The organism is Pseudomonas sp. SWRI179 (assembly GCF_014268705.1).
In the GTDB taxonomy this organism is placed as follows: domain Bacteria; phylum Pseudomonadota; class Gammaproteobacteria; order Pseudomonadales; family Pseudomonadaceae; genus Aquipseudomonas; species Aquipseudomonas zanjanensis.
In genome coordinates this window covers 1-43,816 of record NZ_JABWRA010000053.1, presented here as the reverse complement: position 1 = coordinate 43,816, position 43,816 = coordinate 1, and the positions used below count along the sequence as shown (strand labels likewise).

Below are 43,816 nucleotides of genomic sequence, written 5' to 3'. Positions count from 1 at the left end.
TGTTCTGTGTTCTGTGTTCTGTGGTTTGTGTGGTTTGTGTGGTTTGTGTGGCTTTTGTGGCTTTTGTGGCGAGGGAGCTTGCTCCCGCTGGACTGCGCAGCAGGCCCCTGCGTTCTGTCCGTCACATCGCGGTGCCGAATACTGCTGGGGGCTGCTTCGCACCCCAGCGGGAGCAAGCTCCCTCGCCACAAAAGCCCAGCCTTGGCACAAACCCTCCTGTGGGAGGGTGGTGGGGCCGCTTCTGGTGCTCGGCGCAATAGCCGCAAATCTGCGACAATCGCCCCCTTGCTCAAACCGACGACCCTTGCGTACCTGATGACTGACCAAGCCCCCGCTATCGACAAACTGCTGAAAAACCTCGACCACGCCATGCTCGCCGACCGTCACCGGTTGCGGCGGCAGTTGCTCGAGCTGCGCAAGAAGCCCGACGAGGCCAAGCTGGCCCAGTGGGTGGCGCGGATGCAGGCGTCGTGCGATCAGGTGCTGGCGCGCAAGGCGAGCCTGCCGGTGATCCGTTATGACGATAATTTGCCGATTGCCGCCAAGCGCGACGAAATCAAGCAAGCGCTGCTCAAGCACCAGGTGCTGATCATCGCCGGCGAGACCGGCTCGGGCAAAACCACGCAATTGCCGAAGATCTGCCTGGAAATCGGTCGTGGCCAGCATGGCTTGATCGGCCACACCCAGCCGCGCCGCATCGCCGCCCGCAGTGTCGCAAGCCGCGTGGCCGAGGAACTGGCCACGCCGTTGGGGGCGCTGGTGGGTTATCAGGTCCGCTTCGAAGACCAGAGCGACGCCAACACCCTGATCAAGCTGATGACCGACGGCATCCTGCTGGCCGAAATCCAGAATGATCGCTACCTCGAACGCTACGACACAATCATCGTCGACGAAGCCCACGAACGCAGCCTGAACATCGACTTCCTGCTCGGCTACCTCAAGACCTTGCTGCCGCGCCGTCCGGACCTGAAAGTCATCATCACGTCGGCGACCATCGACCTGGAACGCTTTTCCAAGCACTTCGATGACGCGCCGATCGTCGAAGTCTCGGGTCGTACCTTCCCGGTGGAAACCTGGTATCGCCCGCTGACCCTGGAGCAGGACGAAGAGGGCAACCGGGTCGAGGACGACTTGACCGTCGACCAGGCGATCCTCGCCACCGTCGACGAAATCGCCGCCTACGAGCGCAGCGAGCGCCGCAGCCCTGGGGATGTGTTGGTGTTCCTGCCGGGCGAGCGGGAGATTCGCGACGCGGCCGAAATGCTGCGCAAGGCCCAGCTCAAGCACACCGAGATTCTGCCGTTGTATGCGCGATTGTCGCCGGCCGAACAGCAGCGGATTTTCCAGTCCCACCCGGGCCGTCGAGTGGTGTTGGCGACCAACGTCGCCGAAACCTCGCTCACTGTGCCGGGCATCCGCTACGTGATCGACAGCGGTACCGCACGCATCAGTCGCTACAGCTATCGGGCCAAGGTCCAGCGCCTGCCCATCGAGGCCATTTCCCAGGCCAGCGCCAACCAGCGCAAGGGTCGCTGCGGGCGGGTCGAGCCAGGGATTTGCGTGCGCCTGTACAGCGAAGAAGATTTTCTTGGACGGCCGGAATTCACCGATCCCGAAATCCTGCGCACCAACCTGGCGGCGGTGATCCTGCAGATGCTGCACCTGCGCCTCGGCGAGATCACCGATTTCCCGTTCATCGAGCCGCCGGATGGCAAGGCCATCAGCGACGGTTTCAACCTGCTGCAAGAACTCTCGGCGGTGGACCGCAACAGCCAGTTGACACCGCTGGGTCGGCAGTTGGCGCGCCTGCCGGTGGACCCGCGCATGGGCCGCATGCTGCTGGAAGCGGCGAAGCTGGGCAGCCTCCAGGAAGTGCTGATCGTCGCCAGCGCCATGTCGATCCAGGACCCGCGCGAGCGTCCGCCGGAACGGCAGCAAGCGGCCGACCAGGCCCATGCCCAATGGAAGGATGCCGACTCGGACTTCGCTGGGCTGGTCAACCTGTGGCGCGGTTTCGAAGAGCAGCGCCAGGCCCTGACCGCCAGCCCGCTGCGCAACTGGTGCCGCAAGAACTTCCTCAACTACCTGCGCCTGCGCGAGTGGCGCGATTCCCATCGCCAGTTGAGCTTGATCTGCCGCGATATGCAGTTGAGCCTCAACAAAGACCCGGCCGACTACCCGAAACTGCACAAGGCGGTGCTGTCGGGGTTGTTGAGCCAGATCGGCCAGAAAACCGAGGACGGTGATTACCTCGGCGCCCGCCAACGGCGGTTCTGGGTCCACCCCTCGTCGGGCCTGGGCAAGAAGCGTCCGCAGTGGCTGATGACCGCCGAGCTGGTGGAAACCACCAAGTTGTACGCGCGCATGGTGGCGAAGATCGAGCCGGACTGGATCGAGCCGCTGGCCGGGCACCTGATCAAGAAAAACCACTTCGAACCCCATTGGGAGAAGAAGCGCGGGCAAGTGGTGGCTTATGAGCAGATCACGCTGTTCGGGCTCATCGTCGTCGGTCGCCGACCGGTGCACTACGGACCGGTGGACCCGGTGGTGTCCCGTGAGCTGTTCATCCGCGAAGCGCTGGTGCGCGGGGAAATCCAGTCCAAGGCCAAGTGCCTGGGGGCCAATACGCGCTTGCTGGAGCAGCTCGACGAGCTGGAAGCCAAGGCCCGTCGCCGCGACATCCTGGCCGACGAAGAAACCCTGTTTGCGTTCTACGACGCCCGTTTGCCGGCCGAGATTCACCAGACCGCAACGTTCGACAGTTGGTACCGGATCAACAGCCAGAAAGACCCGCAATTGCTGATCATGCGCGAGGAAGACGTGCTGGCCCGCGAGGCCAGCGAAGTCACCGCCACGCAGTACCCCGACACCTTGCGCGTCGGTGACCTGACCTTGCCGCTGAGCTATCACTTCGAACCCAACCATCCCCGTGACGGCGTGACGCTGCGGGTTCCGGCGCCATTGCTGCCGATGCTGCCGCCGGAGCGCTTGGAATGGCTGGTTCCGGGGATGATCGAGGCCAAGTGCATCGCCCTGGTGCGCAACCTGCCCAAGGCCTTGCGCAAGAACTTCGTGCCGGTGCCGGATTTCGTCAAGGCGGCGTTGCAGCGCATCACCTTCGCCGAGGGTTCGTTGCCGCAGGCCTTGGGCCGTGAGCTGCTGCGCATGACCGGGGCGCGGGTCAGCGACGAAGCCTGGGCCGAAGCGGCCCAGCAGGTCGAAAGCCACCTGCGCATGAACCTGGAAATCGTCGACGGCCAGGGCAAGTTCCTCGGCGAGGGCCGCGACCTGGCCGAGCTGACGGCACGCTTTGCCGAAGCCAGCCAGGCGGCCTTGGCCGTGCCGCAAACGGCGAAAAGCCAGGCGCCGGTGGAGGCGAAGGTCTTCGCGCCAGTGGCGGAGAAAACCCAACAGAAGATCGCCGGGCTGTCGATGACGGTGTACCCGGCGTTGGTGGAAGAGGGCGGCGTGGTCAAGGAAGGGCGTTTCCCGACGCCGGCCGAAGCCGAATTCCAGCATCGCCGCGCCTTGCAGCGCTTGCTCATGCAGCAACTGGCCGAATCGGCCAAGTTCCTGCGTGGCAAGTTGCCGGGCCTGACGGAGCTGGGTTTGCTGTACCGCGACTTGGGCCGCATCGATGGCTTGGTGGAAGACATCCTGCTCGCCAGCCTCGACAGCTGCGTGCTCGAAGGTGAAGCGAGCCTACCCCGTGACGGCGCCGCCCTGGCCGGCCTGGCCGAGCGCAAGCGCGGCGGCTGGACCGAGCACGCCGAACGCCTGGCGAAGCTGACCCTGGACATCCTCAAGCTCTGGCACGGCCTGCAAAAGCGCTTCAAGGGCAAGATCGACCTGGCCCAGGCCGTGGCGCTGAACGACATCAAGCAGCAACTCAGTCACCTGGTGTACCCGGGCTTCGTGCGGGAAACCCCGCATCAGTGGCTCAAGGAACTGCCGCGCTACCTCAAGGCCATCGAACAACGCTTCGAGAAACTCGGCAGCCAAGTGCAGAAGGACCGGGTCTGGAGCGGCGAACTGTCGAACCTCTGGGCCCAATACCAGGCCCGCGCCAGCAAACACGCCCAGGAAGGCAAGCGCGACCCGCAACTGGAACTGTACCGCTGGTGGCTGGAGGAATACCGGGTGTCGTTGTTCGCGCAGCAGTTGGGCACCAAGGTGCCGATTTCCGATAAGCGCCTGGGCAAGCAATGGGGGCAGGTGGAGGGTTGATCAGATAAGTTGGACACCACACATACCCCCTGTGGGAGCGGGCTTGCTCGCGAAGGCGGTGGATCAGCTTGCATTTATAGTGAATGTACAACCGCTTTCGCGAGCAAGCCCGCTCCCACAGGTTTTTTGTCGTAAGTAAGGGAGAATGGGCCAAACCCCAGCGTTTATGGCAAACTTGGCGCCTATAAATGCCGGTTCCGTGGTTTTGAGCTTCAATGCCACGGGCGGATCGGAATAAAGCGATGCCAGGGCTGCTTCCCCGGATGGGAAAAGTCCCTTTGCGTGTTGGTACGTCGGTGCCAATACTTTCTGCCTGAACAGATCAGAGACACGACCCATGCATAACGTCGTCATCAGCGGCACCGGCCTGTACACCCCGGCCAACAGCATCTCCAACGAAGAGCTGGTGCAATCTTTCAATACCTATGTCGCCCAATTCAACGCTGATAACGTCGCTGCCATCGAGCGTGGTGAAGTCGAGGCCTTGACCGAATCCAACGCCGCGTTCATCGAAAAGGCTTCCGGCATCAAGAGCCGCTTTGTCATGGACAAGGACGGTATTCTCGATCCGCAACGCATGACCCCACGCCTGCCCGAGCGCTCCAACGATGAGTGGTCGGTGCTCTGCGAAATGGCCGTCGGCGCCGCCAAACAGGCCCTGGAGCGCGCCGGCCGTACGGCCGCCGACATCGACGGGGTGATCGTCGCTTGCTCCAACCTGCAGCGTGCGTACCCGGCCATCGCCATCGAAGTCCAGGAAGCCCTGGGCATCGAAGGGTTCGGTTTCGACATGAACGTGGCCTGTTCCTCGGCAACCTTCGGCATCCAGGCCGCGGCCAACAGCGTGCAACTGGGCCAGGCCCGGGCGATCTTGATGGTCAACCCGGAAGTGTGCACCGGCCACCTGAACTTCCGTGACCGCGACAGCCACTTCATCTTCGGCGACGCGGCCACTGCCGTGATCATCGAACGCGCCGACCTGGCGACCTCGCCGTACCAGTTCGACGTGGTCAGTACCAAGCTGCTGACCAAGTTCTCCAACAACATTCGCAACAACTTCGGCTTCCTCAACCGCACCGCGGAAGAGGGCATGGGCAGTCGCGACAAACTGTTCGTCCAGGAAGGCCGCAAGGTGTTCCGCGATGTCTGTCCGATGGTGGCCGAACTGATCGGTGCCCACCTGGACGAGAACCAGTTGAGCGTTGGCGACGTGAAACGTTTCTGGCTGCACCAGGCCAACCTGAGCATGAACCATCTGATCGTGCGCAAACTGCTGGGGCGCGAAGCCACCGAAGCAGAAGCCCCGGTGATCCTCGACCGCTACGCCAACACCAGTTCGGCCGGTTCGGTGATTGCATTCCACACCTACCAGGACGACCTGCCCAGCGGTTCGGTCGCTGTCCTCAGTTCGTTTGGCGCCGGTTATTCGATTGGCAGCGTGATTTTGCGTAAGCATTGATCTGGTCTGGTCCAGATTTTTGGGCATGGGCGCTTGCTGTGGGGGGAGCTTTTGTGGCGAGGGAGCTTGCTCCCGCTGGGCCGGTCCGACGCTTCGGGCGAAGCGGCCCCAAGATTTTGCGGTTGCTGCGCAACCGAGCGGGAGCAAGCTCCCTCGCCACAGAAGCATCGCAGTCTTGCAGATCTTGGGATGTTGAATGACAGTCACCGACGACACCCTCCTGCTCCAACGCCTCCTGGCCGGTGAGCAGCAGGCCTACAAGGAACTGGTCAGCGCCTACCAGAGCCCGATGCGCGCCGTGGCCTATGCCATCGTCGGCAGCCGCCATGCCGACGAAGTGGTACAGGACGCGTGGCTGTCGGTGGTGCGCAATCTCAATGGTTTCCAGGGACGTTCCAGCCTCAAGACCTGGCTGCTGACCATCACGGCCAACGCCGCCAAGGGACGTTACAAACAGAACCGGCGGGAAGTGTTGCTCGACGACCTTCCGGCGCCCCACGGCACCCTTGGCGATGAGCGTTTCGCCGCTGACGGGCACTGGCTGCTGGCGCCGTTCGCCTGGCACCAGGACACGCCCGAAGCGCTGCTCACCGAGGGTGAATTACGTGATTGCCTGGAACACACCTTGTCCAGCCTGTCGGAACTGCAAGGCAGCGTACTGACCCTGCGGGAACAACAGGGCCTGGAGTTGGACGAAATCTGTAATCTTTTGGACATTTCGCTCTCCAATGTACGCGTGCTGTTGCATCGCGCCCGATTGAAGGTCTTCGCGACTGTTGAACATTTCGAGGAAACCGGCGAATGCTGACCTGCAAGGAACAAGTGGCCCGCTCCAGCGACTACCTCGACGGACAACTGAGCTTTCGTGAACGCCTGCTGGTGCGTCATCACCTGATGTTCTGCCCCAATTGCCGACGGTTCATCCGCCAGATGCGCCTGATGCAGGCGACCCTCAAAAAACTGCCGCAGCCACCGATTCCCGACCTGGATCACCTCGCCGAGAAACTCGCCGCCGAACGCCGTAAAAACAGCCGCTGAACCCCTCGATACACCCACCGACCCTTTGTGGGAGCGAGCCTGCTCGCGATAGCGGCGGATCAGCCAGCATTGATGTTAATTGACCCACCGCTATCGCGAGCAGGCTCGCTCCCACAGGGTCTCCATAGCGGTACTGGTTATTCCCATTCGAAGTAAAAAGTTCCGCTGTCATAAAATCTTTATGTGATAGCAACTCGCCTGACACAACCGGCCGCCAAGATCCCCTCCCAACACCAGCGGGCCCAGTTCCGCGTGTTTTCTAACGCATAGACTACCAACAGGGGAATTCTTCGATGATCCGTAAGCACTTCGCAGGTGTTGCCGCCAGCGCACTGGCAATGGCAGTAACCGCCCAGGCTTTCGCCGGCACCGTCACCACCGACGGCGCCGATATCGTGGTCAAAACCAAGGGCGGCCTTGAGGTCGCTACCACTGACAAAGAGTTCAGCTTCAAGCTCGGCGGTCGTTTGCAGGCTGACTACAGCCAGTTCGACGGTATCTACACCGACAATGGCGACAAGGCCGATGCGGCTTACATCCGTCGTGGCTTCCTGGAGCTGTCGGGTGTGCTGTACACGGATTGGGCCTACACCATCAACTACGATTTCGCCCACAACAGTGGCGACTCCGACAACGGCTACTTTGACGAAGCGTCCCTGGCCTATAACGGTTTCAAGCCCGTTTCGATCAAAGTCGGTCGCTTCGACCCCGACTTCGGCCTGGAAAAAGCCACCAGCTCCAAGTGGGTAACCGCGCCTGAGCGTAACGCCGCCTACGACCTGATCGACTGGGCCAACGGCCATCAGAACGGCCTGGGCATCCAGGCTTCCAGCACCTTCGCCGATTCGTTCTACGCCTCGGCCGGTGTATTCAGCAAAGACACCGACGACACCGACGGCAACAGCATCAAGCAAGCCAACGGTCGCTTCGTGTTCGCCCCGATGCACGAAGCCGGCAACGTGCTGCACTTCGGTTTGAACGTGGCCTCCCGCGACGTTTCGGACACCTCATTCGACGCGCGTTACCGCTCCCGCTTGGGCATGCGTGGCGTTGAAACCCTGGGCGGCAACGATGCCGGTCCTAACGGTAACCGTCCGGTCCTGGGCGGCGCCAACAACTCGCCGGCCGGTTCCTACGACACCGACACCGCCTTCGGCCTGGAAGCCGCTTTCGCCATGGGCCCAGCGTCGATCCAAGGTGAATACATCTCCCGCAAGACCAAGGCTGACAGCGACGCCTTCGAAGACCTCAAAGGCCACGGCTTCTACGTCCAGGGTGCCTACACCATCACCGGTGAATCCCGTGGCTATAAAGTCGGCAAGTTCGACGCCATCAAGCCTCAGAACAAATCCATCGGCGCCTGGGAAGTGTTCTACCGCTTCGACAGCATGACCGTCGAAGACGACAACATCACCACTGCCTCGGCAACCCGTGAAGTCGGCGATGCCGAAGCCAAGGTGCACAACCTGGGCGTGAACTGGTACGCCAACGAAGCGGTGAAAATCACCGGCGCCTACGTCAAGGCCAAGACCGACAAAGTCACCAACGCCAATGGCGATGACGATGGCGACGGTTTTGTTGTCCGTGCCCAGTACGTGTTCTAAAACGTTTTGATTTGATACACCGCTGCACTTTCATCCGTTAATGCTCCTTTCGACCCCGCCCCTGGCGGGGTTTTTTTATGTGCGCCCGGTCAGGATCGGCGATACTCGTTCCATCCATCGTTTGGCTCTCGAGGAACCGCATGCCGCTTCACGTCTTGGACAGCCTGTCCGCCATCGCGCCTCTGGAGTGGGACGCGTTGGTGCCCGTCAACCAGCCTTTCCTGAGTCATGCCTTCCTGAGCGCGCTGGAAGACAGCGCCAGCCTGGGCCCGCAATCCGGTTGGCAAGCCGAGCATTTGCTGCACATTGAAGACGGTCGTCTGCTGGCGGCCTTGCCCAGTTACCGCAAGTGGCATTCCTACGGTGAATACGTGTTCGACCACGGCTGGGCCGACGCTTGCGCCCGCGCCGGCATCGACTATTACCCCAAGCTGCTGACAGCGGTGCCGTTCAGCCCGGTCAGTGGGCCGCGATTATTGGCGGCGCGGGTGGAGGACGGCCTGGTGCTGCTGGGCAGCCTGCCGGGTTATCTGGAAATCGAAGGGCTTTCCAGCGCCCACATCAACTTCACCGATGCCTTCACCGACGCGGCGCTCGCCGGGCAAGAAGGCTGGCTGCAGCGGATTGGCTGCCAATATCACTGGCAAAACCGCGGTTATCGGGACTTCCAGGATTTTCTCGATGCCCTCAGTTCCCGCAAGCGCAAGCAGATGCGCAAGGAGCGCGAGCAGGTGGCGGGGCAGGGGATCGAGTTCGAGTGGCTGGAAGGCGGTCAACTGGACGAGGCGCAGTGGGATTTTGTCTACGCCTGTTATGCCAATACCTACGCGATACGACGGCAGGCGCCTTACTTGACCCGGACATTCTTCAGCTTGCTGGCCGAGCGCATGCCCGAGGCCATTCGCGTGGTATTGGCCAAGCAAGGTTCACGGCCGGTGGCGATGGCGTTCAGCCTGGTGGGCGGTGACAGTTTCTACGGGCGGTACTGGGGCTGCCTGGCGGAGTTCGATCGCCTGCATTTCGAGACCTGTTTCTATCAGGGTATGGACTACGCGATTGCCCACGGTTTGCAGCGCTTTGACGCCGGTGCCCAGGGTGAGCACAAATTGATTCGCGGGTTCGAGCCGGTGATTACTCGCTCGTGGCATTACCTGCGCCACCCGGGCTTGAAGGCGGCAGTGGCGGACTTCCTCATGAGGGAGCAGGAGGGCGTGCTGGCGTATGCCGAAGAAGCGAAAACAGCACTGCCTTATCGGCAGTGCTGATTTTTGCGGGAATGACTCAGCGGCTTTCCTGACCCAGCCAGCGGTACGAGACACCACCGATGATGGCGCCCAGCAGCGGTGCCACCCAGAACAGCCACAATTGCTCGATGGCCCAGCCGCCGACAAGCAGCGCCGGACCCGTGCTGCGGGCCGGGTTGACGGATGTGTTGGTGACCGGGATCGAGATCAGGTGAATGAGCGTCAGGGCCAGGCCGATGGCAATCGGTGCCAGTCCGGACGGCGCGCGTTTATCGGTGGCGCCGAGGATGATCAGGATGAACATCGCCGTCATTGCCAGTTCGGTGACGAAACCGGCCGCCATCGAATACCCACCGGGCGAATGCTCGCCGTAACCGTTCGAGGCCAGGCCGGACGCCGCCAGGTCAAAACCTTCCTTGCCGCTGGCGATGAAGTAGATCAACGCGGCGGCCAGCACCCCGCCGATAACTTGGGCGATGATGTAGGCAGGCAGTTCCTTGGCTGGAAAACGACCCCCCACGTACAAGCCCAACGAAACGGCCGGGTTCAAATGGCAACCCGAGATATGACCGATGGCGAACGCCATGGTCAATACCGTCAAGCCGAAGGCCAGGGCCACCCCCAGCACGCCAATCCCGGAGGCGGCCAATACCGCGCTGCCGCAGCCGCCCAGCACCAGCCAGAACGTACCCAACAACTCAGTCGTTGAACGTTTGAGTAAAGACATAAGTTTCCTTGATAAAACAGTCGTGATATTCGGTTGTGCATCCCAGCAGCATTACGACAGGTTCATCTCCAGAACCTGGGCTGAGTACAGCAGGGTTTATCGACAAATCCAGCGGCATGAAAAAACCGCCAGAGTCAGGGACTGTGGCGGTTTTGGCCGTGGTCGGCGGGGAGTATGGGGTGGCTGCGTGGGCTAAATGGATCCTGGACAGAATTTTTCAGTATTGCGGACTCAAACCAGACCCTGTGGCGAGGGAGCTTGCTCCCGCTGGGCTGCGCAGCAGCCCCAATAAGGCTGGGTGTCCAACGTATTTATTGTGTTGGAACTCAGATTTTGGGGGCGCTTCGCGCCCCAGCGGGAGCAAGCTCCCTCGCCACGGGGTCAGTGGTGTCTGGCAGAGATCAGTCGATCCCCACGAATCCACCCGTCTGATGCTGCCACAGTCGCGCATACAACCCGCCATGGGCCAGCAACTCGGCATGGCTGCCGGTCTCGGCGATGCGGCCATTTTCCAGCACCACCAAGCGGTCCATCCGGGCGATGGTGGAGAGGCGGTGGGCGATGGCGATCACGGTCTTGCCTTGCATCAGGGTTTCAAGGCTTTCCTGGATCGCGGCCTCGACTTCCGAGTCCAGCGCTGACGTCGCTTCGTCCATGATCAGGATCGGCGCGTCCTTGAGCAGCACCCGTGCGATAGCGATGCGCTGGCGCTGGCCACCGGACAGTTTCACACCGCGCTCACCCACATGGGCGTCGAAGCCGGTGCGGCCTTCGGCGTCCGACAGCAACGGGATGAACTCATCGGCCCGGGCCTTGTGCACGGCTTCCCAGAGTTGCGCATCGGTGGCGTCGGGCTTGCCGTAGAGCAGGTTGTCGCGAATCGAACGATGCAGCAGCGACGTGTCCTGGGTGATCATGCCGATGCGCTCGCGCAGGCTTTCCTGGCCGACTTCGGCGATATTCTGGCCATCGATGAGGATGCGCCCGCCCTGTACGTCGTAGAGGCGCAGCAGCAGGTTGACCAAGGTGGATTTACCCGCGCCGGACGGGCCGATCAGGCCGATTTTCTCGCCGGGCTTGATCACCAGGTTCAGGTCGCCGATGACCCCGCTTTTCTTGCCATAGTGGAAATCCACATGCTCGAAACGCACCTCGCCCTGGGCCACCGCCAGCGGCTTGGCCTCGTCGCGGTCGGTGACGCTGACGGGCTGGGAGATGGTCTGCAAACCGTCCTGGACCATGCCGATATTTTCGAAGATGCCGGTGACCACCCACATGATCCAGCCGGACATGTTAACGATGCGAATCACCAGGCCCGTGGCCAGGGCAATGGCGCCTACGCTGATCAGCGACTGGGTCCACAGCCACAGGGCCAGGGCCGTGGTACCCACGATCAGCAGCCCGTTCATGGTGGTGATGACCACGTCCATGCTGGTCACCACGCGGCCGGCCAGTTGGGCTTTTTCAGTCTGCTCCTCAATGGCTTCGCGGGCGTATTGCTGTTCGAAATTGGTGTGGGCGAACAGCTTCAGGGTGGTGATGTTGGTGTAGCCATCGACGATCCGTCCCATGAGCTTGGAGCGGGCATCGGAGGACACCACGGAGCGTTCCTTGACCCGTGGCACGAAGTAATAAAGTGCACCGATGTACGAGGCGATCCACATCAGCAGCGGAATCATCAGGCGCCAGTCGGCTTCGGCGAACAGAACCAGTGAGCTGATGGCGTAGATCAGCACGTGCCACAGCGCGTCCACGGCCTGCACCGCCGAGTCGCGCAGGGAGTTGCCGGTCTGCATGATGCGCTGGGCGATGCGTCCGGCGAAATCGTTCTGGAAGAAGTTCAGGCTCTGCTTGAGCACGTAGCTGTGGTTCTGCCAGCGGATCAGGCTGGTCATGCTGGGACTCAAGGTCTGGTGCACCAGCAAATCATGCAGGGCCACGAAGATAGGCCGAAAAACCAGGGCCACAACAGCCATCCACGCCAGTTCGAGGCCGTGGAGCTTGAAGAAATCCGCGCTGGGCGTTGCCTGGGTCAGGTCGATGATGCGGCTCAGGTAGCTGAACAGCGCCACCTCGATCAGCGCACCGATCAGGCCCACCACCAGCAACGCGGCGAAGCTTGGCCAGACCTGTTTCAGGTAATACGTGTAGAAGGGCAGGACGCGGTCCGGCGGGGCCGAGGTAGGGGCGTCGCGAAAGATGTCGATCAGTTTCTCAAAACGGCGGTAAACCATGGGTACATAGCCCGGGCAGGGCTCTCCTTATATTGCTGTGAGCGGCGCGGGGTCGCCAGCACCGCTCAGGCTTGCCCTGTGTGTTCAGTCGATGCGCTTGGCTGACTTGATGATCACAGGGTCGATCGGCACGTTTTGCATGCCTTGCTTGGTGGTGGTCTGGGAGTTGACGATGATGTCCACCACGTCCATGCCCTTGACCACCTTGGCGAACACCGCGTAGCCAGCGTCACGGCCCGGGTCGAGGAAGGCGTTGTCGGCCACGTTGATGAAGAACTGGCTGGTGGCTGAGTCCGGGTTGGAGGTGCGGGCCATCGACAAGGTGCCGCGAACGTTGTGCAGGCCGTTGCTGGCTTCGTTCTTGATCGGCGCCTTGGTGTCTTTCTGCTGCATCTGCTGGGTGAAGCCGCCGCCCTGGGCCATGAAGCCCGGGATCACGCGGTGGAAAATCGTGTTGGTGTAGAAGCCGCTGTCCACGTACTCAAGGAAATTCTTGGTACTGATGGGGGCCTTGACCGGGTCCAGTTCGATTTCGATCTGGCCGTTGGTGGTGTCCAGCAATACATGCGGTGCCTTGGCGGGTGTCGCGGCCATCAGGTTGGCGGCGAACAGTACGGTGCCGGCGGCGAGGACGATTTTTTTCAGCATGGGGTCAGTGATCCTGAGTGGTGGTATCGGTTGCGGTCAAAAAGTCGAGCAGGGTTTGGTTGAAGCGTTCGGGTTGATCCAGCGGGGTAGCGTGCCGTGAATCGGCGATGACCACCAGCCGTGCGTTGGGCAGATGCTTTACATAGGCTTCTTTCAGCGCCACCGGGGTGTAGTCATGGTCGGCGCAGATGACGAGGGTTGGACAGGTAACCTGTGAAAGTCGTTCCTGAACGCCCCAGCCTACGATCGCATCGAAGCTGGCGAGATAAGCATGTTTGTCGTTCTTTGCCCAGCGCCGGGCCATTTCCAGGCGTAACTCGTTTTGTTCAGGTTTGGGGAACAGCTTGGCACCGAGGGCCTTGCCGATGGTCTCCAGGCTGAGCAGGCGCATCAGGCTCCAGCGCTTGAACCATTGCCAGCAATCTTCCGGCGTGCGGACTTTGACTTCCGGCGCGCTGTTGACGATGCACAGGCTCTTGACCCGTTCGGGTTCATCCACCGCCAGTTGGAAACAGATCATGCCGCCCATGGACCAGCCCACCAGATGCACCGGCCCAACGGCGAGGTGTTCGATCAGGGCGCTCAGGTCGGCGCTGAAACCGGCGATGCTGAAGCGCTCGCGGGGTTTGTCGGAACGGCCGTGGCCGCGCACATCCATCACGATCAGGCGGTAGTGGGCGGACAGAACCGGGATTTGCTTTTCCCAGTCCTGGGTGCTGGAACCCAGCCCGTGGACCAGCACCACGGGCGCGCCGTGGCCGTATTCCTCGTAGTGCAGGTTGCAACCTTCGTGCTCGAAATAGGCCATCGGCGAGGTCCTTGTCAGGCTTGTTCAGGGGCGGCGAATGGGGCATCCAGCGGCGCGGTGTCGAAGGTGCGCAGCAGTTCGATCAGGATTTGCGTGGCCGGGCCCAGGGGTTTTTCCTTGTTTGAAAAAAGATAGAAGGTCGAGTTGCGGCTGCCTCCCTGTTCCAAGGGTAGACGCTTGAGCACGCCTTCCTTGAGTTCCCGCTCGATCATGTGCCGGGGCAGCCAGGCGAAACCCAGGCCGCTGCCGACAAAACTCGCGGCGGTGGCCAGGCTGCCCACGGTCCAGCGTTGTTCGGCGCCGAGCCAGCCAACGTCCCGGGGTTGCTGGCGGCCGGAGTCGCGAATGACCACTTGCAACTGGCTTTCCAGGTCCTGGAAGTTAAGTTCCCGATTGAGACGGTGCAGGGCATGCTCGGGGTGGGCCACCGCGATGAATTCCACATCGCTCAATTCCGCCCCCAGGTAACCGGGAATGCTGAAACCGCTGATGGCCAGGTCGGCCACGCCTTCGAGCAGCACTTCTTCGACACCCGACAACACTTCTTCCCGCAGCCGCACTCGGCAACCGCGGCTTTGCGGCATGAACGCGGTCAAGGCGCGAACGAGGCGGGCGTTGGGATAGGCCGCGTCGACTACCAGGCGCACTTCCGCTTCCCAACCCTGCTCCATGTGGTGGGCCAGGTCTTCCAGTTGGCTGGCCTGTTTCACCAATTGCCGCGAACGGCGCAGCAGCACGCCGCCGGCTTCGGTCAGCACGGCCTTGCGTCCATCGATGCGCAGCAACGGCACGCCGAGTTGATCCTGCATGCGGGCCACGGTGTAGCTCACTGACGACTGGGAGCGATGCAGCACATCGGCGGCCTGGGCGAAACCGCCGTGGTCGACCACCGCCTGCAGGGTGCGCCATTGATCCAGGGTCACGCGGGGCGCTTTCATATCGAGCTCCTCTTGTCCTAAGCTGGCGGTCCCTTGGTGGAGACTGCCGAATGAAGAAAATCTGTTGTGTGGTGCTGGCCTTGCTGCCACTGACCGCGTTTGCCTACCCGATCGATGTGGAAAAACACCTCAACGGCCTGAGCATCGACTACACCGCCTATGACACCGATGCCGACATCGGTTCCATCCAGGTCAACAACTACGGCAGTACCGATGCGGCCTGCACCGTCGTGTTCCGCAACGGTCCCGAGGCACCGCGCACCCGCAAGATCGAAGTCGCCGCCGGCAAGTTCAAGAACGCCACGGCCAAGTTCAACCGCAACATCATCAAGCTGCGCATCAAGCTGACCTGTCAGCCGAAATAGGCCGGCGGCGGGGCAGTTGACATTGCTTGCTCCGCTTATAAACGAAAATATCGATGCATTACAGCAGTTATTTGCGCTTTTTCATCGATATGCTCACGTTTAACCTTCACTCCATCGACTGACAACATTCTCAGATGGAGCCTACAAGCCATGTCCCGCGTTCTGATCATCGAAAGCAGTGCCCGCCAGCAAGACTCGGTTTCCCGCCAACTGACCCAAACCTTCATCAGCCAGTGGAAAGCTGCGCACCCGGCCGACGAAATCAGCGTTCGTGACCTGGCCATCAACCCGGTGCCCCACCTGGATGCCAATCTGCTGGGCGGCTGGATGAAGCCGGCCGAGCAGCGCAACGACATTGAGAACGCCTCGCTGGAACGCTCCAGCCAACTGACCGATGAGCTGTTGGCCGCCGATGTACTGGTGATGGCAGCACCGATGTACAACTTCGCCATTCCCAGCACCCTGAAAGCCTGGCTCGACCACGTGCTGCGTGCCGGCGTGACGTTCAAATACACGCCCACCGGTCCCCAAGGCCTGCTGGCCGACAAGCGCGCCTTCGTGCTCACCGCCCGCGGCGGCATTCACGCCGGTGGCAGCACCGACCATCAGGAACCCTACCTGCGCCAGGTCATGGGCTTCATCGGGATCCACGACGTGACCTTCATCCATGCCGAGGGCATGAACCTGGGTGGCGACTTCCAGGAGAAAGGGTTGAATCAGGCCAACGCCAAACTGTCCCAGGTCGCCTGATCCGTTAATCCTCGGATAATCGCCAGGTGGTTTAGTGACCTGGCGCTTCCCTTCAAACCGTTTTGCGCATCGAACCTCCCTTTGCACTTATTGCTCCTGAGTGCATCAGCCCGATTGAACGCTTTAGCGAGATCGGGCTTTTTTTTGGGGAAATGGAAAAAACGGCCTTAAGATGGACGGTCTTTCAAGTCCTGAGCACTGGAAATGGTCAGGCCGTAGCGTCACCCGGATTGGGCAAATCTCTCGATGCCTGCTGTGGTAATTTAGGCGCGCAATTACAGTAGGGAGACTGTGATATGTTCAAGGTTAAACGGAAAACATGGGCCTTATTCCTGGCCTATCTCTTAGGGGCGAGTGGCTACATCTACTACCTCTATGTCGAGACGCAAAGCGTCCTTACTGACAATATCAACAATAAATTGCTGCATGCCGCGCTGGGCGCTTCGGCCATCCTCGGCGACCGTTACCATGACAATCTGGTCGATAAACGTTCCAAATCCCAGGCGCAAGACTGGGATACCATCGAGCGGCTCTCCAACTTCAACGAGTCCATGGGCACTGCTTTTGTCTATAGCGTGATCCAGCGAGGTGGAGAGGCTTATCTGGTCAGCTCCAGCGCATCGAAGGAAGAAATCCAAGCGGGGAATTTCGTGCGCTTTTTCGATCCGTATCCCGATGCCAGCCAAGCCTTACTCGACAGTTTCAAACGCACCGAGCCAACCTGGATCGATTACTCGGATCATTGGGGGGATTTTCGCGCGGTCTTTGTACCTCTGAAATCACAAGACGGTACGGTGTACGTTGTCGGGGCGGAAATTACCTTGGCGGAGTACTACCAACAACTCAGTCATGACTCCCTCTACCATATCATCCTGGCCATTTTGGTCTTTCTCGCTTTAATCCTTTTGCGCATGCGTACGCATGTCCAGCAACTGCGAGTCAATGAACAGGTATTGAATCAGGCAAAAAATGCCGCCGAAGAGGCGGATCGTTCTAAAACCCGGTTTCTGGCCACCATGAGCCATGAGATTCGCACCCCTATGTACGGCGTCATCGGCGCGACCGAGCTGCTGGCGAAGTCCGAACTGAATCCTGAGCAGCGCCGCCTGTTAAAAACGATTCATGGCAGTGGACGAACGCTGTTGTCGCTTATTGATAACATTCTCGATCTGGCAAAAATCGAAGCGGGCAAACTTGAGTTGAAGCCTTGTGTGTTCGATGTGAGAACACTGGTTTCATCCAGTCTTGAAATGATCCGACAAAATATCCAGGGTAAACCAATCGTCCTTGAGGCCAAGGTTTCTGCGGACGTGCCGCCCTTGATCAAAACCGATATCGAGTGCCTTCGCCAAATATTGATCAACTTGCTGGGCAACGCCGTCAAGTTTACCGAAAGCGGCGAGGTCTCGCTCACGGTCTCCACCATCGGCCACGGCCCCCAAGCCCGGCTCGACTTTTCCATCCGCGATACCGGCATTGGCATTCCCCTTGAGCGGCAGAACAGTCTGTTCAAGCCCTTTACCCAGTTTAAAGAGCCGGTCAGCCAAGGTTTTACCGGGAGTGGGCTGGGGCTTTCCATCTGCAAAACACTGATCGAGGCGCAGCAGGGGACCTTGTCCTTTACCAGCCAGCCTGGGGTTGGATCGACGTTTTGCTTCTCGCTTCCCCTAACGCTTTTTTCAGTCTCGGAAATACCCCTCGGAAACGATCGCGCCGCGGTGAGTTTCGACGCCTCTTTTGCCGAGGATTACCCGCTGGATATCCTGCTGGTGGAAAATCATCCCGTGAGCCAGAAAGTTGCCATGGCGATGCTACAAGAGTTGGGCTATGTACCCGACTTGGCATCCAACGGGCGGGAAGCGGTCGATCAGTGCAGGGTTTCGACGCCGGAAATCATTTTCATGGACATCAACATGCCCGTCATGGACGGACTGGAGGCCATCCATGGCATCCGTGAACTCCCGGGGGGCGATACCTGCTACATCGTGGCCTTCACCGCGAGCGCCTTTTCCAGCGAGATAGAACGTTTCAGGGCCGCGGGTGCCGACGACATCCTGACCAAGCCGGCGAACTTTCAGGCGTTGACCCGTGTGCTTCAACGTGCTGCCAACCATCGGCGCCAGCGCCAGGCCCATCCTTGGGTCGTGGATGAAACTCCAAGTTAGTGGAGGACCTGTGGGAGCGAGCTTGCTCGCGATGGCGATGGGTCAGAATATTGATGTTGACTGACACTCCGCAATCGCAAGCACGCTCGCTCCCGCCGTTCAAAACCGCTATCTTCGCCGCCATTCGAAACGAGGGGCGGTATGGGCTATCTACTGTTTGTGACTTTGATCCAGGCGTTTTCCTTCAGCCTGATCGGCGAGTACCTGGCTGGGCATGTGGACAGTTATTTCGCGGTGCTCGTGCGCGTGGTGCTGGCGGGACTGGTGTTCATTCCGTTGACCCGCTGGCGCCAGGTGGAGCCGTCATTCATGCGCGGCATGCTGTTGATCGGGGCCTTGCAGTTCGGCGTGACCTACGTCTGCCTGTACCTGAGCTTCCGGGTCTTGACCGTGCCGGAAGTGCTGCTTTTCACCATTCTCACGCCCCTGCACGTGACCTTGATCGAAGACGCGCTGAACCGCCGCTTCAATCCCTGGGCGCTGATCGCGGCGCTGGTGGCCGTGGCCGGTGCGGCGGTGATTCGTTATGACCGGATCAACCCGGATTTCTTCATGGGATTTTTGCTGCTGCAACTGGCCAACTTCACCTATGCCGCCGGGCAGGTGCTCTACAAACACCTGGTGGCCCGTCACCCGAGCGACCTGCCGCATTACCGGCGTTTCGGCTATTTCTATCTCGGTGCGCTGATGGTGGCGTTGCCGGCGTTCCTGCTGTTCGGCAAGCCAGACTTCTGGCCCGAAGCCCCGTTGCAATGGGGTGTGCTGGTGTTCCTCGGGCTGGTTTCCACCGCATTGGGGCTGTACTGGTGGAACAAGGGCGCGTGCCTGGTCAACGGCGGGACGCTGGCAGTGATGAACAACCTGCACGTGCCGGTGGGGCTGTTGGTGAACCTGCTGATCTGGAACCAGCATGAGGCGCTGGGGCGGTTGCTGCTGGGTGGGGCGGTGATATTGATGGCGGTGTGGATCAGTCGGTTGGGGGTACGCAAACCTCAGCCTTCACACTGAAAACCTTTGTGGGAGCGAGCCTGCTCGCGAAGGCGTCGTGTCAGTCGGTATATCAGTCGTCTGGCACTCCGCTTTCGCGAGCAGGCTCGCTCCCACAGGGGGATTTGTGGTGAGGGTCAAACCACCTGCTTCTGCGGCTCCGGCAGGTGACTCGCCCCCAGCACTGCCGGCAGCAGCCCCGAGCGCAGGTCCGTGCCGCTCGGCTGCTGGTACAGGTTCAATCCGAACTCCGGCATCACCGCCAGCAGGTAATCGAAAATGTCCCCCTGGATGCGCTCGTAGTCCGCCCACGCGGTGGTGCGGGTGAAGCAGTAGATTTCCAGCGGGATGCCCTGGGCGGTGGTCTGCATCTGCCGGACCATGCAGGTCATGTTCGGCTGGATCTCCGGGTGGCTTTTCAAATAGGCCAGGGCATAGGCGCGGAAGGTGCCGAGATTGGTCATCCGCCGGCGGTTGGCCGACATCGCCGCGACGTTGCCCTGGGCCTCGTTCCAGGCCTTGAGCTCGGCCTGCTTGCGGCTGATGTAGTCGGTCAGCAGGCGGACCTGGGTCAGGCGTTGTTCCTCCTCGTCATGCAGGAAACGCACGCCGCTCGCGTCGATGAACAGGCTGCGCTTGATCCGTCGCCCACCGGACTGCTGCATGCCGCGCCAGTTCTTGAATGACTCGGACATCAGGCGCCAGGTGGGGATCGAGACGATGGTCTTGTCGAAGTTCTGCACCTTGACCGTGTGCAACGTGATGTCCACCACATCACCGTCGGCGCCGACCTGGGGCATCTCGATCCAGTCGCCGACCCGCAGCATGTCGTTACTGGTCAACTGCACGCTGGCGACGAACGACAGCAGGGTGTCTTTGTAGACCAACAGGATCACCGCCGACATCGCACCCAGGCCCGACAGCAGCAACAGTGGCGAGCGGTCGATCAGCGTGGCGACGATGATGATCGCGCCAAACACATACAGCACCATCTTCGTCAGTTGCACGTAGCCTTTGATCGAGCGAGTACGCGCATGTTCGGTGCGTGCGTAGACGTCCAGCAGGGCGCTGAGCAGGGCACTGAGGCTTAGCACCATGAACAGGATGGTGAACGCCAGGGCCACATTACCCAGGAAAATCATGCTGGTCTTGCTCAGTTCCGGCACCAGGTGCAGGCCGGATTGAATGATCAGTGATGGCGTCATTTGCGCCAGGCGATGAAAGACCTTGTTCTGGCGCAGGTCGTTGACCCAATGCAAGGCCGGCTGGCGCCCAAGCAACTTGGCGGCGTGCAGGATCAGGTAGCGCGCCACGCGTCCGAGCACCAGGGCGATGACCAGCAGCAACATCAGGGCGAGGCTGGAATGCAGGAGCGGGTGCTGGTCAAGGGCACCCCAGAGGTCTTGAATGTTGACCCAGAGTTGTTTGATGTCCATGGACGAAACGATTCTTCTATAGAGACGCGACGGGGCGATTAGAGCATTTAAGCCCGCTCAAGTGACCGTTGATGCAATATCGGCTGATAAAAAAGCACTGATTTACCGCCGTTTGTATAAAGAAACTCGGCCTTCGCGCTCGAAACCGTTACCCTATGCAGCTGTTTTTTTGCATTTCTTCGAGGTAGCACCCGTGTTTTCCCAATTCGCCCTGCACGAACGCCTGCTCAAAGCCGTGGCCGAGCTTAAATTTGTCGAGCCAACGCCGGTGCAGGCAGCGGCTATTCCGCTCGCGCTCCAGGGGCGTGACCTGCGGGTAACGGCGCAAACCGGCAGCGGCAAGACCGCCGCGTTCGTGCTGCCGATCCTCAACCGCCTGATCGGCCCGGCCAAGATCCGCGTCAGCATCAAGACCCTGATCCTGCTGCCGACCCGTGAACTGGCCCAGCAGACCTTGAAGGAAGTGGAGCGCTTCTCGCAGTTCACCTTCATCAAGTCCGGCCTGATCACCGGCGGCGAAGACTTCAAGGTCCAGGCCGCCATGCTGCGCAAGGTGCCGGACATCCTGATCGGCACGCCGGGGCGGATGATCGAGCAGTTGAACGCCGGCAATCTCGACCTCAAGGAAGTCGAAGTGCTGGTGCTGGACGAAGCCGACCGCATGCTGGACATGGGTTTTTCCGAAGACGTGCAGCGCCTGGTGGACGAGTGCGTCAACCGCCAGCAGACCATGCTGTTCTCCGCCACCACCGGCGGTTCGGGCCTGCGCGAGATGATCGCCAAGGTGCTGAACAACCCCGAGCACTTGCAGCTCAACGCGGTCAGCCAACTGAACTCCACCACCCGGCAGCAGATCATCACCGCCGACCACAACCAGCACAAAGAGCAGATCGTCAACTGGTTGCTGGCCAACGAGACCTACGAAAAGGCCATCGTGTTCACCAACACCCGGGCCATGGCCGACCGCATCTACGGCCGGCTCGTTGCCCAGGATTACAAGGCGTTCGTGCTGCACGGCGAGAAGGACCAGAAGGACCGCAAGCTGGCCATCGACCGCCTCAAGCAGGGCGGCGTGAAGATCCTGGTCGCCACCGACGTCGCTGCCCGCGGCCTGGACGTGGATGGCCTGGACATGGTCATCAACTTCGACATGCCCCGCAGTGGCGATGAATACGTGCACCGCATCGGTCGTACCGGCCGCGCCGGCAACGACGGCCTGGCGATCTCGCTGATCTGCCACGGCGACTGGAACCTGATGTCGAGCATCGAGCGCTACCTCAAGCAGAGCTTCGAGCGCCGCACCATCAAGGAAGTCAAAGGTACTTACGGCGGACCGAAGAAGGTCAAGGCGTCGGGCAAGGCCGTTGGCGTGAAGAAGAAAAAGGTCGACGCCAAGGGCGACAAGAAAAAAGCCGGCGCCAAGGGGCCGACCAAACGCAAGACCGCCAATCGCCCTAAGTCCGACGCCCCGTCGCTGGTCAGCAAGGACGGCATGGCCCCGCTCAAGCGGCGCAAGCCAGAGGCGCCAGCGGCTGAGTGAAGCTGCGTTAGCGCTTGCTAAAAAAAACCGGACCTTGGGTCCGGTTTTTTTATGGGCGGTTACTCAGCCTTACGTACAACACAGGCTCTTGTGGCGAGGGAGCTTGCTCCCGCTGGGCTGCGCAGCAGCCCCAACAAAACGGTTTGATTCATGCGCGGATGCCAGCGTTTTGGGGCGCTTCGCACCCAGCGGGAGCAAGCTCCCTCGCCACAAAAGCTGGCCGTGCTCGCTCGGCGATCACTCCGCTTTCCTCTGCGCCTCTTCCAGCTCCTGCAGGCGCTTATCGATCAACTGGCACTTATCCGGCACCTCCTTGCTGGATGTTTCCAGATCCATAGCCTTCAACTCGTCATTCATCTCCTTGGCCTTGGACGGATCCTGTTCGGTGAGCTTGGCAACCTTATCCGCCAGTTGTTCACGCTTGATGGTCGCCTCCTCAGGTGTACAAGCGGCCCAGGCGGGCAGGGCGCAGGTGAGGGTGGCGGCGAGGGTGAGTTTGATGAGGGTTTTCATGGCAGGGCCTCATATTCCTTGTTGGGCAGGTAATGGGTTGAGGCTGGTATAGGCCGGAAAGTTCATCTTGAGCCGCCATCGCTTGAAGTCTTTTTCGGCGTTCTCCTAGCCGATATTAAACAGTCGGCTACCATGGAGGATGCACCTGCCGCACATCCGCCAGAAAAAGCCGGAGCTCGCCTGCAGTCGATGCCTTCCAACCCTATGCACTGTCCATGAATAACAACGGAGGAGACTCCAGAAACGGTTGAGCCTGAACACGTCGCTGTCGGTGCAGATCATGCTTTAGCAATGGAATAACTACCCAAGTACACGTGCGGCCTGGGTAGTCACTCACTCAAGGAATGAAAGCGATGAGCCTTAGAACGATACTCGGTCGGCTGATGTTGTGTCTGTGTGGTTTATTTATTGTCTCCTCAAGCTATGCGGAAAGCGTGATTGTCGCGACGCCGCAACAAGGCGTAGGGATCGAAGTGAATGTCTTTGATAACCCGGATGACGTCAGTGGCAAGCCGTCTTCAACGAGCGTGGTGCGCTACAGTTCATCGTACTTTGTCCCCGTGGTGCAGTCGTTCAAGGGCAAGGTCTACATGTTCTGGGCCAGCAACAATGATCAAAAGAATATTTATTTCTCTTCTTCGGTAGAGGGAAAAGTCTGGTCCGCGCCGAAGCCCATCCCGGTCGGTAACATCTACAGTGGTGTCTCGGCCACCGTTTTTCAGCAAAAACTGGTACTGACCTTTGCCGACTCCCCGCGCCAACAGTTAAAGACCATCAATTCCGACGACGGCATCAATTGGTCCGCTGTTGATTCGGTCAATACAATCCATACTGCCCTTAATAACAAAGCCGTCGTGTACAACGGTCAGTTGTTCATCTTGTATAACGAAAACAGTGGCAAGGCTGTTTACTACGTGACCTACGACGGCCTTAAGTGGAGCACGGAAAAAACTGCATTCCAGGAAGGTCCCGACACGATCGTGAATCTGGTACCTGTCGTCTACAACGGTGATTTAAGGGTCTATTACAGTTTTTTTAACGGCGGGCTGTTCGAGCGTACTTATGACCGGGGTGGGAACTGGGGCGCGAAGCAGGGCCTGAAGGGTATACCTGACAAGAGTTCCCTGAACAGTGCCACGATGGTCAATGAACGGTTGTTCATCAGCAGTGGCCCCAATGTTTTTTATTCCACCGCTTCAACCGGTCCAACCGGTTCAATCAATGGACTTGAATGGGCGCCCTATTTCGCTTTTCCCGGACGTTCCGCCTACCCCTCGGGATTGGGCGTTTCCTACGCCATTACCACAAGCGATCTAACCACGCGCAACCCGAAACTGCCGGCCGATCTGGCCACAGGCCTCAGCCATACCGATTACGCAACGTTCGCCTGGCGCAGCTTTTTCGCCCTCAACAACACGGCAGCGGCACCATTGCCCGCTAACCGCGGCGTCGGCAATCCCGCCAGCAGTTTTGCTGATTCGGGCAAGGTGTCAAAGTCTCCCAGCCCGTTGTTATGGCAAACCTTCGCGCACCGTACCGAGTTGTTTCCGGCAATCAATAAAAACGGCGCAGGCGGACCTACGCGTCCGTTTGGTTCTGACCCGCAATACAGTTATATCGAGTTTCCCCAGGGGGCGCCTTTGGCGTCGGGCGCTACCTATGCTCATTACAACAATTTGGATGAGGCGACCCAGATAGGGCAAAACGCGATATTTTTCCCTGTGAATCCCCCCTATCCAGCGAAGACAAAAGACGACCCAACCGGGGACTACGCGCCTTCAAAGGACAGTCAGATATTGTTTGAGGCCAAGGCGAATCCAGTCATCTATGAGTATGCTCGGAAGCTGACAAGCTATCCCGACACCAATATCGTCTTGCCCGACGGCGCGGTGGAGGTCAAGGCGGCATGGCGCAAGCTGGCAGACATTCCAGTACCGAATCAATCGCGCTACCACACGGCAACTGTGGTGACCTATCGGGGCACCGACGCTCAGCCGGTTGCATACAATGAAGACTACGCTTTGGTCGCCTTGCACATTATCCATAAGACGCCCAACTACCCGACCTTCATCTTCGCCACGTTCGAGCACGAAGATGCCCTGACAAGTGACGGCAAACCGACCGGTCTCTACTACATCGCCAACTACAACAAGATTGACTATCCCTCCTCCTCAGCAGTAGCGCCTAATCCACCGGTCGCGACCTTCTCTGATGGCAACACAACCCATACGGTTACCCTGCCCAGAGAGGATTTCGTAAAATCGAGCGTTAATCCGCAAATCTACTCCGGCACCAAGGGGATCCCTGAGGGGCAAGCCGGTCCGATTGCTGTAGTGCAACCGCAAACCGTCTTTAACGAAGTCGCTGCGGTCAACGATCAGATCAAAGCGCTGATGAACGGGAGCAGCGAATTCACCAGTTCGGTCTGGAAGCATTACAAACTTAAAGGGGTGCAGGCTATCCCTTCTAGCGAGCAAACCGACCCGGATTACTACCTGGCCAATATCATGGTCGAGAGCAGCCAGCCGGGGATCCAGCTGTTTCGCGGTAGCAACTCATTTCCCATTCCAGAGGACAGCGTCCTGACCAATACTCGCGACTTCCTGAACATCAGGGTGCCCGATTATGACCACAGCACGAAAAGCACCCTGACCATGGGCGGTTGCATGGGGTGTCACGGCATTGCCCAGAGCCAATTGAAGCAAGGTTTCAGCTTCCTGTTTGATGCGATCAATATTGGTAGCTCCGCTCGCCCCACCGGCTTTTCGAACCCCGAAACCGTAGGCTTGCCAGATCCTAAAACCATGAATGCACGGGCCCTGAAATACTCTTTGGGTTTTCAGAATAAGGATGTGGTGGAGAGTATGGGCAAGTAGCAGCCAAACACCTCGAGCAGGGAAGGTCGCAAACGGGGACCACTCTGCTGCCTGAAGCAGAAGCAACACGCTTTCAATAAAAAACCGGACTTTGGGTCCGGTTTTTTTATGGGCGAAACCCGCCTGCCACGCTGCCTGTTCGTTTTGTAGGCGATTTCCAATCTTGCCCAGGACCTTTCGTACCCCCATACCGGAACCCTCTGATTCAGATGAATGGTTCTAGGAATAGCCTCAAAGCCAAACCCATTTAGTTGACGTCAAAATGATGGCTCATTAATATCGCGCCACTATTTTGATGTCACTTTCCACTCGAGGGATCGAACATGTCCTCACCCGCCTTTTGGGCGAGGTTGTGCCTGGCTTTGCTGTGCCTTTCTCCACTCACCCTGGCTCACGCCGCCCCCACGCCTGGCGACACGGACCTGATCCGTGAGCGCCAGAATCGCTTGCTCGAAGAGCAGCGCCGTCGCCTGGAGGAACTCAAGGACCTGCCCGGCCAGGAGGCGAAGCCGACCCAGCCGAGCGCACCTGCCGATACCCGTTGCTTCCCCATCAAGACCATCGAACTCAAGGGCGCCGACAGCCTTTCCGTTGGCGAGCGCGAGCAATTGCTCAAGCCCTACATCGGCCAATGCCTGGGCGTGCCGCAGCTTAACGAACTGCTCAAAGTCATCACTGACCATTACATCGAAAAGGGCTTGGTCACCAGCCGCGCCTATCTGCCGCAGCAGGATCTGTCCGGCGGGCATCTGAGCGTGTTGGTGGTGGAAGGGCGGCTCGAAGGCCTCAAGGGGGCCGAGACCAGCCAGCTATCGGACCGTGAGTTGGCGATGGCTTTTCCCGGTGCGACCGGCGAGTTGGTCAACCTGCGGGAGATCGAGCAGATGGTCGATCAGCTCAATCGCCTGCCGTCGAACCAGGCAAAAATGGAATTGACGCCAGGGCAGAACGTCGGTGGCAGTGAAGTGCGGGTCACCAATGAACCGAAAAAGCCTTGGCGCGCCGGCCTGTCGCGTAGCAACGATGGCCAGCGCAGCACCGGCGAGCAGCAGTGGGGCAGCAGTTTCGAATGGGACAGCCCGCTGGGCCTGGCCGACCAGTTGATGTTGCGCGGTGGTCATGACGCGATGACCGACCACCAGCACACCTCCAACAACGCCATGCTCTATTACAACCTGCCCTGGGGCTGGTGGAACGTCAGTTACACCTACAGCCAGAGCGAATACCGCTCGCAGATCCCGGCCAACGGTTTCAACTTCAAGCAGACAGGCGACAGCCAGAACCATCAGTTGCGGGTCGAGCGGGTGATCCACCGCGACGCCCTGAGCAAGACCTCCCTCAATACGGGCCTGGCGTACCTGCGCACCAACAACTTCATCGAAGACAGCAAGCTGGCGGTGAGCAGTAATCGGCTCAGCGAAGCGCAGTTCGGCATCAACCATGGCCGGCGGGTTGGCAATGCTTTCGTCAACCTCGACTTGGGCATGCAAGAGGGGATCGGCGCCTTCGATGCCCAGGACGACAACGATCCGGGTCCCGGCCAGGCCGATGCCCGCTACCGCAAATACACCGCCACCGCCAGCTACCTGCAACCGTTCCAGGTGTGGGGCGAGTCCTTCAGCTTCAGCAGCCTGATGACCGGCCAGCGCAGCGAAGACGTGCTGTTCAGCCCGCAGCGCATGAGCCTGGGCGGCCAGTCATCGATCCGTGGCTATAAGGATCAGTCGCTGTCCGGCGACAGCGGCGGTTATTGGCGCAACGACCTACGTTGGAGCCGTCCGGTGACGCTGGAATGGCTGCGTCCGGTGTTTGGTGAGTACGGCACCAGCCTCGGTTACGACCAGGGTGTGATCCGTGGCGATCGCTACAACGGCGACCAGCACGGGCGCATGTCGAGCAACTCGCTGGAGTTGTTTGCCCGCGGTGAGCACCTGAACGCCAGCGTCACCTTCGCCCATTCCCTGGAACGCCCGGATGCCCTGACCGAGCGCGAAGCGCCGATCTACTTCCGCGTGGATGTACTTCTCTAATTCCGCTGCAACGAGACCTGAACATGGACGACCGTCAACACGCCTTCCTGGCCCGCCAACCTTCCGCTGCCCTGCAACCCCGCGAGCAGTTCTGGGGCATGCCCAAGCGCGGCCTGGCGTTCCTGTTGGCCAACGTCATGTTTTGGCAACCGATGTGGGCCCAGGCCGACGGCATCATCGTCAGTGCGCCGGGCACTGGCCTGGATCGGGCGGGCAACGGCGTGCCCATCGTCAACATCGCCAAGCCCAACGGCAGCGGCCTGTCTCACAACCAGTTCAGCGATTACAACGTCGGCAGCAACGGCGTGATCCTCAACAACGCCACCGCCCGCACGCAGTCCACGCAACTGGGCGGGATCATTATCGGCAACCCGAACCTCAACGGTACGGCCGCCACGACCATCCTCAACGAGGTCAACGGCGGCAACCCCAGCCAGTTGCGTGGCTACACCGAAGTGGCGGGACAGTCGGCCCATGTCATCGTCGCCAACCCCTATGGCATCACCTGCAATGGTTGCGGTTTTATCAACAGCCCGAAAGTGACCTTGAGTACCGGTAAACCGGTGGTGGAAAACGGTCGGCTGGATCGTTATCAGGTGGACCAGGGCAGCGTCGCCATCGAAGGAGCGGGCCTCAACGCCAACAACGTTGATCGCTTCGAAATCATCACCCGCAGCGCCAAGATCAACGCCGAAATCCAGGCCAAGAACCTGACGATTGTGGCCGGACGCAACGACGTCACCGCCAATACCCTCGACGCCACCGCCCGCGCCGATGACGGCAGCGCTAAACCGCAACTGGCCATCGACTCCTCGGCCTTGGGGGGCATGTACGCCGGCGCGATCAAGCTGGTGGGCACCGAGGCGGGCGTCGGCGTGAAGCTGGACGGCAAACTGATCGCCAGCGGCGGCGATATCCAGCTCGACGCCAACGGTCGCCTGAGCCTGGCCGAGACCTCGGCCAGCGGCGCCGTCAACGTCAAGGCTGCCAGCCTCGATGCTCGGGGTGCGGTCTATGCCGGCACTACGCTGAACGCCCAGACACAAGGCAACTTGAGCAACCAGCAAACCCTCGCGGCGCGGAACAGCATCACGCTGAATGCGGGTGGGCAGTTGACCAACAACGGCATCATCGAAGCCGGGGTCAATGCCGACGCTACGCGCAATGCGACGGGAGATGTAAACCTTACGGCGCAGAGCCTGAGTAACGACGGCAAGAGCATCGTTGCCAGCCGGAACCTCACGGCCAATGTTGGGCAGACCCTGAGCAACCAAGGCGGGACCTTGAGTGCCGGCCAAACGGCCACGGTCAAAGCCGGGAGCCTGGACAACCAAAACAAGGGCAGGGTGCTGAGCGGCACCGCGCTGAACATCACTGCCGATAAGTTGCTCAACGCCCAAGGCGTGGTCAGCAGCAACGGCAACCAGACAGCCAACGTCGGGCAGTTGAACAACAGCAGCGGCGAACTCAACAGCCTGAGCAACATCACGTTGCGCGTCGCCTCGCTGGATAACGTGGCAGGTCTGGTGGCGGCGGGGCAGATGCTTGACATCAACGCCAGCGGCCAAGTGAACAACCGGAACGGGCGGCTCTCCGCCAGCAAACGCGCTCAGTTGACGGCGGCGTCAATGGACAATACGGCGGGTCGATTGCTCAGCGACGGAGCGATCACCGCCAGTATTTCGGCACAGTTGCTCAATCAGGCCGGGCTATTGTCATCGGCTGGCCTGTTGACCCTCAACGCGGCGAATCTGGATAACCGCCAGGGTGGCGTCGTCACTGCCGCCCAGGCGGCCAGCCTCAACGTCGGCACGCTGGATAACCGTGGCGGCGAAGTGTCGAGCCAGGGCGTCCTGGCCCTGGTCGGCACCGAACTGGACAACAGCGATAGCGGCAAGCTGATTGCCTATGGCGACCTGCGCCTGACCCTCGAACGCTTGACCAACCAGACCAAGGGATTGATCTCCACTCGCGCAGCCTTGGCGATCGACGCGCAACGACTGGACAACCGCCAGGGATCGCTTTATGCCCAGCAAGGCCTGAATCTAAACTTGGGCGGGGCACTGCTCAACGCCCAGGGCAGTGTGAAAAGCGACACCACCGCCAGCCTCAAAGCCGCCGAGATAAATAACGACGGTGGCCAGATTTCCAGCATCGGTGCGTTGAGCCTCGACAGCAAGGGAGCCCTGAGCAACGTCGGCGGCAACGTGATCAGCAGTGACACGCTGCTATTGAAGGCTGGCCAAGTGAATAACGCCAACGGCCGCATCGCCAGTGCCAAAGCCCTGGATGCCAGTGTCACCGGCCTCGATCAACAGAACGGCCAGTTGTTCAGCAACACCCGCCTATCCCTCGACCTCAACCATGGGCAGTTGAATAACCAGGGCGGGCTGATCAACACCCCGGGCAGCCTGTTGTTGAAAAACCTGGCGGCGGTGAACAACCGCGATGGCGAGATCTCCAGCGACAAGGCGTTCAGCCTGAATGCCACGAGCCTAGACAATCGCGCCGGTTCGATCGTCAGCCAGCAGCGTCTCGATCTGGTCATTGCCCAGGCGTTGAATAACGCCAAAGGCCTGATCTCAGCCAACGGCCTTGAAGCGCGTGCAGCCAGCCTGGACAACAGCGGCGGCAGCCTGGGCAGCGATGCAGACCTGACGGTAAACGTCGACGGCACGTTGACCAACCTCGATGGCGAAATCTCCAGCGCGGGCCTGACCCGGCTCAACGCGATGGCCTTGGATAACCGCAACGGCCAGGTACTGGGCGACAGCGCCTTGAGCATTGACCTTGGCGGCGCGCTGGACAATCGCAACGGCGTGCTCGGTTCGGGTAAGGCCGTGGACATCAAGGCGGCCAGCCTGGACAACAGCAACGGCGGCCAATTGATCAGCGACGGCAGCCTGACCGCGCGCATCAGCGGTCTGGTGGACAATCAGGACCAAGGCCAAGTGCTTGCCAAAGGCGCGATCGACCTGCAAACCGGCAGCCTCGATAACCGCAGTGGTCGCCTGGCGGGCAACGACTTGCTGACCTTGCGCAGCGACTCGGTCGACAACCGTGGCGGGAGCATCCGTGCCGACAAGGCGCTGCAACTGACGGTCAATCAACTGGATAACCGTGATAACGGCGTCATCGCGGGCAAGAGCAGCGTCACCTTCGAAGGCTCGCGTCTGAACAACAGCGCCGGGCTGCTGACCAGCGTTGGTGTGCTGACCTTGAAGGCCGCTGAAGTGCAGAACGGCCTCGGTCGTATCTCCAGCCAAACCGACCTCACCGCCATTATCGATACCCTGCAGCAACAGGGCGGTGCGCTGGTAGCCCAAGGCAATTTGAGCCTGACCGGCAAGATTCTCGATAACCGCAACGGTGGTTTGATCGGCACCACAAAAGCGCTGGATTTGCAGGTCAGGCAGATCGATAACCGCGCGGGCGAGCTGTCCGCGGGGCTTGGCATGAAGGCGGGCGGCCAGCGACTGGACAACAGCGAGGGCGGCAAACTCATCGCCGGCACTGATCTGGAGTTGAAGGTCGCTGAGCTGATCAACCAGAGCAAAGGACTCATCCACGCCCAAGGTCAAATGACCCTCAGCGGCACCACGCTGGACAATAGCGAAGGCGTGCTCGACAGCCTCAACGGCCTGGTGATCACCCTCGATAACGCACTGTTGAACAACGAAGGGCTGATCAGCAGCGAAGGGGAATTGAGCGTCGACGTGGGCCGCCTCGATAACACCGCCGGCAGCCTGAGCAGCGCCGGCGTGTTGTCGATTGTCAGTGGTGGCGGGTTGATCAACCAGGGCGGGGCCATCAGCACCGACGCCGCGCTGATCCTCGAAAGCGCCAGCCTCGACAACAGCCAAAAGGGCCTGATCTCGGGCAAAGCCGCGACCCAAGTCACCACCGGTGCCCTCGACAACAGCCAGGGCGGGCGCCTGACCTCGGGCACTACGCTCACGCTCAACGCCACGCAGGTAAACAATGCCTCAGGCCGTATTGCCAGCAGCCAAGCCCTGACCGCGTCAGTCACCGGGCTGGATCAGCAGCAAGGCGAACTGTTCAGCAACACCCGCCTGAGCCTGGACCTGAACCACGGTCAGTTGAACAACCAGGGCGGCCTGATCAACGCCTCGGGTGCGTTGTTGTTGAGCAACCTCAAGGACGTCAATAACCAGGACGGGGAAATCTCCAGCCAGCAAGCCTTCACCCTGACCACGCAAAACCTCGACAACAGCGGCGGTAAATTGCTGAGCAGCCAAGGCCTGATGCTCAGAACCGCCCAGGTGCTCAACAACGCCCGCGGCGTCATCTCGGCAGCGTCCCTGGACAGCCGCAGCGCCAGCCTGGACAACAGCGATGGCCTGGTCAGCAGTCGTGGCCGCCTCGACTTGAATGTCGATACCGTGTTCGACAACCAGCGTGGCTCGTTGCTGGCCGACGGTGCGTTGTTGCTGGTCGCTGATCGCCTGGATAACCGTGCCGGCAGCATCGCCGGCAAGACCGGATTCAACGCCACTGTCAGCACGTTGGATAACCGTCAGGGCACACTGATCAGCACCGACGCCCTGACACTGAAGGCCGCCAGTCTCGACAACCGTCAGGCCGGTTTGATCGGCGCGACAAAAGCGCTGGATCTCAATGTCGACGATCTTGATAACCGTGGCGGTGAGCTGTCCGGCAGCGCCGATGTCACGCTGGTCAGCCAGAACCTCGACAACAGCGACGGTGGCCAGGTATTCGCCGGGCAGGCGCTGAAACTGACCGTGGATAAATTGCTCAACCGCACCAAAGGCCTGCTCAGCGCCAAGACTCAGTTAAGCCTCGATGGCGGGTCCCTGGATAACAGCGGCGGTTACCTGATCAGCCAGCAGAACCAGCGCATCAACCTGAGCCGCGATCTGCTCAACACCCAAGGCCAACTCAGCAGCGAAGGCACGCTGCATGTCAGCGCCGCCAACCTCACCAACACCGGCGGCAGTCTGTCCAGTGCGGCGGATTTGACCGTGCACAGCCTGGGGCGTCTCGATAACCAGGGCGGCGAACTGGTCACCGATGGCGCGTTGCTGCTCACCAGCGCAGCACTGGACAATCGCCGGCAGGGCAACATCAGCGCTAAAGGCGCGGTAAACGTCACCACCGGTGCGTTCGACAACAGCCAGCAGGGGCGGCTCAACAGTGGCAGCACGCTGAACCTCACGGCCGCCCAGGTCACCAACCAGGAGGGCGGTCGCATCGGCAGCCAAGGCGCGTTGACCGCATCGGTTTCCGGCCTTGATCAACAGGGCGGCCAACTGTTCAGCAACACCTCGCTGAGCCTGGACATGAACAACGGCCAGCTCAATAACCAGAGCGGCTTGATCAACGCCCCCGGCGCGTTGCTGCTGAAAAACCTCAACGGTGTGAACAACCAGGGCGGTGAAATCTCCAGTGCCCTGGCCCTCACCCTGGCGGCTAAAAACATCAACAACGATGGCGGCCGGCTGCTCAGCAACCAGGGCCTGACCCTGCGCATCGCCCAGGCGCTGAACAACGTCAAAGGCATGATCGGCGCGGCCAGCGTCGATGCCCACGCTCAAAGCCTGAACAACAACAGCGGCACGCTCACCAGCCGTGGCAATCTCGTCCTGACGGTCGATCAGCAACTGGATAACCAAGCCCAAGGCCTGGTCAGCGCCGCGCAATTGCTCACGCTCAACAGCGGTGACCTGAACAACCAGGGCGGCAGTGTGCTGGCGGGCGGTGCTTTGGTCCTCAATGCCATGGCCCTGAACAACAGCGCCAATGGCCTGATCAATGCCCAGGACGATCTCACGCTCACCGCCAATGCGCTGGACTCCAGCAATGGCGGCGAAGTATCGGCCAAGGGCGACATCAACCTGACCTTGGCGGCGCTGACGCAAAACGGCGGTCGCCTGATGGGCGAACAGGCCATGACGCTGAACCTGGGCGGCCATGACCTGAACAATCGCAATGGCCTGATCACCGCCAAAGGTCCGCTGACCCTCAACGGCCTGCGCGACCTGAATAACCAGGGCGGTGAAGTGTCCAGCAGCCAGAGCTTCACCCTGGCCGGACGTACGCTCGATAACACGGGCGGCAAGCTGATCAGCAGCAACCTGCTTAGCCTCAACGCCACCAGCCTGATCAACCAGAACGGCCTGATCTCTGGCTGGCAGGGGCTGGACGTCAGGGGTACCAGCCTCGACAACCGCAACAACGGCACGCTCTCCAGCCGCAATGGCGACGTCGGCGTCACCCTCAGCGGGGCACTGCTCAACAGCGGCGCCGGTGCACTGGTCGGTCAGCAAAAACTCACCGTCAGCGCCGCCAGCCTGGACAATAGCAGCGGCGGGATTCTTTCCAGCGGCGGCGACCAGACCCTGACGGTCACTGACGGTCTGCTCAACAACGCCCAAGGCGGCCTGATCGACAGCGGCGCCCTCCTGGTCATGAACGCCATGACCCTGGGCAACGCCAGCGGTACCGTCAACGCGCAAAAGGCCTTGAAATTCACCGGCACCACCTTGGACAACAGCGGCGGCAGACTAGTCGGTAACGCTGCCGTGACCCTGGGCCTGCTGGGTGCGCTGAGCAACACCAATGGCAAAGTCGCCAGTGTTGGCCCATTGCGGGTCGAACGCGCCACACAGATCAGCAACCAGGGCGGCCAGATCGCCAGCCAAGGTTCGTTGACCTTGTCCACCGATGGCCTGGACAACAGCAATACCGGCACCGTCGCCGCGAAAAATGCGCTAGAGATCACTGCCTCCGGAGCCGTGCAGAACCATAGCAACGGCCTGATCTACAGCCAGACGGCCGATGTTGCACTCGATGCCGCGAGCCTTGCCAATGGCCAGGGTGAGATGCAAGGCCAGACTGGCCTCAAGCTTGAACTGGACGGCAATCTGGATAACCAGGGCGGCAAGCTCATCGCCCAAACCGGCGATGTCAACGTGACCTCGGCGAATATCGACAACCGTGGTGGCATCCTCGCCAGCCTCAAGGGCGCCCTTGAGGCGAGAACCGTGGGCGTGCTGCGCAACGGCTTCGATGTGAACAACAAGGGGGGCGTGATCCAAGGCCAAGGCTTGGACCTGCGCGCCTTGGTCGGGCTGAACAACAACGGTGGTCGGATCGCCGCGCAGAATGGCGATGTCGTCATCGACACCGCCAACTTCAACAACCGCAACGGCGGTCTTTATGCCTCTGGGCTGATCAAGGTCGCCGGCACCGGTGCCAGCGTGGACAACACCGCCGGACAGATCGCCGGCAACGCCATCCATTTGGATCTGGACGGTGCCCTGACCAACCGTGGCGGCATTCTGGAAAGCGACAGCTCCTTGGCGGTCAGCGCTGCGAGCGTCGATAACCAGACCGGCCAACTGCGAGCCCTTGGGGGCGCGGGCAAAACCGACTTCCAGATCGGCAGCCTCTTCGACAACCGCAACGGCAAGCTGGAAAGTGCCAACACTCACCTGACCCTGTCCGCCAACAGCTTCCTCAACAGCGGCGGCCAATTGCTGCATCTGGGCGACGGCACCTTCGATATCTCCCTGGCCAACGTCACTGGCGCCGGCGGCGACATCGTCACCCGTGGCGGCCTGACGCTCAAAGCCGACACCTGGACCAACACCAGCGCCATCCAGGCCGGACGGCTGACGGTCGACGTCAACAACTTCACCCAGACCGAGACTGGGCAACTGCTGGCTTCGACGCAACTGGAAGGCAAGGGTGGGAATTGGGTCAACAATGGGTTGATCGCCAGTGATGGTGGCTTGGGCTTGCAGTTGACCGGGCGGTATAGCGGCAATGGCCGGGTCACCAGCCTGGGCGACATGACGGTAGACGCCGCTGCGATCGACTTGAGTAGCGTGGCCAGTATCACCGGTGGCGGGACCACGACGATCGGTGGGCGCGGTGGCCTGGGTAGCCTGAACAATTACGGGCGGCTGACATCGGCGAGTGCACTGAATATCACTGCGAGCACCATTAATAACTATGGGACGGTTGCCGGTGCGGATGGATTGAAACTGACGGCTTCGACCTTGCTGAACGATCAAGGTGGGTTCTTGTTCAGCGGCGAAGACATGAAGCTGCGGGTGGGGAACTTTACCAACCGTAAGTCGGATGTTTATGCCCTAGAGGACATTGATGTAGCGCGCAATGACTTGGGGGGACGGTCGGCGTTGATGGAGAATGATTCGGGCACCATGGAGAGTGGGCGGGATTTTTCCATTAATGCGGATTCGATTATTAATAAGCGGGGGGATTTTACGACTGAGGCGGAGTTGTATTCGTCGGCGTTGGGCTTTCGTTGCAATAGTTGTGATTCGCTTCCTCAATATGGATACGAACAGATACCCTACTACCTGGTCTATAAACAGCAGTACCGTGTCTTGGTATCCGGGGACTCTACCGCAGGGGCGGCCTCATTGAGTGCTGGGAGAAATCTAACTGTCAATGGTGCGTCATTTCTTAATTCAAACTCAACTACTGCAGCTGCAGGTGATATTTCTATAGTCGTCGATAATTTTGAAAATTCCGGCACGGCTCTGGGGGATTATACGAGTTATCAATACATAAATTATAATAATATCCAGAATGGGGAAGAGCTGCAGAGGGTTGTGGATTATAACTTATACAATGATTCTGGCTATAATAATGATATTCGTTTTTGGAATGCTGCGGGGAATGAAAGTTTTGTTCTGTCGCGTAATTTTATGACCACTAACAAACCTGTAGATAGGGAATATTATCAGATTGTTGGTCCTGTGGTTAATATGGTTGATAGCTATAGCGGTGGAGGAACAAAAGTAGTAGTTTTTAATGAGTCTAAGTATTCTTCGGGTGTTCGGACCGAGTTGCCAGATTTTATAAAAAGACTTGTTCCATTTAAACAGGAGGTTTTTACTTCTACCGCATCCGACAGTTTTGCCCCAGCCATCATCCAAGCCGGCGGCAACGTCTCCATTACCGCAACAAACAAAATCACCAACGGTGTGGAGCGCCCATTCTCCACCGGCATCACAACGTCGTCCCGCAACACCACAACCGCCGCCGCAGGATCAGGCAAAACCACGGTCGTGACCCTGAACAGCCAACTCCCACCGGACTTGGCCCAACAACAAATAAACCCCCTGACACTCCCCGGCTTCAGCCTCCCCACCGGGCAAAACGGCCTGTTCCGGCTGAGTGGGCAGGGCGCCAGCGACGCGTCAGCCTCCCAGACCCCGGTCGTGTCGCAGAACTGGACAATCGGCGGCGCCAGCGTGAGCGCATCGAATCGATCCACCGCCGCGCCGATCACCAATGTGCGCGACATCGAGATCGCCGATGTCACCCAGGTTTCCGCCGCCGAACGACAGGTGCAGTTGTTGACCCGTGACAGCGGCGGCGTCACCGCCGGCGCGTCCGCCATTCAGGTCACCGCCCCAACGGACTCATCCACAGGCACGCCGCAACTGCCAGGGCATAGCCTCGATGGCACCATCACCCGTGGCGCCGACATTGCGCTGGACACTTCGGGCACGCCGCCAATTGGCGTCAGTCGCCCAACCGACGCCTCGGTAAGCGCGCCAGTGCCTGTCACCGGTCAAACGGTGGCGCGGGTCACGGGGCTACCCAGCACAACCGTGGCTTCCAAACCGCAAAAATACCTGATCGAAACCAACCCGGTCCTTACCAACCTCAAGTCATTCACCAGCTCGGATTATCTGCTGACGAAACTCGGCTACGACGCGGACACCAGCGCCAAGCGGTTGGGTGACGGCCTGTTCGAACAACGACTCATCCAACAGGCCGTCGTCGCCCGTACCGGCCAACGCTTCATCGACGGCCAGACCTCCGACGAGGCGATGTTCACCTACCTGATGAACAACGCCATCGCCAGCAAAGACGCCCTCAACCTGTCGGTAGGTGTCACCCTCACCGCCCAACAAGTCGCCGCCCTGACCCACGACATCGTCTGGCTCGAAGAGCACGAAGTGAATGGCGAAAAGGTGCTGGTGCCGGTGTTGTATATGGCCCAGGCCAATAATCGTCTGGCACCTAATGGTGCGTTGATCCAAGGCGGTGACGTCAATCTGATCGCAGGGCAGGCTCTAGCTAACGCGGGTACATTGCGTGCCACTGATAAACTTTCCGCTAAAGCGGGCAGCGATCTCACCAACGCTGGGCTGATCGAAGCGGGCGGTCGACTTGATCTTCTGGCCGGTAACAACCTTGTCAACAAATCGGGCGGCATCATTGCCGGTCGTGACGTGAGCCTGACCACCACCCACGGGGATGTGATCAATCAACGTGATGTGACGGGTATCGATACCCGGTTCGGCAACAACTCAACTCATCGCGATTATCTTGATAACGCTTCCAGAATCGAGGCAGCGAATGACCTGCAAATCGATACCGGTCGAGACATCAACAACATTGGGGGTGTTATTCAAAGCGGACGTGATCTGGAGTTCACTGCCGGTCGTGACGTGAATATCACATCCATTCAGGACCGCAGTACGGTTTCGCGAGGCAACAACTTCCTCAACCAAACCATCAAGCAGCATGGCGCGGAAGTTACATCTGGACGGGATCTCTCGATTAGCGCAGAGCGTGATGTGACAGCCATTGCCAGTCGGCTGGATGCCAAACGCGATATTGAGATGGGCGCGGGCTTCGATCTCCTTATCACGTCGGCCGCCGATACGAGCGATTTTGTTTCCCGCAGCAAAAGACGCAAAGAGGAAAAACACAGCGTCACACAGCAAGCTTCCTCGCTCAATGCTGGCCGCGATATTGCGCTCTACGCGGGCAATGACTTGGGCGTTATCGCCAGCCGAATCAAGGCCGAAGAAGACATCAGTCTCGACGCTGATCAAGACGTCATCATTGCCTCCGCACAAGATGAAAGTTCTTCTTACTACTATAAGAAGAAAAAAGGTTCGTTCGGTCGGAGCAAAACAACGGAGAAACAAAGTTACAGCAGTACCAATGTCGCCTCTGTCATCGAGGCGGGACGGGATCTGACCGTTAACACATCCGTCGACGGAGATGGCAATGTCAGTCTGAATGGCGGGCGAAATGTCACGGTTATCGGTAGCGAGCTGAAGGCCGGCAATGACTTGGTCGTTGGCGCCACCGAAGACGTGGCGGTAGTTTCCGGTACTGAAGAAAGCGGGGCCTACAGCAAAAAGACCAAAACAGGTTTGTTCGGGCTGTCCAAAAGCGGCAAAAGTCAGTTGCAGACTCACGTGACTCAAGTTGGCAGCGAATTGAGCGCTGATAACGATGTGGTGGTTATTGCCGGCCATGACATTGGTATGCAAGCAAGTGAAATCACGGCGAAAAGCAATGCAGAGCTGCACGCGGGCTTGGTCGATAAGACTGGCGACATCAGTCTCACCGCTGCGGATGATCAAGCTTACAGCCGGGTCGAGGAATACAAGAAAAAGGTGGGCCTGTCTTTCAAGGACACGGTCGGTCTATTTGCCGGCACGCCTGGGGCAGGGGCCGACATTACCCTGAGTGCATCCCATAAAAAGGGCCGCGAAGTGGTCAGCAACACCAGCGTCGGCAGTCAGATCACGGCGGGGAACGATGCCATACTGGACGCTGCTCGGGATATCAACATCGTCGGCAGTGGCGTCAGCGCTGATCGGAATGCGACGCTTGATGCCGGCCGTGACGTGAACATACTCGCCGGTACCAATCAACACAGGAGCAATAGCTGGAAAACCGATAAAAGCTACGGCATCAAGCAGGATGTCGATAACAACGGCTTCACCACGTTCGTGGGCAATGAAACGATAAAGAAAGGGCGTGATGCTAACGGCAATACGGCGGCAGGTAGCCTTGTCGAAGCAGGGCATGATGTACGGATTGATGCCGGACACAACATCAATCAATTGGGGTCTGACCTACAGGCCGATAACGACATCAAGTTGAAAGCGGCTCATGACATTAACATCCTTGCCGTCAACGAGCGTAATCAAGTCACCACCACCGAAAGTGTAAAACGTAACGGCACCACGACCACCGTTGCTTACAACTTCGGCAAGACCATGGATACGTTGGGCGATTCGGGTAAGGGTGAAGACGGTGTCAGCAAAACGTCGAGCCTGTTGAAAACTGTCGATGCGCTGGATCAATTCTTTAGCGGACCCAAATTTGACGGGCACATTGGTGGCTCAAGTACGAGCGAGAGTCAGACCCAAACATCACTGACTAATCGCCCTTCAAGTCTTTCGGCCGGTAACGATATCAGCCTTGAGGCCGGTAACGACGTGAATGTAGCTGGCAGTCGGTTCGACTCCGGACGTGACATCAACGTCAGTGGACGCAACATCACGCTTGATGTGGCTCACGGAGCTGAAAGCACGGATAGCCGTCAAACCCAAAGCAAAGGCGGTGTGAAGGGCGGGACCACTGGCGGTTTCAAACTGGGTGTCGGGGTAAGCAACGCCGGCGGCAAAGACGAGTCAACACAGGGAACTTCAACGACGACACAGCTCAACGCCGGTAATGACATCAATCTGAACGCCAAAAACGACCTGACCCTGATCGGCACCGAGGCGAATGCCGAGCGGGATATCAAGCTCAAGGCTGGCAACGACCTGAAGGTCCTGTCGGCGCAAAACGCCTCTAGCAGTGAAAGCAGCCGCCGCAGTTGGGGAGCTGAAGGCGGCCTCATACTGGGACAAGACGGTGTTGGTGTGTATGGCAGCGTTAATGTCGGCCTTGGAAATCTGGAGCGAGAAGGGATCCAGCAGCAAGAGGCGTACCTCTACGCCGGCAACCAGCTGAACTTTGAGAGCGGGCGTGACACTACCGTTGCTGGTGCCACGTTACGCGGGGATGAGGTGATCGGTGATGTGGGTCGTAACCTCACCGTAACCTCGGTGCCGAATACAGGCAAAGCCGAGGGTAAAGAGTTCGATGCGAGCCTTACGGTCGCCGTAAGTTACGGAGTAACCGTCAGCGGCTCGGTGGGTTACGGCCAGACCAATGGCAAAACCAATTGGGTCGAGAACCAGACAGTCATCAGCGGCAAGAACAAAGTCGACATCCGTACGCAGGACCATACGCAGCTGGATGGGGCGGTAGTGGCTGCTGATAATGGCAACTTGAAGCTCGATACCGATACATTGGGTTTCCGCGATATCACCGGCAAAGACAATGAGCACGGTTACTACCTGAATGTCAGCGGTAGCTACAACACTGGTGGTGGAGCGCAAGCCGACAAACCGAACAAGGGCATGGAAGGAAAGGAGAAAAATAGCTGGGCGCTTGAGGGTTACAACTACAACAAGGATCGTGAGCAAATTCTCCGCGCCACGGTGGGGACGGGTGAAATTGTTGTGCGTAACGACAGTGTCACGGGTACGGCCTCAACTGCGGGGCTCAATCGGGATGTGAGTAAGGCGTACGAAGTGACTCGGGATGAGGAACATCGCACGGAATTGTATGTGAGTAATACGTCTATTGATGCGGTATTGCACCCGATTGCTACCGTTGAAAGCTGGACTGAGCACGTCGTCAACTTTCCCAATACTCAGAAGGAGCAGCTCAAGCAGGTCTTAACGGCGGTTACCGACACATGGAACGATATCCAGGCTCAACATGTGGATAGCGGTGATATACCGGCAAACGTTCGTAAGGCATTTGACGAGGAGCGTGCCCTTGCGATTACCAAGAACCTCGTTCGTGCGGGTGTTGACCCCAAAACGCTCGGGGCACTCGATGAGAATGTGCTGAAAGCACTAGGTGATTTTGCTGCTCTAGCGGCTTCCTACGATGGACAGCTCCACGTTCTAAACGATGAGAAAAATGGCTCTGTTAACACGCCGTCTGATTCGAAACCGGGTGCGATGGATCTCGAGGAGATAGGAATTGATACCCTTCCGCGCAATATGGGCGAGGCCATGCTCAATCCACTCGTAGAAGCGTTGAAGGTTGCCGGCAAACTTCCAGTAGAGGAGATGCAGGCTATTTCGCTGTCTATCCAAGCGATCATGGGACCCTTGAAACTCACTGTCAGCTTGGCAGCGAATGCGGTGATTGATCAGGCGTTTGGAGAGGAAGCTGAGAAGCTGAAGGAGAAAGCTGCGATTGATTTGGCGGCTACGCTTACCGACCGGACCTCAGAATTCATGAGGGAGGTGCATGAGAAGGCCAAATCGGATGCCGATAGTATTTTGAACGGCGAACCTTATGTTGTGGTTTCTGAGTTTTTGATTGATGCCGTGCTGGGTGGTGTCCAATCTCTTGGCATAAAGGGGGGCGAAAGGGTACTGTCGGTTGCAGGCAAGGGAGGCGTTTCAGACGGAACCGGGCACATCGTACTTAATTTGAGCCAGGGGCAGCAAAGAGCGATAAATAAGATTGATAACATTCTCGTTAACTTTAAGGAAAGCGACATTATCGGTACCTTGAAGGACATGGCTGGAGATCCTGTTTCGAAGCCAGGTGGTGGTTATTGGGATCACTTGAAAGAAATGAACGATATACTGCGGGGGCTACGGAATCATGCAGATACTTTGAAAGGTGTGAATGATCCGGCTGCACAAGCCGCACGTCAAAGGGCTTTAGAAACTATTCGTCGTGTTGAATCGGCTTTAAATGGTGTGGGTATATGAACTTTCGTGAGCTGGAAAGAAAGGAAACTGTTGGTTGGTTGTCAGAGGAAAACCCATCCGCGCTAACAGAGTGGTACCTCTCAGTGCGTGATACTCCTCTGGCTAAATTAGGGGTGGGAGACATCTGTCGTTCGTTAAGACAGAGCTTGTTCGTTTGTGAAATATTACCTGTGGCTGTAGAGTTGCTAAATAATGATGTTCTGGCGGGCGAGCGCTATGATGGTGAGCTTATTTCTGCTATTGCGAGCTTGGATATAAGTTTTTTTAAGGAGAACTCATATTTGCTCCACCAAATTGTCGGGGCATTATATAAAGCCATCCAGATAACTAGCGATGCCGAGCTGTTAAAAGAATCTTTTTGTTTGATAGAGACTCTTAAAAATTTTAATGAATAAAGGGTCCCTTAGGGGCATGCGACTCCTTATAAGGATTGTAGCTGAGTTTTTCGAATCACTGTGATCTCTTTCTGAGAATTTGGTTAGAGAATAGCCATAGATGCTTTTTTTGTACTTTTTTGGTGGCGTGAAAAAGGCGTGATCTCTTAAAGTTTGTTAAGGTCAGGTTTTTTATGCATGTATCTTTGGTTTTATTAGCTGTTTTTGTATCTGCTTCGCTCGCTGGCTGCTCTTCGCATAATAAGGAGCTTCCTACTGGTCCGGTAGAAAAAAACCGTTGTGCTAATGGCGAATGAGCAAAATTCAAAAGTTATTTTTAAAGTGGTTAGCATCGAATCACCGGTGAGTTTCAAGATTGGCAAACCCGGTAATTTGCTTGCAGTAGGTGTTGTGTATAACGACGCCATGGGGCAACAGATGCCTGCGCTTTTTAGGGGGATATACAAAGGTCTCGCCAGGGGAGTCCATGGCGCTAGGCCGACTCGTGAAATTTTAGTGCCTGCAAATCAATTGACTGAGGTCGAGGGAGAAGCCAATTGGCGCAACGATCGCGGAATCAGTTATCGGTTGGAGAAATGTGGCCCGCTGTCTCTCAGCTTCCTTGCACAACCCAATAAGACATATTTGGTTGAGTTCCACCTGCAGAATTTTGCGGTGTGCAACCAAAAAATATTTGATATCTCCAAAGAGGGGCAGAAAGACCAAGTCTCGTCGACAGTTTTTTGATCAATGCCGGGGCCCCCGCAGCGCCTAACATCTTTTCCTGAAGGCTTAGAGCTGTTCGCGGAGGTCAGTCTCCTGACCCAGCTCGGTCATCCCATTGGCGCGTACGACTATTTCCATCGTTTTAGCTATATATCTTGTGTCGCCGGTTTCCTGGGCATCTCTCATAAACTCCGCAATGGCCTCTGGTGTGCTGAGATATTCTGCGGGGTCAAATTCTGTAAAGGTCTCAATCATTTTGCTCTCCGCGTATGTGAAAAACGGGCGACCCAAAGGACGCCCGTTTTCGTTACTCACCAGCTTGCGCCCGCAACCGTCTCCCAATCACATCCATCACATCACACCCATCGCGCAACGCAATCGTCAGCATCTTGAAAAAAAAGGGGACAGATTTGAATGGCACTTACTTAACGGCTAACTAGCTGATACGCCTGCAAAAAATGAAAAAAGGCTGGCCTTGGTCTACGGTGATAGTTGCGAACACA

The 43,816-nt window shown here is 58.9% G+C and carries 23 protein-coding genes and 1 pseudogene; 16 read left to right on the top strand and 8 right to left on the bottom strand.

All coding sequences use genetic code 11. The features are described from left to right. Positions 1 to 315: 315 nt before the first annotated feature. The 6 genes from hrpA to HU767_RS23975 all read left to right on the top strand — a co-directional run bounded on the left by hrpA (position 316) and on the right by HU767_RS23975 (position 9,593). Positions 316 to 4,227 (top strand): ATP-dependent RNA helicase HrpA, encoded by a 3,912-nt coding sequence (gene hrpA / locus HU767_RS24000; RefSeq protein WP_186730636.1) that lies wholly within the window; start codon positions 316 to 318, stop codon positions 4,225 to 4,227. 337 nt (positions 4,228 to 4,564) lie between these two features. After that, a complete protein-coding gene (locus HU767_RS23995) occupies positions 4,565 to 5,686 on the top strand; it encodes a beta-ketoacyl-ACP synthase III (RefSeq protein ID WP_186730635.1) in 1,122 nt (373 codons plus the stop codon). A 196-nt stretch (positions 5,687 to 5,882) separates the two neighbouring features. Further along, positions 5,883 to 6,494, top strand: coding sequence for an RNA polymerase sigma factor (locus HU767_RS23990; protein ID WP_186730634.1), 612 nt, complete (start codon positions 5,883 to 5,885; stop codon positions 6,492 to 6,494). Beyond that, on the top strand, positions 6,488 to 6,724 hold the full coding sequence (locus tag HU767_RS23985) for a zf-HC2 domain-containing protein (RefSeq protein ID WP_186704593.1): 237 nt from the start codon (positions 6,488 to 6,490) through the stop codon (positions 6,722 to 6,724). The genes HU767_RS23990 and HU767_RS23985 overlap by 7 nt, the downstream gene beginning before the upstream one ends. A gap of 293 nt (positions 6,725 to 7,017) precedes the next feature. Then, the gene (locus HU767_RS23980) at positions 7,018 to 8,328 is read left to right on the top strand and encodes a porin (RefSeq protein ID WP_186730633.1); all 1,311 of its coding nucleotides are present in this window, start codon (positions 7,018 to 7,020) and stop codon (positions 8,326 to 8,328) included. 140 nt (positions 8,329 to 8,468) lie between these two features. After that, positions 8,469 to 9,593 carry a GNAT family N-acetyltransferase gene (locus tag HU767_RS23975; protein ID WP_186730632.1) on the top strand — a complete coding sequence of 375 codons (1,125 nt, stop codon included), beginning with the start codon at positions 8,469 to 8,471 and terminating at the stop codon, positions 9,591 to 9,593. A 16-nt stretch (positions 9,594 to 9,609) separates the two neighbouring features. On the opposite strand, the gene aqpZ is transcribed toward HU767_RS23975, so the two are convergent. From aqpZ to HU767_RS23950, 5 genes are all read right to left on the bottom strand, one after another. Then, the gene (gene aqpZ / locus HU767_RS23970; RefSeq protein ID WP_186704595.1) at positions 9,610 to 10,299 is read right to left on the bottom strand and encodes an aquaporin Z; all 690 of its coding nucleotides are present in this window, start codon (positions 10,297 to 10,299) and stop codon (positions 9,610 to 9,612) included. A gap of 401 nt (positions 10,300 to 10,700) precedes the next feature. After that, on the bottom strand, positions 10,701 to 12,533 hold the full coding sequence (locus tag HU767_RS23965) for an ABC transporter ATP-binding protein (RefSeq protein ID WP_186704596.1): 1,833 nt from the start codon (positions 12,531 to 12,533) through the stop codon (positions 10,701 to 10,703). An 84-nt stretch (positions 12,534 to 12,617) separates the two neighbouring features. After that, positions 12,618 to 13,181, bottom strand: coding sequence for a peptidylprolyl isomerase (locus HU767_RS23960; RefSeq protein WP_186730631.1), 564 nt, complete (start codon positions 13,179 to 13,181; stop codon positions 12,618 to 12,620). A 4-nt stretch (positions 13,182 to 13,185) separates the two neighbouring features. Then, positions 13,186 to 13,989 carry an alpha/beta hydrolase gene (locus tag HU767_RS23955; protein ID WP_186730630.1) on the bottom strand — a complete coding sequence of 268 codons (804 nt, stop codon included), beginning with the start codon at positions 13,987 to 13,989 and terminating at the stop codon, positions 13,186 to 13,188. Between the two features lie 14 nt (positions 13,990 to 14,003). After that, positions 14,004 to 14,927 carry a LysR family transcriptional regulator gene (locus HU767_RS23950; RefSeq protein WP_053120154.1) on the bottom strand — a complete coding sequence of 308 codons (924 nt, stop codon included), beginning with the start codon at positions 14,925 to 14,927 and terminating at the stop codon, positions 14,004 to 14,006. Positions 14,928 to 14,977: 50 nt separating this feature from the next. Here HU767_RS23950 and HU767_RS23945 point away from each other — a divergent pair, with 50 nt between their 5' ends. From HU767_RS23945 to HU767_RS23930, 4 genes are all read left to right on the top strand, one after another. Then, positions 14,978 to 15,292 (top strand): 3-phosphoglycerate kinase, encoded by a 315-nt coding sequence (locus HU767_RS23945; protein WP_122566132.1) that lies wholly within the window; start codon positions 14,978 to 14,980, stop codon positions 15,290 to 15,292. Between the two features lie 150 nt (positions 15,293 to 15,442). Beyond that, positions 15,443 to 16,042 (top strand): FMN-dependent NADH-azoreductase, encoded by a 600-nt coding sequence (locus HU767_RS23940; protein ID WP_186730629.1) that lies wholly within the window; start codon positions 15,443 to 15,445, stop codon positions 16,040 to 16,042. Positions 16,043 to 16,338: 296 nt separating this feature from the next. After that, on the top strand, positions 16,339 to 18,207 hold the full coding sequence (locus HU767_RS23935; RefSeq protein ID WP_186730628.1) for an ATP-binding protein: 1,869 nt from the start codon (positions 16,339 to 16,341) through the stop codon (positions 18,205 to 18,207). Between the two features lie 141 nt (positions 18,208 to 18,348). Continuing rightward, on the top strand, positions 18,349 to 19,215 hold the full coding sequence (locus HU767_RS23930) for a carboxylate/amino acid/amine transporter (RefSeq protein WP_186730627.1): 867 nt from the start codon (positions 18,349 to 18,351) through the stop codon (positions 19,213 to 19,215). A gap of 116 nt (positions 19,216 to 19,331) precedes the next feature. Here HU767_RS23930 and HU767_RS23925 read toward each other — a convergent pair whose 3' ends face one another. After that, positions 19,332 to 20,630 (bottom strand): mechanosensitive ion channel family protein, encoded by a 1,299-nt coding sequence (locus HU767_RS23925; RefSeq protein ID WP_186704601.1) that lies wholly within the window; start codon positions 20,628 to 20,630, stop codon positions 19,332 to 19,334. Positions 20,631 to 20,823: 193 nt separating this feature from the next. Here HU767_RS23925 and HU767_RS23920 point away from each other — a divergent pair, with 193 nt between their 5' ends. After that, a complete protein-coding gene (locus HU767_RS23920) occupies positions 20,824 to 22,170 on the top strand; it encodes a DEAD/DEAH box helicase (protein WP_186704602.1) in 1,347 nt (448 codons plus the stop codon). Between the two features lie 237 nt (positions 22,171 to 22,407). Here the strand turns inward: HU767_RS23920 and HU767_RS23915 are convergent, their stop codons facing one another. After that, positions 22,408 to 22,683 carry a hypothetical protein gene (locus HU767_RS23915; RefSeq protein ID WP_186730626.1) on the bottom strand — a complete coding sequence of 92 codons (276 nt, stop codon included), beginning with the start codon at positions 22,681 to 22,683 and terminating at the stop codon, positions 22,408 to 22,410. A gap of 353 nt (positions 22,684 to 23,036) precedes the next feature. Here HU767_RS23915 and HU767_RS23910 point away from each other — a divergent pair, with 353 nt between their 5' ends. From HU767_RS23910 to HU767_RS23890, 5 genes are all read left to right on the top strand, one after another. Continuing rightward, positions 23,037 to 25,559 (top strand): sialidase family protein, encoded by a 2,523-nt coding sequence (locus HU767_RS23910; protein WP_186730625.1) that lies wholly within the window; start codon positions 23,037 to 23,039, stop codon positions 25,557 to 25,559. A gap of 323 nt (positions 25,560 to 25,882) precedes the next feature. Next, positions 25,883 to 27,589, top strand: a complete 1,707-nt coding sequence (locus tag HU767_RS23905; RefSeq protein WP_186730624.1) for a ShlB/FhaC/HecB family hemolysin secretion/activation protein — start codon at positions 25,883 to 25,885, stop codon at positions 27,587 to 27,589. Positions 27,590 to 27,612: 23 nt separating this feature from the next. Then, positions 27,613 to 42,213: a hemagglutinin repeat-containing protein gene (locus tag HU767_RS23900; RefSeq protein WP_186730623.1), complete on the top strand. Its 14,601-nt coding sequence runs from the start codon at positions 27,613 to 27,615 to the stop codon at positions 42,211 to 42,213. Beyond that, positions 42,210 to 42,608 (top strand): contact-dependent growth inhibition system immunity protein, encoded by a 399-nt coding sequence (locus HU767_RS23895; RefSeq protein ID WP_186730622.1) that lies wholly within the window; start codon positions 42,210 to 42,212, stop codon positions 42,606 to 42,608. Before HU767_RS23900 ends, HU767_RS23895 begins: the two co-directional genes overlap by 4 nt. Positions 42,609 to 42,950: 342 nt before the next feature. Then, positions 42,951 to 43,334, top strand: a complete 384-nt coding sequence (locus HU767_RS23890) for a hypothetical protein (protein WP_186730621.1) — start codon at positions 42,951 to 42,953, stop codon at positions 43,332 to 43,334. Between the two features lie 48 nt (positions 43,335 to 43,382). Here the strand turns inward: HU767_RS23890 and HU767_RS23885 are convergent. Further along, a pseudogene (locus HU767_RS23885) lies at positions 43,383 to 43,568 on the bottom strand (transcriptional regulator); the annotation flags it as partial. Positions 43,569 to 43,816: the final 248 nt, after the last annotated feature.

What these genes read in the sequence shown, in the direction of transcription:
- HU767_RS23935 (WP_186730628.1), top strand. Translation starts at nt 16,339, where the DNA reads ATGTTCAAGGTTAAACGGAAAACATGGGCCTTATTCCTGGCCTATCTC.
- aqpZ (WP_186704595.1), bottom strand. Translation starts at nt 10,299, where the DNA reads ATGTCTTTACTCAAACGTTCAACGACTGAGTTGTTGGGTACGTTCTGG.
- HU767_RS23990 (WP_186730634.1), top strand. Translation starts at nt 5,883, where the DNA reads ATGACAGTCACCGACGACACCCTCCTGCTCCAACGCCTCCTGGCCGGT.
- HU767_RS23930 (WP_186730627.1), top strand. Translation starts at nt 18,349, where the DNA reads ATGGGCTATCTACTGTTTGTGACTTTGATCCAGGCGTTTTCCTTCAGC.
- HU767_RS23945 (WP_122566132.1), top strand. Translation starts at nt 14,978, where the DNA reads ATGAAGAAAATCTGTTGTGTGGTGCTGGCCTTGCTGCCACTGACCGCG.
- hrpA (WP_186730636.1), top strand. Translation starts at nt 316, where the DNA reads ATGACTGACCAAGCCCCCGCTATCGACAAACTGCTGAAAAACCTCGAC.
- HU767_RS23980 (WP_186730633.1), top strand. Translation starts at nt 7,018, where the DNA reads ATGATCCGTAAGCACTTCGCAGGTGTTGCCGCCAGCGCACTGGCAATG.
- HU767_RS23940 (WP_186730629.1), top strand. Translation starts at nt 15,443, where the DNA reads ATGTCCCGCGTTCTGATCATCGAAAGCAGTGCCCGCCAGCAAGACTCG.
- HU767_RS23955 (WP_186730630.1), bottom strand. Translation starts at nt 13,989, where the DNA reads ATGGCCTATTTCGAGCACGAAGGTTGCAACCTGCACTACGAGGAATAC.
- HU767_RS23900 (WP_186730623.1), top strand. Translation starts at nt 27,613, where the DNA reads ATGGACGACCGTCAACACGCCTTCCTGGCCCGCCAACCTTCCGCTGCC.
- HU767_RS23915 (WP_186730626.1), bottom strand. Translation starts at nt 22,683, where the DNA reads ATGAAAACCCTCATCAAACTCACCCTCGCCGCCACCCTCACCTGCGCC.
- HU767_RS23975 (WP_186730632.1), top strand. Translation starts at nt 8,469, where the DNA reads ATGCCGCTTCACGTCTTGGACAGCCTGTCCGCCATCGCGCCTCTGGAG.
- HU767_RS23965 (WP_186704596.1), bottom strand. Translation starts at nt 12,533, where the DNA reads ATGGTTTACCGCCGTTTTGAGAAACTGATCGACATCTTTCGCGACGCC.
- HU767_RS23925 (WP_186704601.1), bottom strand. Translation starts at nt 20,630, where the DNA reads ATGGACATCAAACAACTCTGGGTCAACATTCAAGACCTCTGGGGTGCC.
- HU767_RS23950 (WP_053120154.1), bottom strand. Translation starts at nt 14,927, where the DNA reads ATGAAAGCGCCCCGCGTGACCCTGGATCAATGGCGCACCCTGCAGGCG.
- HU767_RS23960 (WP_186730631.1), bottom strand. Translation starts at nt 13,181, where the DNA reads ATGCTGAAAAAAATCGTCCTCGCCGCCGGCACCGTACTGTTCGCCGCC.
- HU767_RS23910 (WP_186730625.1), top strand. Translation starts at nt 23,037, where the DNA reads ATGAGCCTTAGAACGATACTCGGTCGGCTGATGTTGTGTCTGTGTGGT.
- HU767_RS23905 (WP_186730624.1), top strand. Translation starts at nt 25,883, where the DNA reads ATGTCCTCACCCGCCTTTTGGGCGAGGTTGTGCCTGGCTTTGCTGTGC.
- HU767_RS23995 (WP_186730635.1), top strand. Translation starts at nt 4,565, where the DNA reads ATGCATAACGTCGTCATCAGCGGCACCGGCCTGTACACCCCGGCCAAC.
- HU767_RS23985 (WP_186704593.1), top strand. Translation starts at nt 6,488, where the DNA reads ATGCTGACCTGCAAGGAACAAGTGGCCCGCTCCAGCGACTACCTCGAC.
- HU767_RS23895 (WP_186730622.1), top strand. Translation starts at nt 42,210, where the DNA reads ATGAACTTTCGTGAGCTGGAAAGAAAGGAAACTGTTGGTTGGTTGTCA.